Origin of the sequence: Devosia elaeis, assembly GCF_001650025.1 — a bacterium.
Lineage (GTDB): Bacteria > Pseudomonadota > Alphaproteobacteria > Rhizobiales > Devosiaceae > Devosia > Devosia elaeis.
In genome coordinates, this window is sequence record NZ_LVVY01000126.1 from 1 (window position 1) to 51,187 (window position 51,187).

Consider the following 51,187-nt stretch of genomic DNA (forward strand, 5'->3'; position numbering starts at 1 on the left):
AAATCCCGACGCCCCGGGGCGGATTGCGTCTCGTTTTTATACTCAGAGGCGGAATCCGCCTCGGGGCTTCCATCGACGTTTCAAACCCGGAGGTTTTTATGCCGTCCGGCACTTCGGCACGCCATGGCTGCGGAAGGCTCTTTGAACCTTGCTATTCCTGGCGCGGCGTTTCGGGCCCGGTCTCCACCAGCCGGACCCCCGCCTCGGCGCAGACCTGGCGGATGGACTCGAGCGGGCAATGATCGGTGATGAAGCTGTGGGCCTGGGACAGGTGGCCGATGCGCACCGGTGCGGTGCGGCTGAACTTGCTGGAATCGGACACCAGGATCACGTGCCGCGCATTGGCGAGGATGGCCTGGGCCACCTTCACTTCCCGATAGTCGAAATCCAGCAGGGCGCCGTCGGCATCGATGGCCGAGACGCCGATGACGGCGAAATCGACCTTGAACTGGCGGATGAAGTCCACCGCCGCCTCGCCGACAATACCGCCATCGGCCGGCCGCACCAATCCGCCGGCAATCACCACCTCGATCGAGGGGACGACGCGCAGATGATTGGCCACATTGATGTTGTTGGTGATGACCATGAGGCCGCGATGCCCGGTCAGCGCCTGGCTGACGGCCTCGGTCGTCGTGCCGATATTGATGAAGAGCGAGGCATTGTCGGGGATCAGCGCCGCCGCTGCCCGGCCGATGGCGCGCTTTTCCGCCGGGGCCATCTGCCGGCGCGCCTCATATTCCACATTCTCGACGCCCGAGGGATGCATGGCCCCGCCATGGGTGCGCTTCAGCGCGCCGCGCTCGCACAGCACATTGAGATCCTTGCGGATCGTCTGCGGCGTGACGGCGAAGGCGGCGACCAGCGCATCCACGCTCACCTCGCCCTCCTGCCGGGCGAGTTCGACGATCCTGGCCTGCCGCATCGCGGGATTCATGGGCGTTCCCCTGCTTTCGTTTCGTGATTAAACGAAAGCAGGAGGCGGGGGAAGGGCACCTAGCCGGCCCGCGCCGACCACTGCATTCGTGGCGTGAAATCGAAATCCCGGTCGAAGGGGAAGCTGGGCCTTCTGGTGTGTCGGCGCGGCGTGCGCTCGACGAATTGGTCCACGACGCCCGGCGACAGCGCCATGATCCCGGGATTGGCGATGGGCCCCAGTTCGGGCGAGAGATAGCCCGATTTGACCACCACGATCTTCGCCCCCCGCGGATCGAGCCCCAGCCGGGTGAAATCGGCGATATTGTGGAAGGGCCGGCGGCGAGCGGTCAGCACCAGGTCGATGCCGCCGATCCGCACCAAAGCCTCGCGCAGGCGCGGTTCCTCGGTTTCGAGCAGGAACAGGATTTCGGCCTCGGCCTCCACCGGCGTGCTGGACGGGTCGAGGCTGGCCCCGATCGAAAGCCGGGTCCTGCCGCCGATGCGCGCCGCATAGGCCATGTCGGTAGCGGCCCTGTCGGCAATGCCGGCAAAGATCACGCCCTGCGCATCCTGTGCGATCAAGGCCGCCAGCACCTCCGCCCGGTCGCCGACCCCGCCGCCGGTGGGATTGTCCCCCGATTCGGCCAGCACCACCGGATGGGTCGGGCTGGCCATGGCCCGGGCGACGCAATCCGCGATCGAGCCGGTTTCCATGCCGAACACGAACTGGTCGCGAATGTCCCAGTAATCCTGCGCCAGGCGCAGGGCCGCCCGTTCCATGGCGGCGCGGTCGGTGCCCGTCACCACGGCGCAGGCGGTTGCCCGTGGTTCGTCGGCCCAGACATAGCCGACCTGGAACGAGGCATCCCAGATGCCGCTCGGCTCCTCGATCTCGTGCAATTGCGCATAGAAGCCGCGGGCGGGCTCGTCCTGGGTCGATGTCCGCTCGCCCGGCAGCAGCACCGGCACCGGCGCCCAGCCCAGAACGGGCCGCGTGCCGGTCTTGAGCGCCCGCACCAGCATGGTCACCGCCCGGCGCATCGTATCGGGCACATCGATATGCGGCGCGGTGCGATAGGTGGAGAACATGTCGAGATTGTCGATGATGGCCTGGCTGATATTGCCATGCAGGTCATAGCTGGCCGAGATCGGCACATCCGGCCCGACGGCCTCGCGCACCGCGGCGATGAAATCGCCCTCGGCGTCGAACAGGCCCTCGACGAACATGGCGCCGTGCATGGGCAGGTACACCCCGTCCAGCGGCTGCGCGGCCCTGAGGCCGGCCAGGATTTCTCCCTTCCAGGTCTCATAGGTGTCGTGTGCCACCGGTCCCCCGGCAATGGCGCGGGCATGCAATATGGTGATGAACTCGGCGGGAAAATGCGTCAGGAAATCGAAATATTGGTCCTTGAGCATGGCCGGCCCGCGCAGCACGCGGAAATCGGCCTCCCGATTGAGCACGGGATTATAGGTGCTGCATTCGATATGCAGCCCGGCAACGGCAATGCGCATCACAGCACTCCGGGAACGTCGGCTTCGGGGTTGTGCCCGGCGCGTACCGGGCGGGACTGGAGCCGGCCGGCAAGCACCAGGCTGAGCAGCAGGAAGGGCACGACGCAGGCAATGCCGATGCGGATATCGCTGTGCTCGGCCACGAAGCCGATCATCGGCGGCCCGATCAGGAAGCCGGTCAGGGCGACGAAGGACAGCACCGCCACATTGGCCGACGCCGCCCGATCGCCGATGCCGGCCGCCGCCGTCACCGCCAGCGGGAAGCCGACCGACACGCCGAAGCCGATCGTGCCGAAGCCGATCAGCGCGACGATGACATTGGGCGCCAGATAGAGCAGGGTGGCGCCCAGGACCGCCAGCGCACCGCACAGCCGGGCAATGCCCACCGCGCCCAGCCGCGCCTTGAGAAAATCGCCGCTGAAGCGCCCGGCCGCCACCATGAAGGCGAAGACCGAATAGCCCAGCCCCACAATGCCGCCTTCGGCACTGAGCGCATCGCGCAGGAAGATCGCCGACCAATCGGCCATGGCGCCCTCGGTCATGGTGATGCCGAAGACGAAGAGGCAGATGCCGAGCAGGGCCGGGCTGGGCAGCGACCAGGCCGAGCGCTGGGCGCCGCCTTCCGCCGGCGCTTCGCTGTCGAGGCGCGGCAGGGCCAGGCCGGCCGCGATGCCCATGGGCATGGTGACCAGCGCCACCGCCAGAATGGCCCATCGCGGCTCGATGCCCAGCCCTGCCATGCCCGAGCCGATCAGGCTGCCCACCATGATGCCGACCGACCAGAAGCCGTGCGACTTGGTCATGATCAGCGTGCCGGTGGCCTTCTCCACGCCGTCGGCGCCGACATTGAGGCCCAGCTCGAGAAAGGAGATGGCCGAGCCGGCCAGCATCAGCGCTATGAAAAGCATGATCGGCTCTGGCGCGAAGGCCGGCAGGCTGGCGGCGATGGCATAATAGACGAAGCCGACGATGATGGTGGTGCGGGCGCCGATCCGCCCCACCAGCGGCCCGGCAAAGGGCAGGGTGAGCAGGGTTCCCAGCGGCATGCCGAGCAGCGCCAGAGCCAGCGCTGCCGGTCCCAGGCCCAGTCCCGCCTGAACCTCGGGAATGCGCGGCAACCAGGATCCGAAGGCGATGGGCTGCAGGAAGAAGACCAGCATGATCAGACGCTGGGGAGTGAAGAAAGCCATGGGCGTGTGTCTCCAGGAACCTGTTCATCGCCGGCACATGCTGTCGGGCTGCACCGGCGCGGCCGGGAAGGGCAATAGGGCCCACCGTGGCGATGGTGGGCGCGCCGGCGATTTGATGCACGTTCGCCAGCGCTGTTTCAAATTTTCACGCGTGACACCAAATGACCACAGCCTGAAAGAGGCCACATGGATACCAATTACGACATGCTGCCTTTTGTCTGCACTTTTGTCCACACCGTTCCGCGACGCTTTCGGCAAAATCTGGCCTATAAACAAGGCGGAACGCCCCGGAATTAGGCAGGGCGCCAGAGTGGCTTAAATTGGTATTGTATTGGCGTCGAATGTGTGTTGACATCGCGTCAAGAAGACGCCTAGTCTTGAAAATCGTTTACACAAAACGTCACCGATCCACAAAGAGATCGGCGGTCTAATAAGGCAGGGAGCATTGCGGTTATGCGGGTAGGCATTGTCGGCCTCGGCTATCGTCTTGGTTATCTGGCGCGCGTCTTTTCCGTGGCGCGGGACGATTTCGAGATCGTGGGCTATGTCGACCCGGCGCCGGCCGGTCTCCCCTATGCGCAGGAGCATGGCGTTTCCGTCGGTCGGTCCTATGACAGCCTCGAAGCACTGATCGACGAGGGCAATCTCGACCTGCTTATGGTCGGCTCTCCAAACCACCTCCATCTCGATCATATCCGTATCGGCCTCGAGCGCGGGATGAAGATTTTCGCCGAAAAGCCGGTGGTGACCTCGGTGGAAGACACCATGGCGCTGGCCGAACTGATCGGCAGATACGGCTCCGACAGGGTCATGGTCGGCCTGGTGCTGCGCTACGCGCCGCTCTATGTCGACCTGCGCAAGGCGCAGACCGAGGGCCAGTTGGGCGATATCGCCTCCATCGAGGCCTCCGAGCATATCCCGCCCTATCACGGCGCCTTCTTCATGCGCGACTGGCGCCGCTATTCCAAATATGCCGGCAGCTTCATGCTCGAAAAATGCTGTCACGACCTCGATCTTTATAACGGCGTCATGGGCTGCCGGCCGCTCTATGTAGCCAGTTTCGGCGGCCGCCGCAGCTTCACCCCGGAAAACGCGCCCCAGGGCGAGGGGGCCAATGACCTGTCCGAATATTATCGCAAGCCGTCCGGCTGGCAGGGCGCCGACAAGGTCTTCGACAGCGATGGCGACATCATCGATTTCCAGACCGCCATCGTTCAATACGAGAACGGTGCGGCGCTGACCTTCCACACCAATATGAACGTGCCCGACGATTTCCGCCGCTTCGCGGTCATCGGCGCCAAGGGCATGGCGGAAGGCGATTTCATCCGCAACTATTTCCGCGTCACCGACAGCCGCACCGCGAACCGGCTCGAGGACAAGACCTACAAGACCTCGGACCTCTCCCAGCACTATGGCGCCGACGAGCAGATGGCCGAGGATATTCTCAAGCACATGCTCGAAGGCGCGGCCCTGCCGGTATCGGTGACCGACGCGCTCGAGGCGGGGCTGCTGGCCCTCTCCATGGACCAGGCGATGCGAACCCGCTCCGTTGTCGACATGACCCCGATCTGGCGGCAATTCGACGCTGCCCTGGGCCGAGCGAGCTGAGGAGGCCTTAGACATGACCGGTACCCGTAGCGCCACGATCTTCGCCCTCGCACTGCTGGCTCCGGCCCTGATCTACATCCTGGCCATCGTGGCCTATCCGCTGGTCGATACGATCATCCTCAGCTTCACCAATGCCTCGCTGCGCCAGGAATATGATTTCATCGGCTGGGCCAATTACCAGCGCATCTTCTCGGCCGGCAATTTCACAGAAGTCATCCTGCGCACCTTCATCTGGACCTTCTTCTCGGTCTCCATAAAGATGATTATCGGCATGTTCGGCGCCGTCCTGCTCAATGCCGCCATTCCCGGCCAGACCGTCTTCCGCATCCTCACCATGCCGCCTTGGATCGTGCCCATGGCCATCGGCATCTTCATGTGGGGCTGGATGTATAACGGCCAGTTCGGCATGATTTCCGGCCTGTTGCAGAATTTTGGCATCACCAATGGGCCGGTCGCCTGGCTAGCCTATGGTAACACCGCCTTCTGGGCCACCATCATCACCGACGTGTGGATCGGCGTGCCCATGGTGACCATCTATTTCCTGGCCGCCATGCAATCCATTCCCAAGGACCTGCATGAAGCCGCCTGGACCGATGGCGCCGGCCGCTTCTACCGCTTCCGCCGCATCACGCTGCCGCTGATGGTGCCGGCCATCATCACCATGAGCCTGCTCTCGCTCATCGCCACCTTCAATTCCTTCGACATCATCTGGATCCTGACCCAGGGTGGCCCGTCCGGCTCGACCACCACGATGATCATCGACACGTACAAAACGGCCATGGGCTCCCGCAAATATGGCGAGGGTGCCGCCCGTGCCGTGGTCATCTCCATCTTCGTGACCATCTTCTGCATCGTTTACTTCCGCGCCGTCCGCAAGCTGCAGCAGGGAGAAGCCAAATGACCGACCACGTCTCCACCAGCACCAACATGGCCACGACGGCGGCCGCTGCCGATGTGGCCAGGGCGAGCAAGGTTCGCGGCTCTGCTCGGCCGATGATCGACCGCTACAAGTGGTACGAGGTCGCCGCCATCTATGCTGGTATCGGCGTCTTCCTCTTCTTCATACTAGCCCCTTTCATCGAAGGCTTCCTGGTCTCGCTCAAGCCGCTGTCGCAGCTCTTCTCCACGCCCTACAGCTTCATTCCCCGGGTCTGGTCCTTCGATTCCTACGTCACCATGTGGACCTCGGTGCCGCTGCTGGGCATGCACATCTTCAACTCGTTCTTCATCTCGACCGTGGTGACGATCATCGCCGTCGTCATCGTGGTGCCCGCCGCCTATGCCTTCGCCCGCTTCCGTTTTGCCGGCTCGGGCCTGATGCTGGCCGGGTTCCTCGCGGTCAACATGTTCTCGGGCGCCGTGCTGCTGATCCCGCTGTTCCGCTTGATGCGCACCATGGGCCTGCTCAATACCTATTGGGCGATGATCGTGCCCGGCGCCGCCTTCCTCATCCCCAGCTCCATCTGGTTGCTGCGCACCTATATGCTGCGCATTCCGCGCGAGCTGGACGAAGCCGCCTGGGTCGATGGCGCGTCGCGCCTCTACACTTTGCGCCGGGTCATCCTGCCGCTCGCCATGCCCGGCATCGTCGTGGTCGCCATCATGACCTTCATCGGCGCCTACGCCCAGCAATTCATCTTCGCGCTGACCTTCAACTCGAAATCGGAATTCATGCCGCTGCCCATCGGGCTCTTCGCCTTCTTCGGCAAGCAGGAAGTGATCTGGAACGAGCTGATGGCAGCGTCCTTCGTCGGAATCCTGCCGGTCATGATCGTCATCGTGTTCCTGCAGCGCTATCTCGTCGCGGGTCTCACCGCCGGCGCCGTGAAACAATAGGGGAAACAAGGGATTGGAGATTGTTCAGCCCGCAAGGCTGGGCGGCTCCGGAGCGGGCCTTCGGGCCACATTCAAGGGAGACTAAAAGTGAACAAGACAATCGGTCTGATGGCCGTATCGATGCTGGCTCTCGCCAGCGCGACATCCGGCACCTTCGCCCAGGACGTTAAGGAAATCAGCTTCATCAACTGCGGTGACGAGCTGACCGCCGGCTATGCCGACTACTTCGCCGAATGGGAAGCTGCCAATCCCGGCTACAAGGTTGCGCCCGAAGTCGTGGGCTGGGGCCAGTGCCAGGACAAGGTGACCACGCTCGCCGCCGCCGGCACGCCCGTTGCCCTGGCCTATGTCGGCTCGCGCACGCTCAAGCAGTTCGCCCTCAATGACCTCATCGTCCCCGTGCCGATGACCGACGAGGAAAAGGCCGCCTACTACAACTACGTGCCCGATACCGTCACCTTCGACGGCACCCAGTGGGGCGTCCCGGTGGCCTTCTCGACCAAGGCCCTGTTCTGGAACAAGGACCTGTTCGAAGCCGCCGGCCTCGATCCCGAGACCCCGCCCGCTACCTGGGAAGAAAAGATCGCTTTTGCCAAGCAGATCACCGAGAACACCGATGCTGCCGGCTATGGTGCCGTCGCAAAGACCTTCGACAACACCATGCACCAGTTCCTCCACTGGGTTTACACCAATGATGGCTCGGTGATCGATGCCGATGGCAACATCACTCTGAACTCCCCGCAGGTCCTGGCCGCCCTGACCGCGCTCAAGGACATCATTCCCTACTCGGAAGAAGGCCCGACTGCCTACGAGCAGAACGAAGTCCGCGCCATCTGGCTCGACGGTGGCGTCGCCATGATCGAAGCGTCCGTCAACGCCGGCATTCTTGCCGACGAAGCCGGCATGAACTGGGGTGTCGCTCCGCTTCCGCTGGGTCCCGATGCCAAGGGTCCGGGCACACTGCTGATCACCGACGCCCTGGCCGTGTTCAAGGGCACTGGCGTTGAAGATCAGGCCATCAGCCTGGCCAAGTTCATCACCGATGGCCAGCGCCAGTGGGATGCCGAAATGGCCCAGGGCCTGACCCCGCTCCGTCCGCTCCACTCTGATGAACTGGTTGCCGAGAAGCCCTATTGGAAGCCGTTCCTCGACGGCATCGAGTTCGGTGGTCCCGAGCCGCTGTTCACCGACTATATCGGTCTGCAGAACGTCATGATCGAAATGGTTCAGTCCGTCGTGACCGGCCAGGCCGAACCCCAGGCTGCCCTGGAAAAGGCCGCTGCCGAGCTCGAGCAGTACAAGTAACATCCTAACGACTTGGCCGTCGCCCCTTCGGGGACGGCGGCCGACCCGCTTCTGACACGTCCTGCCGGAGACGCCGACCATGTCGCAACTGAGCCTCAAGCGCCTCGAAAAGAGCTTCAACGAAGCCCGGATCATCAAGGGCATCGATCTGGATGTGTCCGAAGGCGAATTCGTGGTCTTTGTCGGCCCCTCCGGCTGCGGCAAGTCCACACTGCTGCGCATGATCGCGGGTCTCGAGGACGTCTCGCAGGGCGAGATCGAGATCGGTGGCCGCGTGGTCAACGAATTGCCGCCGGTGCAGCGCGGCATCGCCATGGTCTTCCAGTCCTATGCGCTCTATCCGCATATGAGCGTCTACGAGAACATCGCCTTCCCGCTGCGCGTCGAGAAACTCCCCCAGGCGGAAGTCGAATCCCGCGTGCAGGCCGCGGCCAAGGTGCTCCAGCTCGAGAGCCGTTTGCAGCACCGTCCCGGACAGCTCTCCGGTGGCCAGCGCCAGCGCGTCGCCATCGGTCGCGCCATTGTCCGCCAGCCCAAGATTTTCCTGTTCGACGAGCCGCTGTCCAATCTCGACGCGGCCCTGCGCTCGGAAATGCGCATCGAGCTCATGGAACTGCACAAGCGCCTCGGCTCGACCATGATCTATGTGACGCATGACCAGGTCGAGGCCATGACCATGGCCGACAAGATCGTCGTGCTCGATGCCGGCACCATCGCTCAGGTCGGCTCGCCACTCGACCTCTATCACAAGCCGGACAACCTCTTCGTCGCCGGTTTCATCGGCAGCCCCAAGATGAATTTCATTTCCGGTAAGGTCCGCAAGGCCGACGGCACCTGGGCGACGATCGATCTCGGGGCCCTGGGCGTCATCGACTTGCCGCGCACCAGCACCGCCATTGCCGGCCAGGACGTGACCCTGGGCATCCGGCCGGAGCATCTTGAGCTGGGCGACGGCGAGTTCACGCTCGAAACCAGACCGAACATTGTCGAGCAGCTCGGCATCCACACCATCACCTATTCGACCCTGCCGGGCGGCGAGAACTTCATCGGCCTCTTCGAGGGTAATCCCGAACTGGCGGACAACCAGCCGGTGCGGATGAGCTTCGCCACGGACAAGGTGCATCTGTTCGACGCCAAGGGCCTGGCCGTGTATTAGGCCGGCAATGACGGCCGGGGGAAAGCGCCATGCTCGATATCGTAGGGCTCCTGCAGACTGAAAAGGACGCGTTCACGCGCTCCGAGCGGGCGCTGACCGAGATCGTGCTGAACGATGTCGAGAGCGTGCTCAAGATGTCCATCGTGGATCTGGCCGCCCAGGCCGAGGTCTCCCCGCCCACCGTCACCCGCTTCTGCCGTCGGCTGGGCTGCGATAGCTATGCCGATTTCAAGGTGCGCCTGGCCCAGTCCCGCTTCGTCGGCCAGCGCTATTTCGCGCCCGCGGCAGGGCCGTCCAGCGTCCCGGAGATCGCGCAGGGCGTGATCAACGGCATCCAGTCGATCATCTACGAGACCTTTGACAGCCTCGATTTCAAGGCCGTGGAACGGGCGGCCGAAAGCCTCGTCAAATCGAGTTTCGTCTTGTCCTTCGGCTCGGGCGGGGCTTCTTCCATGATGGCCGGTGAAATAGAAACGCGCCTGTTTCGGCTTGGCTTGAAAGTCGCCTCGACAGACGATCATCAGCTCCAACTCATGCGAGTCGCCGCCGCGCCCGCCGGCACGGTCATTGTCGCCTTTTCGCTCTCCGGCAATAATGCGCAATTGGCGAAGACGCTGGCCGTGGCCGGCGAATACGGCATAACCCGTATCGTGGCCACGCGGTCGGGCTCGATGGTTTCCGACAAGGCCGACATTCTCCTGCCGGTCAATTGGCACGAAAACTCCGACATCCTGCGCCCCACGCCCGGCCGCTACGCCTTTCTCGCAACCGTCGACGTGCTGTCCCAGACCGTCGCCACGCGCCTGGGGCCGTCCGCCATCTCCACCATGCGACGGATCAAGCATCAGCTCGTCGTCAATCGCGACGGCGACGATGCCCAGCCGCTGGGGGATTGATGGTCGATGCTTATCCACTCCGCCTTCGGGCAATGCCGCCGTTTGATAGTCACCGCTTGTTTTAGGATTTTGCCATGCCGGCCTTTTCCCTCGTCACCACCTGGTCTCCCGCCGACGAGCACGAGCCCCTGGGCTACGGCATCGAGCTGACCAATGAGGGCGACACGCCCATTGCCAATTTCCAGCTCGGCTTTTCCGGGCCGGCCCGCATCGATCCGCATGCGACGCTGGAAAACGGCCGGCTGCTCAAGCGTCTCTCCAATCACACGCTGATCGCCCCGCCCGAGGGCTTCGTGCTGCAGCCGGGCCAGACCTGGACCGCCACCGCTCGCGGCCTTTCCTATGGCCTGCGCCATTGGAGTGACGGCGCCAATTCGGCCTATGTGGTGCTCGATGACGGCGCCATCATCGCCATCCCGACGGCGCCCACCAGGGGCAAGGGCCACAATGCGCCCCTGCTCAAAGGTGCCGCGAAATTCCCCGTTCCGGCCAAGGCGCCGGTGGCGCATTCCATCATTCCCTGGCCCCGGCACGTGGCCACGACCGGCAATCGCATCGCCCCGCCCGGCTTCGATCTGAAACCCCAAGGCGCGCTGGCCGGTGCCGCCGCCCAGGCCTTTGCCGATCTCACGGCCGAACTCTTTCCGCTCGAAGCCATCGTGCGGCCCGCGTCGGAGGCCGGCATGCCGGTGCATGTCGTCGAAAAAGCCGGTTTCGGTCCGGAGGCCTATGACATCGCCTTTGCCGAAAACAGTGCAACGGTTTCGGCCAGTACCCGCGCCGGCCTGTTCTATGGCCTGGTGACCCTGGGGCACATGCTGCGCGGCGCGCGGCTTCATCCGGGCACGTTCACCTTCCCCATCGGCGGGGTGATCAGCGACGAGCCCGGCTTTGCCTTCCGCGGCTCGCATCTCGATGTGGCGCGGCAATTCTATACCGGGGCGGAGGTCAGCCGGCTCATCCGCATTCTGGCCTGGAATAAGATGAACAAGTTCCACTGGCACCTGACCGAGGACGAGGCCTGGCGCCTGGAAATCGAGGCCTATCCGGCGCTGACCGAGATCGGGGCCTGGCGAGGCCATGGCAAGGCCCTGCCGCCGCTGCTCGGTTCCGGTCCGCAGCCCACGGGCGGCTATTATTCCAAGGCGGTGGTGCGGGACATCGTCGCGCTGGCCGATGCGCTGTCCATCGCCATCATCCCCGAAGTGGACATGCCGGGCCATTTCTATGCCGCGCTTCAATCCGTCCCCGAATTGCGCGACCCTGATGAGAAGGGCGAGTATCAATCGGTCCAGGGCTTCCCCAATAACAGCCTCAATCCGGCGCACGAGCCGGTCTATACCTTCATCGAGAAGGTGATCGACGAGACGCTGGAGCTCTTTCCCGCCGGCATCTTCCATCTCGGCGCCGACGAAGTGCCGCTGGCGGCCTGGTCCGGTTCGCCGCTGGCGCTCGACATGCTGGAAAAGATCGCCGGCCCCGAAATGCGCAGGAAGCATGAGGCGCAGTTCAACCAGCTCGGCAATCACCATGGGGCCGACGAAATCGAAGGCTCGCCCACTGCAATCCTGCAGGCCGAGTTCATCAGGCGGGTGCACAAATATATCGCCTCGAAAGGCGCCGTCACCGGCGGCTGGGAGGAGGCGGCGCATGGCGATGCGGTGGCCAAGGACAAGTCCTATGTCATCGGCTGGCGCAATGTGGAGATCAATGCCGCCCTGGCCGAGCGCGGCTTCGATATCGTCGTCTCGCCGGGCCAGCGTTACTATCTCGACATGGCCAATGGCGTGTCCTGGGCCGAGCCCGGCGCCGGCTGGGCCGGCTGGTCCGGCCCGCAGGAGACCTATGAATTCGAGGCGCGCGCGGGGTTTTCCGAAGAGGGCCTCAAACACCTGCTCGGCGTGCAGTCCTGCATCTGGTCCGAGAGCATGACCGACCGCGCCATTTTCGACCGCCTGGTCTTCCCACGCCTCTCCGCCGTCGCCGAAGCCGGCTGGACCCTGCCCGAACGCAAGAGCTGGGACCGCTTCAAGGCCTTGGTGGGGCTCATGCCGATCATGTACGGCCATTGGGCGGAGGACTGAGCCGCCGCCCCGGCTTCGGCATCGCGGCAGGATCAATGATGGGCATGGTGCTCGGCATTGCGCTTGCGCGTCGCGGCCGCCTTCTTGGCCGAGGCGGAGCGCTCCGCGGCAGAGCGGCTGGCCGAAGCCTCGCCGCCTTTCCTGCCGCCCTTATGCGCGGCGGGATGGCCCGTATCCTTGCCGCGGCCGGAACCGGATTTCTTGCCGCCGCCATCGTCCTTGTTCACGGTCGCCCAGGCCCGGCGCTCGGCTTCCTTGTGGGAGACGCCGCGATCCTCATAGCCTTCCTCGATATGTTCGGCCTTCCGCTTCTGCTTGTCCGTATAGGCGCTCTTGTCACCCTGGGGCATGGTTCTTCTCCTTGAGACGGGGGCGCGGCGCGGATGGGACAGGAGCCTGGACCTGGTTGAAAGGCTGGAGCGGGAAACCGAAAAAACCGTCTCCATGCTCTATACCATCGCGTCCGGTTGACACACGCCGGCCTGTGCGGTGAACGGCGCGACGCCCGGGCGGTTGCGGAAAGGCCGATCACAAAGCTTTTCGTTCCGGTGAAAGGGGCTTGCTGAGAAAGGGCGAGCCCGCCAGCACGAAGCGCCATGGCGTCTCCATCCCCTTGGTGATGCCGATACGCGGGCCGGTGGCGATCGGATGGCTGTCATCGGCCGGGCGGACCAGGAAGGGCGGCCGATCCAGGGCCAGACCATTATGATCGAGGTTGATGCCCAGGGCCTGCGCCAGCTTGCCCGGACCCGAGCAGAGCTGCTTTTCCACCACGCCGCCGCGCCGCTCATGCATGCGCGGCAAGCCTGCCTGCGGCTCCAGCGCCCGGATCAGCACGGCGCTGCCGGGGCGGCAGACGAAGTTGAGGCAGAAATGAATGCCGTAAATCTTGTAGACATAGGCGTGACCCGGCGGGCCGAACATCACCGCATTGCGCGGCGTCGGGCCGCGGAAACTGTGGGAGGCCGGGTCGGCCTCGTCATAGGCCTCCACTTCGACGATGCGGCCGCCCACGCCGTCAAAGGCGAGAAAGGCCCCGATCAGGTCGCGCGAAACATCGAGGACGGGACGGTCGAAGAAGGGTCGGTCGAGCATGGCCGCCATTTGGCCTGAATCGGGAGCGATGGGAAATGGAATAGGGGAGGGACATCCATGCTGCCGAAAATCCTTGCCGTCGCCGGCGCGCTCATGCTGGTGCTGCTCGCCGCCATTCCGGCCCAGGCCGGCGTCATCTGCACGCTTCTGGCCGACCCGGAAAGCCGTGTCGTGCTGCTGGCCGAGGGCGATTGCGAGACCCGGGTGACGCCGGCCTCCACCTTCAAGCTGCCGCTGGCGATCATGGCCTTCGATGCCGGCATCGTCACCTCCGCGCGGGAGCCCAAATTGCCCTTCAAGCAAGGCTATCCCGATTGGATCGCCTCCTGGCGGCAGGATACAGACCCCACCATGTGGATGCACAATTCCAATGTCTGGTATTCGCAGCGCCTGACCGAACAGCTCGGCGCCGAAAAGCTGGCGGCCTATGCCCGCAGCTTCAACTACGGCAATGCCGACTTTTCCGGCGATCCGGGCCGCGACAACGGCCTCGAACGCTCCTGGATTTCCTCCTCGCTCCGGATTTCCCCGCTCGAACAGGCCGGTTTCCTCGCCGCGCTCATCCAGGGGCAATTGCCGGTCTCGTCCCGGGCCGCCAGCGGCGCTCTCGGCCTGCTGGAAAGCCCGCGCGACGCCGATGGCTGGCAAATCCACGGCAAGACCGGCTCCGCCTATCCGCGCAATGCCGATTACAGCTTCGATTATGCCCGCGGCTGGGGCTGGTATGTCGGCTGGGCCGAAAAGGCCGGGCAACGCGTGGTCTTCGTGCGGCTCAGCCAGGACGAGCGGCGCCACGACATCTCCGGCGGCCTGCGGGCCCGGGACGCGATCATTGCCGAATGGGCGGACATCGCCGCCCGGGCCGGTCTCTGACTGGAGCCGATTGTCGAACAAAGCCTTCGCCATTGGTCGCTTTTTGACAACCCTGGGCCGGACTACATCCAGGGCAACAGTTTCAGAGGAGGTCGTCATGATCGACACATCCATCCAGACCAATGTTCGCTCCCAGCCCGTCCTGCCGCTGACCACCGCGCTCGGCCCCGTTCACCTGGCCGTCACCGACCGCGCCAGGGCCCTCGCCATCTGGCAGGACGTGGTGGGCCTCGACCTGATCGCCGAAAATGGCAATGCCCTGGCCATGGGCGCCGGGGGCAAGGTGCTCATCGTGCTCGAAACCGGCGCCAAGGGTCCGGTCGTTCCGCGCACGATCGGGCTCTATCACGTCGCCATCCACGTGCCGCACCGCGCCGACCTGGCGCAGATGGCGGTCCGGGCCCTGCAGCGCAATGTCCGCATCTCGCCCACCGACCACCTGGTCTCCGAAGCCATCTATCTGTGGGACCTGGACGGCAACGGTATCGAGATCACCTTCGAAACGCCCTGGCGCGGCACGCTGGGCGACCCCGACAAGGGCGAGACCTATGCGGTGACCGCCGAAGGCAAGCCGCATTCGGGCCGCGACCCCATCGATCTCGACGGGCTCCTGGCCGAGCTGGGCGAGAACCCGGTTCTGGCCGCCCGCATGCCCGCCGGCACCCGCATCGGCCATGTCCATGTGCATGTGAACGACCTGGACAGGGCGATGGACTTCTATCGCGACGTGCTGGGCTTTGCCGGGTTCCTGCTGATCCAGTCCTTCGGCATGGGCGATGTGGGGCTCGACTACATGCCCCATACGCTGGCCTTCAACATCTGGTCCGGCCCCGATGCCGGCCTGTCGCCGGCCGGCGCCGCGGGCCTGCGCTTCTTCACCATAGTCCTGCCCGATGCCGAAAGCCTCGCGGCCCTCAGGACCCGGCTCGAACAGGCCCATGCGCCGGTCGAGGTGGTCGGCAACGATCTCCAGACCCGCGACCCCTTCGGCAACAGGATCCGCCTCGAACTGGCGGCCTGAACCTTTACATGCGCCGCTTCGCCGTCGATTGTGTCGGCGAACGGCACCCTGGCGGAGGACTAAATGCAAGGCCCTGAAGAGCTTATCCGGTTCTGGTTCGTCGAGCATGGCTATGACGACTGGTTCAGCGGCGATGCGGCATTCGACGCCAAATGCAACCGCTTCGCCGAATTGCATGCGCAGGTGGCCCGGGGCGAGGCCTGGGCCTGGCGCGAAACGCCGGAGGGCCGGCTGGCCGAACTGATCCTGCTCGATCAATTCTCCCGGCAATTGCATCGCGGCCGTCCCGAGGCCTTCGCCCAGGACAAGATGGCTCTGGCGCTGGCCCAGGAAGCGGTCGCTGGCGGGCACGACATGGCCGTCGAGCAGGGATGGGCGATGTTCTTCTACATGCCCTACATGCATGCCGAATCCCTGGTGATCCAGGACGAGGGGGTCAAGCTCTTCGCGGCCATGGGCAATGAAAACGCGCTGCAATACATGATCGATCACCGCGATACCATCGCCCGCTTCGGCCGCTTTCCCTTTCGCAACCAGGCCCTGGGCCGCCAGAGCACGCCGGAAGAACTGGCCTATATGCAGCAGCAGGACGGCCGGGCCTTCTAGACGGCATTATGCTCCTCCCTCGCGCGGGCGTGGCTTTGCGCCGGCCGGCATAAAAACCTCCGGGTTTGAAACGTCGATGGAAGCCCCGAGACGGATTCCGCCTCAGAATATAAAAACGAGACGCAATCCGCCTCGGGGCGCCGGGATTTCCGGCAGGGGGTTTCCTAGGGCCGGCTCTCACCGGAATTTCCCATCCCCGGACCCAGCCTCCGTTAACGATGCAGAGGCCTCCCGACTGTCGCCGGGCGGTTGATCGTTGCAACCCCATCTCCACCCGGCTGATGAGGGGAGGATAATATGGGGTGATGGGGCGGGGATAAGTTTTCCGGGAAGGCGCGATGCAGCACCCTCCCCCTTGCGGGCTTCCCGCTGGCCGCAGGCAAATTCGCTCCAGTGGAGCGAATTTAAGCGGGAAGGCCATGAGAGCTATGCTCGAATGGCTGGCTGGGGTGGGGGATGGGCGGCAGGGTGTTGATTTCTAACGCTCGTGCGTGGGAGCACCCCCTCCTAGCTTCGCTAGGCCTTACGGCCAAGCTGCGCTACCTCCCCCATCGAGGGGGAGGTGGGGGTTCGGCGCTTGGGGCGAGCTCCCCCGCCATTCGCGCGTTGCGCTCATGGCCTTCTCGCCTCAAATCTCTCCGCCGGAGAGATTTGCCCTGCGGGGCGGCTCGAAGCCCCTCATCCGGCCCTTCGGGCCACCTTCTCCCCGAGGGGGAGAAGAATTGGTGCGGCGTTTGCCCTTATTCCTCTCCCCCTCGGGGAGAGGGTGGATCGGGCGCAGCCCGAGACGGGTGAGGGGGACGGGCGGCAGGGTGTTTGATTTCTAACGCCACTGCTCGCCGACACCCCCTCCCAGCTTCGCTAGGCCTGTCGGCCAAGCTGCGCTCCGCCATTCGCGCGTTGCGCTCATGGCCTTCTCGCCTCAAATCTCTCCACTGGAGAGATTTGCCCTGCGGGGCTGGCTCGAAGTCCGCAACTCTTCCCCCTACGCGCCGTTGTTCTTGAAAGGAGATTTCCCATGGAGACAATCGGTCCCGGCCTCTGGCTCATCGCCCTCACCGTCGGCGTCGTCATCCTCGCCGCAGCGGCCATCTACGGCATCATGCGCAACCGCAGCCGCACGCTCTCCGAGCGCGTCACCACCGAGGTCGAAACCAGGCGCGAATATGAACGCGAGGACAGGGACGAAAAATGAATGAGGGCGCCCTGAGGCGCCCTCTTCTTCAGGCCACCAGCCCCTTGGTCAGTTCCAGCGCCTGGCGTTCGAACAGGCGCCGGTAGATGCCGCCATTGAGGCGGATCAGGGATTGGTGGTCGCCTTCTTCGACGATGCGGCCCTTGTCGAAGACCAGCAGGCGGTCCAGGGCGCGTACGGTCGAGAGGCGATGGGCGATGACCAAAGTGGTGCGGCCTTCCATCAGCCGTTCCATGGCCTGCTGGATCATCACCTCGCTTTCGCTGTCCAGGCTCGATGTCGCCTCGTCCAGGATCAGGATCGGCGCATCGGCGAGGAAGGCCCGGGCAATGGCGACGCGCTGGCGCTCGCCGCCAGACAGCTTCACCCCGCGCTCGCCCACCAGCGTTTCATATTGTTTGGGCAAGGCCATGATGAAGTCGTGCGCATTGGCCTGCCTGGCCGCCTCAACGATTTCGGCACGGCTGGCGCCGGGCCTGGCATAGGCGATGTTCTCGGCCAGGGTGCGGTGGAACAGGATCGGCTCCTGCTGCACGATGGCGATCTGGCCGCGCAGGCTGGCCTGCTCGACATCGGCGATGTTCTGCCCGTCGATGGTGATGGCGCCGCCCTTAAGGTCGTAGAGCCGCTGGATCAGCTTGACGAAGGTGGTCTTGCCCGAGCCCGAATGGCCGACCAGGCCCACGCGCTCGCCCGGCTTTATCTCCACCGAGAAGTCGCGATAGAGCGGGGTCGGGTGCGAGCCGTACTGGAACGTCACCTTGTCGAAGCGGATATGCCCCTCGCCGATGGCGATCGGGCCGGCGCCGTCACGGTCGGCGATGCCGAGCTTCTGGGCGTGCAGGTTGACCAGTTCCTCCATGTCGTTGACCGATTTCTGCAGGTTGCGGATATGCTGGCCGACATCGCGCAGATGGCCCTGGAGCAGGAAGAACATGGTCAGGACGAAGGTGATGTCACCGGCCGTGGCGGCCCCGCTCTGCCACAGCATCAGCGCCGTGCCCAGGATGGCGGTCTGCATGGCGACCATCATCACGCCCTGGACGCCGCCATTGAAGGTGCCGCGCCGCCAGGTGCGCCGCGTGCGCTTGCGCCATTTGGCGACCACCTTGTCGATCAGCCCGTCCTCGCGCGCCTCGGCGCCGAAGGCCTTGACCACGCTGTTGCAGCTCACCGCATCGGCCAATGCCCCGCCCACCTTGGTGTCCCAGGCATTGGAGAGGGTGGCGGCCGGCGCCACGAAGCCGACCGACAGCCAGACGGTGACGCAGATATAGATGAGCGAGCCCAGGCCCACGACCAGGCCCATGATTGGCCAGGACGAGCCCAGGATGATGGTGGCGCCCACCAGCATCACCACCGATGGCAGCAGCGCCAGGAGCAGCGTGTCGTTCAACAGGTCGAGCGCCCACATGCCGCGCGTGATCTTGCGCACGGTGGAGCCGGCGAAGCCGTTGGCATGCCAATCGGTGGAAAAGCGCTGCACGCGATGGAAGCCCTGGGCGGCCACGTCGCTCATCATCTTGAGCGTCAGCGGGATGATGTTGAGAAACACCAATTGGCGCAGGGCCACCGAGGCCAGGTAAAGGCCCGACATCAGCCAGAAGGCCGAGACGGCGATGTCCCAGCTGCCCTGGCCCGAGGCGACCGCGTCGACCAGGCGGCCGGCAAAGACCGGGCTCAGCGCCTCGGCCAGGGTCGCGGTCAGCACCAGCAGGGCGATGCCGGCGATGCGAACGGGCTGATGGCGCCAGTGCCGGAAGGTGAAGCCGAGCACGTTGCGGAACGCATCGGCCCGGAAGTCGAGTTTCTTGCGACTCATTTTGCGTATCCGGCGCCGTTGTCCGGCCGCCGGTTCCTCAAAAGGGAATATGAAAGACACAGCGCGGGCCTCTGTCGGCAATGGTCCCATGGGGCCATGTCGGGCTGCTGGAGAAACGGAAAAACCGCGGGCGGCTGGCCTTGATCGGCGGGCCGCGGGGAGCAAGGACCTAAGGTCGGCGCTTGCCCATCGGGGAAGCGAATGTGAATGCTGTCATGCAACGCCTCCCTGTGCTGAAAATTGAAGCGGCGAACGGTTTGTAGCCAAACCGTTCGCTCTTGCCAATGGCGGATTTGTGATCGGGACGCCTGCTGGTGCAGATCGGTCACAGCGGCCGCGGCCGAGCCCCACAATTTGCATCATCGCCGGGTGGCGCCGGGCGCGGCGGAGCGCTAGGCTCGCCGCCAATGATTCAAAAGCAAGAGGCATGGTCCCGTGAGCAATTCCCCCATCGATCCGGTCAAACTCGACAAGCTCGGCGAGGTCGCCATCAAGGTCGGCCTGCAATTGGCCGAGGGCCAGGACCTGATCATCACCGCGCCGATGAGCGCCGCGCCCCTGGTGCGCCGCATCACCGAGCATGCCTACAAGGCCGGCGCCGGGCTCGTCACCAGCATCTATTCGGACGAGGAAACCACGCTGGCCCGCTTCCGCCATGCCCGGGACGAGAGTTTCGACCGGGCTGCCGGCTGGCTCTATGCCGGCATGGCCGAGGCCTATAAGAACAATGCCGCGCGCCTGGCCATTTCCGGCGACAACCCGATGATGCTGGCCAATGAGGACCCGGACAAGGTCTCGCGCGCCAATCGCGCCAATTCGGCGGCCTATCGCCCGGCGCTGGAGCTGATCACCAGCTTTGCCATCAACTGGAACATCGTCTCCTATCCGACGCCCAACTGGGCCAAGCTGGTCTTCCCCAACGATCCCGAGGACGTCGCCATCGCCAAGCTGGCCGATGCCATCTTCAAGGCCAGCCGCGTCGACCAGGACGATCCGATTGCCGCCTGGAAGGCCCATAACGCCAATCTCAAGGCGCGCTGGACCTGGCTCAACGGCAAGAAGTTCTCGGCGCTCAAATACAAGGGCCCCGGCACCGACCTCACCATCGGCCTCGCCGATGGGCACAAGTGGAAGGGCGGCGCCTCCGAAGCCAAGAACGGGGTCACCTGCAATCCCAATATCCCGACCGAGGAAGTGTTCACCACGCCCCATCGCCTGCGCGTCGAGGGCACGGTTTCGGCCACCAAGCCGCTCAGCCACAATGGCACGCTGATCGAGAACATCCAGGCCCGCTTCGAGGACGGTCGCATGGTCGAGCTCAAGGCGAGCAAGGGCCAGGACGTGTTCAACAAGGTGCTCGACACCGATGAAGGCGCCCGCCGCCTCGGCGAAGTGGCGCTCGTGCCCCATTCCTCGCCGATTTCGGCATCCGGCATCCTGTTCTACAACACGCTCTACGACGAGAACGCCTCGTGCCACATCGCCATGGGCCAGTGCTATGCCGATTGCTTCGAGGGCGGCAAGGACCTCTCGCCCGACCAGATCTTCGCCCAGGGCGGCAATAAGAGCCTCATCCATATCGACTGGATGATCGGCTCCGACCAGGTCGATATCGACGGCATCCATGCCGACGGCTCCTCCGAACCGGTCATGCGCAAGGGCGAATGGGCGTTTTGATGCCCGCCTCCCTCCACGCTGTCATCCCCGCGAAAGCGGGGACCTCCGTTGAGATAGTGCGCCGGAAACAGGGGTTCCCGCTTTCGCGGGAATGACCTTGCGGAGGGGAGGTCTACTCCCCCTCCAGCCCCAGAAATTCCTCGGCCGTGAGCACGATCTTGCGGTCGATCTTGCCGATTTCGTCTTCGTCCTTGCCCGCATAATCCACGCCATGCAGCATGGTGCGGATGGCGTTGAGGCGGAGGCGTTTCTTGTCATTGGCGCGGAACACGGTCCAGGGGGCGTGCTTGCTGTCGGTATGCCGCAGCATCCGGTCGCGCGCTTCCGAATAGGCATCCCATTTGCTCAGCGCCTCGAGATCGACCGGTGACAATTTCCAGGTCTTGAGCGGGTCGTGGCGACGGTCGTGGAACCGCTTGAGCTGCATTTCGCGCCCGATCGACAGCCAGAACTTGAACAAAATGATGCCGTCCCGGGTGAGGCGCTTTTCGAATTCGGGCGCTTCCTCCAGGAAATGCTCGCTCTGCTCGGGCGTGCAGAAGCCCATCACCGGCTCCACTCCGGCGCGGTTGTACCAGGAGCGGTCGAACAGCACCATTTCGCCCGCCGCCGGCAGCCAGTCGACATAGCGCTGGAAATACCATTGCGTGCGCTCGCGGTCGTTCGGCTTGGGCAGGGCGGCGATGATGTTGAAGCGCGGATTGAGGTTTTCCAGGAAGCGCTTGATCGTCCCGCCCTTGCCGGCGGCGTCGCGGCCCTCGAACACGATCAATGTCCGCGTGCCGGCCTTGGCCATATGCGCCTGGTGCAGCACCAGCTGCTTTTGCAGCGCATACATCTGCGTGTCATAATCGTCGTTGTCGAGCTTTTCGTCATAGGGATAGCCGCCCGAGGTGAAGGCGGCTGTCCTGATGGCCTTGGGCAGGTCGGGATCGTTTATGTCAAAACCGTCAAAAGGGTCGGTCACGCTGTCACTCCGTTGTCATTGCGAACGTGCTATGAAGCCGGTTCCCGCGCAAGAGGCGGGGCCAACACCGTGACCAGACCACCGGATATGGACGATCCCCATCCCGCCAATGCCTTGAGCCTGCCGCAGGCCGCCCTGACGCGGCTCATCGGCTATGGCCCCCTGCTTGCCGGCCTGGCCGGGGTGGTCCTCTGCTTCGTGCTCCTGGGCGGGCTCCGGCCGGACCTGGCCATTCTCGGGCTGCTGGTCGTCATCGTCCTCCTGGCCCTGCTGCCGCTTCCGGTGGTCACGGTTACCCAGGCCGTGGAAATTCCCGCTCCCGCGCGGATCGATGCGGATGAAGGCGCGATTTCGGCCTTCGCCGAGGCCCTGGCCGATCCCTGCTTCGTTCTCGACCGGCGCGGCACCGTGCTCTACACCAACGCGCCGGGCGCCCAGCAATTTCCCAGCCTGCAGCCGGGCCGCGTCATGACCCTGGTGCTGCGCAATCCCGAATTGATCGCCGCCATCGAGGGGGCGGTGCGCACCGGCTCGGCCCGCAGCTTCGAACTGCACGAAACCCTGCCGTCCGAGAGCTGGGACAAGGTCGTCGTCGCGCCGCTGCATCAGCCCGGCCAGGCCTGGCTGGAGGATGACGACCGGCACCTGCTCGTCACCTTCCAGAGCCTGACCGAACTCAAGCGGGTCGACGCCATGCGCGCCGATTTCATCGCCAATGCCAGCCACGAATTGCGCACGCCGCTGGCCTCGCTGATGGGCTTCATCGATACCCTGCTGGGCCCCGCCGCCAAGGATGCCGCAGCGCGCGAGAAATTCCTCGGCATCATGCGCGGCCAGGCGGACCGGATGAGCCGGCTGATCGACGACCTGCTCAGCCTGTCGCGTATCGAAATGCACCAGCATCTGCGCCCCACCGGCTCGGTCGACCTGTCCGGGCTCCTGCGCGAAGTCCGCGAGGGCCTGCAGACCCAGGCAAGGGCGGCCGAACTCGACGTGGTGCTCAAGCTGCCCGGGCAGCCCGTCAAGGTCACGGGCGACCGCAGCCAGCTCTATGAAGTGTTCGAGAACCTCATCGACAACGCCATCAAATACGGCGCCGGCGGCAAGAGCGTCGAGGTCAGCCTCCATGAAACCGACCGGCCCGGCCTGCGCCATCAGGTCAGCGTCGTCGATCACGGCCCGGGGGTCGAACCAGAACACGTGCCGCGCATGACCGAGCGGTTCTACCGCATCGATGCCGATGCCAGCCGCAAGAAGAAGGGCACCGGCCTGGGCCTGGCCATCGTCAAGCACATCATCCAGCGCCATCGCGGCCAGATGACGATCAAGAGCCGCGCCAATCCCGGCGAAGGGCTGAGGGTGGATGTGCTGCTGCCTTAGGGGCGAGCTCTGCACCGGGAATGGAAAATCGTTCCAGCCGCCGATCTGTCCGGATATATCGATATATATCGGGCTTGTCGGTTTTGAATCGGGATGGTTTGAGGTACGTACCACGAAAATTTAGACTTTCGTTCCCGCGCTCAGCCTTGAGGTGCAGTCTCAATCCATTATCATGATATGTATCTGGAAAGATAAAATACACCAGATGCATTCGGAGAGGAGATTTTCATGAAACGGTATCGTTCGCTTGCCCTGGCAATGATCATGTCAGCGGCCCTTTCACTGCCGGCCATCGCCCAGGTGACGACCAAGCAGCCCGACAAGGTGGAGGGGGCACTGCCGGCCAAGGTCGAGCAGATTTCAGTTCACAGCCCGGCGATCGAGGGCAATCTCATGGGCGAAAGCGCCGAGCGCGATGTCTTCGTGGTGCTGCCGCCGGGTTATGAGGACGATCCTGACAAACGCTATCCCGTCGTCTATGCGCTGCACGGCTACTGGATCGGCGCCGAGCAATGGATGCAGGAAGTGCATGCGCCCCAGACCATCGAAGGCGCCTTCGCCAAGGGCACGCCGGAAATGATCGTGGTCTTCCCCACGTCGTGGAACCGCTATTACGGCTCGATGTATTCGAGCTCGAGGACCACCGGCAATTTCGAGCATTTCATCGCCAAGGATCTCGTCGCTTATATTGACGAGAATTACCGGACCATCCCCGAGCGGGAGAGCCGGGGCCTTGTCGGTCATTCCATGGGCGGCTATGGCGCCACGCGCATCGGCATGAAGCATGCGGACGTGTTCAGCGCCCTCTACGTGATGAGCGCCGGCGGCGGCGTATCCACCGGGCCCGCTCCGCTCAGCGCCGAGGCCATCGCCGAAATCGCGGCCATGACCGGGCCGGACGACGCCGAGGATATTTCCACCGAGGCCCGCTCCACCCTCGCGCGTGCGGCCGCCTGGTCGCCCAATCCCAACAATCCGCCGCTCTATCTCGACCTGCCCTATGACGGCGATGAGTTGAACGAGGCGGTGGCGGCGAAATGGGCGGCCAATAACAGCGTCACCCTGCTCGACCAATATGTCGATCAGTTCGAGCGCTATGCCGCCATTGCCATCGATGTGGGCGACGATGATCGTGCCGCGGTGGGCGCGCGGCAATTGAGCGAGGCACTTGCCGCCTATGAGATCGAGCATTCCTTCGATCTCTATGAAGGCGATCACACCAGCGAGCTGGGCTTCCGCCTCCAGGACCATGTCCTGCCGTTTTTCGGCGAACACCTGGCCTTCGAATAGCGGCCTGGCCGCAAACGAAAAGGGCGCCGCCGGCGCCCTTTTCGTCTCTATCCGGCAGGCGCCTCAGCGCTTTTTCTTGTCCATCTGGTGATAGGCCCGGCGCGAGTGGAATTCGCAATAGGGGCCGGTTTCCAGGCTGTGCTGACCGCAGAAATAGAAGTCCTTGGTCAGCGGATCGCCGATCGGCCACTTGCAGGTATGCTCGTTGAGCTGGAGCAGGTTGAGGCGCTTGTCCTCGGGAATGAAGAGTTCCTGGCTGGCGGGTGCCACATAGAGATCGGCTTCCATGTCCGGGGTGACGGCGAGGGCGGTGGCCCCCATCACCTGCGGCCGCGACATGGTCGGGCGCGGCTTGGCGCTGACATGGCTCATGCCCGCGGAGGGGCTGGCGACGCGGCGCGGCGTGGAGCGCGCGGCCGGGCGGGCGCGCGGCGCCGTATTGGTCGGCTTGGCGCGGGCCGACAGCTTGAGGCGGTGCACCTTGCCGATCACGGCATTGCGGGTCACCCCTTCGCCCAATTCACCCGCGATCTGGCTGGCACTCAAACCTTCCATCCAGAGCTTTTTCAAAAGTTCGACGCGCTCGTCAGTCCAGCCCATCGATTGTGCTCCTGAAACCATCGTCAAAACAGAATCCTTCATTGCGCTGCCAAAAACGGTCTGGCAGCTTTGAGAATCTACAGCTCGTATGTTGAGCGGGTCCGCCGCACGAGATATCGTGCCCCAACGCCTTGGAGATTACGCCATGGCAGGAATCGGGATCAAGAGTCGCGGGCGATTTTCCCCGTTTATTCATTGGTTAAGATTGCCCTAACAATCTTTGAGTCAAATCAGCCACTTGGCTCTGTCTCATTGACTTGAGGCGGTTTTTTCGCCTATTTCCGGTGGCGAAAACGCGCTGCCGAACGGCGCGTTTTTGCCTTTTGTGGCCGCTTTGCCACGCTGCCCGTCAACGCGCTTTCCAAGAGAGGAAGTTTCATCATGTCTGCGCTCTATGGCACATACGCCCGGTCCGATCTCGCCTTCGAGCGGGGCGAGGGCATGCGCCTTTACGACCAGCATGGTCGAGACTATCTCGACTTCCATTCCGGCGTCGCGGTCAATGCCCTGGGCCATGGCGATCCGCATCTGGTGAGCGCCCTCAAGGCGGCCGCCGACAAGGTCTGGCACACCGCCAACACCTTCACCATTCCCGAGCAGGAACGGCTGGGCCAGCGGCTGGTGGATGCGACCTTTGCCGACAGCGTCTTTTTCACCAATTCGGGCGCCGAGGCGCTCGAATGCGCCATCAAGACGGCCCGGCACTATTTCTGGGCCAAGGGCGAGCCGGACCGCTACGAAATCATCGCCTTCACCGGCTCCTTCCATGGCCGCACGCTGGGCACCATCGCCGCCGGCGGCAATCCCGATTACCTCGAGGGCTTCGGTCCGGCCGTTCCCGGCTTCAAGCATGCCCAGCCCGGCGATCTCGACTCCGTCAAGGCGCTGGTCACCCCGCAGACCTGCGCCATTCTCATCGAGCCAGTGCAGGGCGAGGGCGGCGTCACCGCCATGAGCGCCGAATTCATGCAGGGGCTCCGCGCCCTCTGCGATGAACATGGCATGCTGCTCATTCTCGATGAGGTGCAGTGCGGCTTCGGGCGCACCGGCCGGTTCTTCGCCTATGAATGGAGCGGTATCACGCCCGATATCGTGGCGGTGGCCAAGGCCATTGGCGGCGGTTTCCCGCTCGGCGCCTGCCTCGCCAGGGGCGATGTCGCCGCGTCCATGGTGCCGGGCACCCATGGCTCGACCTATGGCGGCAATCCGCTGGCCACGGCCATCGGCAATGCCGTGCTCGACCGCATCCTGGCGCCCGGCTTCCTCGACCAGGTCAATGCCATGGGCCGGAAATTGACCTGGCACCTGCAGCAGCTGGCGCAGAAATATCCCGATCACGTGCTGGAACTGCGCGGCAAGGGCCTGCTGTCCGGCATCAAGATCGCGACGCCGGTGCGCGACATGGTGGCGCGGCTGCGCGAGGATCACGGCCTGCTCGCCATGAGCGCCGGCGACAATGTGCTGCGCCTGCTGCCCCCGCTCATCGTTTCGGAAGCCGATATCGAGGAAGCCATGGGCAAGATCGCCGCCGCCTTCGACGCCATCGAGGCCGAGACGGCTGCCAATGGAGCGGCGTCCTGATGTATCTCACCTTCTATCATTTCGGACGCCGGCGAGGTCGCTGACATGGTTTGTTAGCCGCCATCCCGCAGGATGGCGGCATTGATCCCTCTGCACAGCGTCAATAAAAGGAGCCCGGCCATGACGACCGGCAATCCAAGGCATTTTCTGTCCATCGACGATTTCACCTATGCCGAACTGCGCGGCATGCTCAACCAGGCCGGCGCGCTCAAGCAGCGCCTCAGGGATGGCGACCGTCCGCAATTGCTCAAGGACAAGGTGCTGGCCATGATCTTCGAGCGCCAGTCCACTCGCACCCGCGTGTCCTTCGATGTCGGCATGCGCCAGCTCGGCGGCCAGACCATCATGCTGTCCGGCCAGGAAATGCAGCTTTCCCGCGAGGAAACGCTGGAAGACACGGCCAAGGTGATGAGCCGCTATGTCGATGCCATCATGATCCGCATCCTGAGCCATGCCGACCTGCTGGAACTGGCCGAGGGCGCGACCGTGCCGGTGATCAACGGCCTGACCCGCCGCGCGCATCCCTGCCAGATCATGGCCGACCTGATGACCTTCGAAGAGCATCGCGGCAACATCAAGGGCGCCAAGGTCGCCTGGGTGGGCGACAGCAACAACGTGCTCCATTCCTGGGTCAACGCGGCCGAATTGTTCGAATGCGAGCTGACCATCGCCGTGCCGGACGAATACAGCCCCGAAAAGGACCTGATGCAGGACATCAAGCGGGCCGGCGCGGCGGTGAAGCTGATCGAGGATCCCCGCGAAGCGGTGGAAGGCGCCGACCTGGTCATCACCGATACCTGGGTGTCCATGGGCGACGTGGACGCGGCCGAGCGCCGGCGGGTCTTGAAACCCTACCAGGTCAACACCAATCTAATGGCCTTGGCGAACAAAGACGCCCTGTTCATGCACTGCCTGCCCGCCCATCGCGGCGACGAGGTGACCGACGAGGTGATCGACGGTCCTCAATCGGTGGTGTTCGACGAGGCCGAAAACCGCCTTCACGCCCAGAAAGCCATTCTGTGCTGGGCCTTCGGGGTCGAAACGAACTAGCCCCGGACGTGACCGGCTTTATCAGTAGACCTCATGGTGAGCCTGTCGAACCACGAGGTCGTGCCCAAATGGTGCCACGACCTCGCCCTTCGACAAGCTCAGGATGAGGTCTACTGTATTGCCGGCCTGGCCTGGCCGACCTGAAAGACTTGCGACGATGACCACGGATTCAACCGCCATGACCGAGAACCTGATGACCAGCCTGGGCCTCGACCGCCCCGAAACCGGCGATGATGCGGTCGTGCCCTTCACGCTGGACAAGCTCGACACGCGCGGCCGCGTCGTGCGGCTCGGCGCCGCTCTCGATACGATCCTCAGCCGCCACAATTATCCGTTGCCCGTGGCGCGTTTGCTGGGGGAAGCAGTGGTCCTGTCGGCCCTGATCGGTTCCTCGCTCAAATTCGAGGGCCGCTTCATCCTCCAGACCCAGACCGATGGCCCGGTCAATCTCATCGTCGTCGATTTCGACGCCCCCGACGGCGTGCGCGGCTATGCCCGCTACGACCATGATGCGCTGCTCAAAGCTTCCGAAGCCGGCCGCACCAGCCCGGCCGAGCTGCTGGGCAATGGCCACCTGGCCATGACCATCGACCAGGGCCAGCACATGGAACGCTACCAGGGCATCGTGGCGCTCGAGGGCAATTCGCTCGAAGAGGTCGCCCATACCTATTTCATGCAATCCGAGCAGATCCCCACCCAGGTGCGGATCGCGGTGGCGCAGATGAGCACCAGGGGCGATCATCGCCCGCGCTGGCGCGCCGGCGGCATGCTGGTCCAGCATCTTCCGGCCAGCGGCATGAATGTCCTGGCCGACCTGCCAGGCAATGGCGATTTCGACGATCCGGCCATGGCCGATCCCGATTTCGTCGAAGCCGATGGCTGGGCCGAGGCCAAGGCGCTTCTGGGCACCTTGTCCGATCTTGAACTGGCCGACCCGGACCTCTCGCCCGAGCGGCTCCTGTTCCGGCTCTATCACGAGACCGGCGTGCGGGTGTTTCCGCCGCAGGCCCTGGAGGAACGCTGCACTTGTTCGGTCGATCGCATCGAGGACATGCTGGCCAACAGCTTCTCGGACGAAGAGCGGCAGGACATGGCGGTGGACGGCGAAATCGAGGTGGTCTGCGAATTCTGCTCGACCGCCTATCGGTTCAATCCGCACCAGTTCCAGAATTGAACGCCCATGCCGGCGCCATTGCGCGCCGGCATGCCCGCGCTTGCAAATATTCCTAAGTCCCGGCAAAATATAATTGTTCTAAACGGCAATAGGGGTCCGCCGGGATGAATGCCGACTTGATGTCGACCATCGAGAACGTCCAGCGCGAATCCAGCGCCAGCGGCATTCTCGATCTGCTCTATGCAGCCATCGACCAATATGGCTTTCAGAAATTCATCATTTCCGGACTGCCCGACCGGGGCATGGACGTGCGGCCCTTCGTGCTGCTCTCCGGCTGGGACGATGAATGGTACGAGCGCTATACCAGCCTGGGCTATGTCCATCTCGACCCGGTGGCGCGCCACTGCTTCGGCACCACCTTGCCTTTCGACTGGTCCGACGCCCCCTATGACCAGGAGGCCGACCTGCCAGCTCGCCGCGTCATGGAAGAGGCGCGCGATTTCGGCATGGACCAGGGCCTGTGCGTTCCCATCCATATGGAAGGGGGTATGCAGGGCGTCGTCTCACTGGTCGGCAAGACCGAACACCTGGACGACAAGTCGCGGCTCGAATTGCACATGCTGGCGCTTTACGTCCATGGCCGCCTGCGCTTCATCAATGCCAACGACCCCAATGGCGCGCCCCGCCGGGCGATAACGCGGCGCGAAGCCGAGATTCTCAAATGGGTGGCCAGCGGCAAGACCGCCAACGAGATCGCCGGCATAACCGGGCTGACCGCGCGCACCATCAACCAGCATTGCGAGAACGCGCAGAAGCGCCTGGGCACCAATAACCGCCTTCACACCGTGGTGGAGGCCATCCGGCACAAGCTGATCACGCTCTGAGCCGCTTTCGGCCGTGCTTGTGATTTTTACCAATATCGTTCCCCGCCCCGCCTGTGCCTAATTAAGGCAAAATTGGACGGAAATTGGGGGCCGACCGATGCGCGTGCACATCGTCCGCGAGCCTGCGGACCGGCAGAGCCGTGATCTGCTGGAACACAATTACCGTCTCAGGCACAAGGTCTTCGTCGAGCGGCAAGGCTGGGAAGCCCTGCGCCGGCCCGACGGGCGCGATGTCGACGATTTCGACAACGAGGACGCCACCCATATCCTGATTACCGATGGAAAGGACGTGGTGGGCGGTTCGCGCATCACCCCTCTCGATCGACCGAACTTGCTGCAGACTGTCTTTCACGGGCTAGTGCAAGAAGACCTCCCCGCCGACCCTTCGCTTGGGGCCGATTGGACACGCTTTTACGTGCGTCCGGATCGACGCGAAGGCCGGCGGCGCGCTCCCGAGTCTGCAGCCCTTTTCTGCTCGGTGATGGAATATGCCCTCAGGGAGGGCTTTTCCTACATCACCTTCGTTTCCTCCATCTATATGCTCGAGCATGGCACGGCCGTGGGCTGGCGGATCACCCCGCTCGGCCGGCCGCAGAGCATCGATGGCAAGCCCACCCTGGCCGCCTGGATCGAGGTTTCCGAGGACGCGCTGGACAATGTCCGGCGGGCCACGGGGATGCGCCAGGCGCTCATTTCCGGCCAGGGCCATTTCTCCGCGATCGGCAATTCTCTCATACCCTGAGGGAAACTCATGTCCGAGGCGGCTAGCCTGATGCACGCGGTGCTCGGTCCGGCCTATAGCCGGGACGAGGCGCGCCTGATGCTGAACGAGGCCCTGTGCAGCGAGGTCGATCCGCTGCATTGGTGCGCGGTCCATGCCGGTCACAACCAGGCCGAAATCATGCGCCGCGCCGCCGCCTGGCTGGGCCTGACCTATTACGATGTCGTGCCCCGCATCGCCAAGGCGGACGTCGCGCCGGCGCGGCTGGAGGCCCTGGGCGAAGTGCGGATGTTCCGCCTCAGCCTGTTGGGCCGCGATGTCGCCTTCGCGGCGCCCGATTTCTTCGGCGTCCTGCGGCTCAAGGCCGCCTATGCCGCCAATCCGCAGCTTCGCACCTCTCTGTGCCTGGTGCCCGAACCGGCCCTGCGTGCGCTCCTCGTCGAGGCGGCTGAGGCGGCGCTGATCGATGGTGCGCGCCAGAACCTCGCCCGGTCCTGGCCCTTTGCGGCCGCCCAGCTCGATCTGTCCCGGCCGCTGCGCTGGAGCTTCGCCATCGGCCTGGTGCTGCTGGCCGCCGCCGCCCTGGCGGCGCCTTTGACCGGCGAGCCGTGGCTGTTGCCGTTCTGGCTGGTCCTGGTCGTGCTGCCCACCCTGCTGCGGTTCTGCGCGCTCATGACGCCCGCGCCCCGGCCACGGCCATTCGCCGCAATCGCCGATGCCGATCTGCCGGTCTATTCCATTCTCGTTCCCCTCCGGGACGAGGCCAATATGGTGGATCAATTGGCCAACAGCCTGGGCCGGCTCGATTATCCGCCCGAAAAGCTCCAGATCCTTTTCGTGGTGGAGAGCCGCTCGCCCGATACGATCGCCGCCGTGCGCCGCCGCCTCGGCGATGTGCGCTTCGCCCTGACCGTGGTGCCCGACGCGCTGCCGCGGACCAAGCCAAAGGCGCTCGATTTCGCGCTGCCCTTCTGTCACGGCGAATTCGTGGTGGTCTACGATGCCGAGGACCTGCCTGAACCCGGCCAATTGCGCCGTGTCGTCGCCCAGTTCCGGCACGACGCGGATTTGCACTGCATCCAGGCGCGCCTCGTCATCGGCAACGGCCGGCAGGGTTTCCTGCCGGCGCTGTTCGCGGGCGAATATGCCGGCCTGTTCACGGTGCTGCTGCCCGCCTTCGCCCGCTGGCACGCGGTGATGCCCCTGGGCGGCACCTCCAACCATTTCCGTCTCGAAACCCTGCGCGGGCTGGGCGGGTGGGACGCCTACAACGTCACCGAGGATGCCGATCTGGGCGTCAGGCTGGCGCGCCGCCGCCTGCGCACCGCCACCAGCACCAGCTATACGATGGAGGATGCGCCACGGACCCTGAAACCCTGGCTGGGCCAGCGCACCCGCTGGATGAAGGGCTGGATGCAGACCTTCATGGTGCATAATCGCCGGCCCCTGCGCCTGCTTGCGGATTTGGGCCTCTGGCGTTTCGCCTTGTTCCAGGTGACCCTCCTGGGCATGCTGCTGGCGCCGCTCCTGCACACGACCCTGCTCCTCTTCCTGCTCTGGACGCTGGTGAACGGATTGCCGCCCGGCATGGCATTCGACGCCTGGCTCGCCGCCTGCATGGCGGTGCTGGTGCTGGGCCATGGCACGGCCATCGCCACCAATCTCGTCGGCCTGGCGCGCACCCGCCAGCGCGGCCTCGTCCGCCAGCAATTGCTGCTGCCCGTCTACTGGCTGCTCATCGCCTGGGCGACCCTGCGCGCTCTGGCCGAATTCGTGCGCCACCCCTTCCGCTGGTTCAAGACCCCGCACGAAACCAGGACCACGGCCCGCTCCGGCCCATCGCCCGTTCCTGTGGCCAGGTCTCGCCGGGCATTCGGCGATTAGGGCAGGGGGCAGGCACCGATTGCGAAGGGGCGCGTTCCGGAGAACGCGCCCCTTCATGTGCCGGCTTGTGTTTGGACCATACTGGTCGCGTCAGGCCAGGAGGTTGGCCAATGCGCGATCGATGCGGGCCTTCTGCTCGTCGCTCACCTGTTCCATCGGCGATTTGGGGTAGTACATCGCGATGCCCTGGCGGTGCTGGGCATATTTGGTGCAGGCGGGCAGGTTGTCGTGATTGAAGGCGTTGTAGAGCGCGCCGAGCTTGAAATGCAGGTCCTTGGCCAGCTCGTAATCCTTGGCCTCCACTGCATCCCACAGTTTCACCACCGCGCCCGGGGCGGCCGCGGTCAGGGCGGTGATCGCGCCATGCGCGCCCAGCGAGAAGGCGGGATAGAGCATGGCGTCGATGCCGGTGATGATGACATTGTGCGGCTTGAGGCGCATCAGCAGGTCGGAGACCGACTTGAGATCACCATTGCTCTGCTTCATGCCCACCACGCCCGGCACTTCATCCATGATGCGCAGCATCAGGTCGACGCCGAGGTAATTCCACTGGATGACGTTGTAGATCAGGATCGGAATGTCGGTGCTGTCGGCAATGGCCTTGAAATGGTCGATCGTGGCCTGGGCGCCGGGCTTGAACAGGTAATGCACCGGCGTGACCTGCAAGGCATCGACCTTGAGCCCGTCCAGCATCTTCACCCGGTCGATGGCTTCCTGCGTACTGTTGACGATCAGGCCAGCCAGCAGCCCGCCACGCCCCTTGAGCGCATCGGAGGAGGCGCGCATGGAGGTTTCGAATTCTTCCCGGTTCAGCGTATGCCCCTCGCCGGTGCTGCCGCCGATGACGATGCCGCGGGCGCCGGCCTCCATGATGAAATCGACCTGCTCGGCAAAGCCACCGGCGTCGAGCGCGCCGCCCTTGTCGAACGGGCTGGTAATCGGCGGCAGGATGCCGGTAATGGCGTGGCGTTGCGCGGCGGATAATACGGACAAGTCTCTTCTCCCTTGCACCAAAAGATTATTATCCCGAATAGCGGGATTTAAATCCGGATATGCGATGGTGTAGCAGCGACTTGCCCTGCCGTCAATTTCCCTCCGCCGCTTCGGCCACACGCCGCTATTGTGCTGCGAACGGCGATTGTCTATTCCGGATAGCGGGAAACGCCGGAGCCAGAACATGTCCGAAAGCAAAGTGCCAAGCGACGAAAATCTCAAGTCGCTCAACAAGGTCGCAACGATCCTCGATTGCTTCTCCACCACGCACCGGGCCCTGTCGCTGGCCGACATCTGCCGGCAGACCGGCTATCCCCGCAGCACCACGCATCGTCTATTGGCCTCGATGCGCGAGGTGGGCCTTCTGGATCAGGACCGGGAACGCGAGCGCTATCGCCTGGGGATCAAGCTGTTCGCCTACGGCAATATCGTGCTGGCCAATATGGACCTGCATCGCGAAGCCCGTCCCTATGCCGAAGCGCTGGGCCGGATGACCGGTCTTTCCGTGCATCTGGCGGTTTTCGGCGGCGAGCGAGCGGTGGTCATCCACCGCGCCGAGCCGGCGCCGGGCGGGCTCACGCCCCTTAACCTGTTGGAAAACGCGCCTGTTCATTGCACCAGCATCGGCAAGGCGATCCTCGCCTTTCAGCCCGAACCGATCCTGGAGCGGGTGATCGAGGTCGGCCTGCTGCGCTACACCGATTCGACCATTACCGACGGCGAGTCGTTGCGCCGGGAATTGCAGCAGGTCCGCGATCGCGGCTACGCCGTGGACAATGGCGAGCACCAGCCCGGCCTGCGCTGCATCGGCGCTCCCATCCGCGATCAGTTCGGTCGGGTCTTCGCCAGCATCAGCGCCACCGGCTCGGCCATGCAGTCTCCGGCAGAGCGCGAGGCCTCCGTTGCGGCGATGGTCATGCATCACGCCGACCAGATTTCTAGCCATCTCGGCTATGAGGCTCCTACCAAATAGCGGCCTTGACATATCCGCCCAATTGAATGAAGTTCCGGTATCCGGGATTATGTCCCTTACAGCGACATGCAAGGAGGCATGCCGCGCCTGGATCGGGAGGATATGATATGAAGAAGTCTCTGGCCGGCCTCGCCGCCTTGCTGATGATGGGCTCGATGGCCCTGGCGCAGGAATATACAGTTCGCCTGCCCAACGTTGATCCGCCGCTGTCCAAAGTGGGCGAGCTGACCTATCCCAACCACACCTATGCGATGATGCGCACGTTCAAGGACGCGCTGGAAAGCCTGTCCGGCGGCCGCATCGCGGTGGAACTCTATCCGAGCGGCACCCTGGGCGACCTGCGCGAAAACCTGGAGGCGGTGCAGGCCGGCGTATTGGAGGCTGCCACGCCCAACGAGGCGACCGTCTCCGGCTTCTTCCCCAAGATCCAGCTGACGACCATTCCCTATGTCTTCCCCAATGCCGTCGTGGCCTGGGATGTCCTGGACGGGGAATGGGGCGACGCCCTTTTCGACGAGATGGCGGCCACCACCGGCCTGCGCGCCGTTTCCATCGGCGAGAATGCCGGCTTCCGCATCTGGGCCAACAATGTTCGCCCTGTCGTCGAGCCGGCCGACATGGAAGGCCTCAAGATCCGCACCATGGAAATCACCGCGCATCAGGAAATGGTGTCGAGCCTGGGTGCCCTGCCCACCGCCATCCCCTGGCTCGAGGTCTATGGTGCGCTGCAGACCGGCGTTGTCGACGGCGCGGAACTGCCGATCATCGGCACGCTGCAGCAGAACCTGCAGGAAGTGCTGAAATACGCCACCATCGACCAGCACGTTTATAGCCTGGTCTTCATCGTGGTGAACGAGCAATGGTTCCAGGGCCTGCCGCCCGAACTGCGCGAAGCGGTGGTGCTGGCCGGCCGCCAGGCCGCCGTCGCCGGGCGCGGCCTCTCCCAGACCCTGGTCAGCGACGTGATCGAGGAATTCCGCAAGCGCGGCGTCGAGATCACCTCGTCGAGCCCCGAGCAGGTCGCGGCTTTCCGCGCGGCGGCCCAGCCCCGGGTGCTGGACTGGATGGTCGGCCAGTTCGGCCAGGATCAGGTGGATGGCTTCCTGGGGGCCGTCGAGGCGGCCCAGGCCGAGCTTTCGGCCGAATAATCGGTCCCGACAAGGAGGCAGGCGCTGCGCGCCTGCCCAACAAGGCGCCTCGAATGCGCCCATCTGTCCTGAGGAGGAACGAGGCATGTCTGCCTTCATGAAGTTCGCGGACCTGTTGCTGGTCCTGGCCAAATTGCTGACGATCCTGATCGTCGCCGGCATGGTCACATCGGTTCTGGTCGGCGTGTTCTTCCGCTTCGTCATCCCGATCCCCATGGCCTGGCCCCCGGAGGCCGCGCGTTTTCTCATGGTCGCCGTCACCATGATCGGCGCCAGCGTGGCCATCCGGCAACTCGACCATGTCGGCATCACCCTGCTGGTCGATCGCCTGCCGCGCGGCCTTGCCCTGGCGCTCTACGTTTTCGGCAGCGGCCTCATCATAGTCTTCCTGCTCGTCTTCATCTGGTTCAGCACGCGTCTGACGCTGGAAATGGGGCCGCGCCAGATCTCGTCCTCGCTGGGTCTCAACATGATCGTCGCCTATATCGCCATGCCCATTGGCGGCTTCATGATGCTGGTTCAGCAGATCGCCGCTCTGCTCGAAGCCATACAGCGCAGCCGGACGGGCGGGTCGCCTTTCGCCCTGGCCACCAGTTCCGCGACCTCCGTTTAGAATAGGCCCGTTCCATGATTTTCGCTGGTATCGCTTTCGCGGCGCTTCTTTTCATCGGCATGCCCATCGCCTTCGTGGTCGGCATCGTCTCCATGGGCCTCATGTTCGAGGCCGGCGGCAGCCAGTTCTTGCTGCTGGTTCCCCAGCGCATGTTCGCCGGCCTTAATGTCTTCACCATCATGGCCATCCCCTTCTTCTTTCTGGCCGCCGAGTTGATGTCCGCTTCCAAGGTGATTGAGGACATCATGGATTTCGCCGACGCCCTGGTGGGGCGGCTGCGCGGGGGCATGGCGCATGTGAACATCCTGAACAGCGCCTTCTTCGCCGGCGTGTCGGGTTCGGCCATTGCCGATATCGCCAGCCTGGGCGCCATCGAGATCCGCGCCATGGAAGCTCATGGCTACGACAAGCGCTTCGCCACCGCGCTCACCGTCGCCTCCTCCTTGGTGGGGGCCATCATTCCGCCCAGCATCATCCTGATGCTCTATGCCTCCATCGCCCAGGTTTCGGTGGCCTCGATCTTCCTGGCCGCCATGGTGCCGGGCTTTCTCATGGTGGCCCTGTTGATGCTGGTCGTCATGCTGTTGGCCCGCAAATACAATTTTCCCCGCCGCGAAACCCGCATTCCGCCGCGCGAATTCGTCGCCATCGGCATGCGCGCGTCGCTGGCGCTGATGATGCCGGTCATCATCATGGGCGGCATTGTCAGCGGCATCTTCACCGCGACCGAAGCCGCGTCCGTGGCGGTGCTCTACGTGCTGATCCTGGGCCTGTTCATCAAGCGCACGCTCAAATGGGGCGACATCGCTCCAGCCCTGCTGCGGGCCGGCGTCATGACCTCGGTGATTTTCATGGTTCTGGCGACTGCTAATGTCTTCGGCTGGTTCATCGGCCTCGAACGGTTGCCGGAAGCCGTCGCCTCCGGCCTCACCGGCATCGCCTCGGATCCGCTGACCCTGCTCTTCCTCATTACCGGCGTGCTGATCGTCGTCGGCATGTTCATGGATGTGGGCGCCGCCCTCATCGTCATGGCGCCGATCCTGGCGCCGGCGGCCATAAGCGCCGGCATCCATCCGATCCATTTCGGCATCGTCATGTCGCTGACGCTGGTCATGGGTCTCAGCACGCCGCCGGTCGGGCCGTGCCTGTTTGCCGCCGCCAGCGTCAGCAAGCTCAAGATCGAGGCCATCAGCCTGGCCATGCTGCCCTTCTATGCCGTGCAGCTGATATTCCTGGCCATCCTGATCCTCGTGCCTGAAATATCTCTCGCCTTGCCGCGCGCCGCCGGCTTCATCAACTGACCCGATCGACGAGGCTAGCGCCATGAAGAAACTGATCAACGATCCCCGGCACCTGGTGCGTGAAGTGCTCGAGGGCCTGGCCGATACCAGTCCCGGCCTGGCGCTGCTCGATACCGAGAACGTGCTGATCCGCTGGGATGACGGTCCGGTAGCCGAAAGGCCCGTCGCCGTTCTGTCCGGCGGTGGCAGCGGCCACGAACCCGGACATGCCGGCTATGTCGGCGCGGGCATGCTGAGCGCCGCCATTGCCGGGGATGTCTTCACCTCCCCCAGCGTGGATGCCGTTCTGGCGGCCATCAAGGCCGTGGCCGGCCCGCGGGGCGCCGTCCTTATCGTCAAGAATTATACCGGCGACCGGCTCAATTTCGGTCTCGCCGCCGAAATGGCCAGCGCCCAGGGCATACCGACCGAAATCGTGGTCGTCGCCGACGACGTCGCCCTGCGCGACATCGTTGCGCCCGAGCGCCGCCGCGGCATTGCCGGCACGGTGTTGGTCCACAAGATCGCCGGCAGTGCCGCTGCTCGTGGCCTGCCGCTGGCCGAAGTCACGGCGCTGGCGCGCAAAGCCGCCGATTCCGTCGGCACGATGGGCGTGGCGCTGGGGGCCTGCACGGTTCCTTCCGTCGGCGCGCCGGGTTTTACCCTGGAGGCGGACGAGATCGAGATCGGCCTGGGCATCCACGGCGAGAAGGGCGTGGAGCGGGCCCCGCTGCAACCGGCCGATGCCCTGGTGGATCGGCTGATCGACACCATTCTCGAAGACAGGAAGCTGGGCGCGGGCCAACGAGTGGCAATTCTCGTGAACGGGCTCGGCAGTACGCCGCCGATCGAATTGACCGTTGTGGCCCGGCGCGCCCTGGCACGCGCCAGGGAATTCGGCCTTCTCGTCGAGCGCCTCTATTGCGGTGTCTATCTCTCCGCGCTCGATATGCCCGGCTGTTCCATCAGCATCCTGCCGCTCACCGATACATTGCTCGCCGCGCTCGATGCGCCCACCGAGGCGCGCGGCTGGAACAGCGATGGGCGTGTTGCGCCGGAACGTCATGTCGTGGCCGCGCCGCAAACGGCCGGCACCGGCATGGATCATCCTCCGGGTCCGCAGGCCGACGCTATTCGGGCGGCGGTCGAGGCGGTCGCCACAGCGCTGATTGCGCATGAACCGACGCTGGCCGATCTCGACAGCCGGGCCGGGGACGGCGATCTCGGGGCAAGCATGGTGCGCGGCGCCGAGGCCATTCGCGCCCTGCCGGACCAGGCCTTCAATACGCCGGCCTCGGCCTGCGCGGCCATCGCCGATGCGCTGCGGCGCGCCATTGCCGGCAGTTCGGGCCCCTTCTATGCCGTGGGCCTGGTCCGGGCCGCTGGCGTGCTTCAGGACAAGGCCGCGGCATCGGGCCAGGACTGGTCGGACGCCTTTACCGCCGCCGTCGAGGCGGTGGAACAATTAGGCGGGGCTCGCGTCGGAAACCGCACCATGGTCGATGCCCTGCGCCCCGCCGCCGAAATTTGGGCGCAAAAACTCGCCGGCGGGGCCGAGCCTTCGGCGGCGTTCGAGGCTGCCGTCACGGCCGCCAGCGATGGGGCGGAGGCAACGGCCGCCATGAAGCCTTCGCTTGGCCGTTCGGCCTATCTCGGCGACCGCGCCTTGGGGGTCAGGGATGGCGGCGCCGTTGCCGTTTCGCTTTGGCTCAAGGCCATTTCGGACCAGCTTTCCGCCAGCTAGGAGCGCGGCTATCCGTTTGATATTTCAGTCTGAAATGGGCGTTTGCAGATAGCCGGCGATGAGCCGTCCGAGTTCCAGGAGCGAGGCCATATGGGTGCGCTCCCAGCCATGGGAGCTGTCGAGGGAGAAGCAGACCAGGCCCACGCGCAGATCCCATCCGGCCTCGATTGCGGCGGCGCTGTCGGAGCGATAGTGGCGGAACGTATCGCGTTCACATGCGATGCCGTCACGTTCACAGACTGTGAGCATTTGGCGTATCATTCTGGCGTCGAACGGACCTTGGCGGTCGCGCATTGCTATCGTCACGGCGCCATCGCGCGAGGTCTGGTTCGGAGCGGTGACCGCGTTGTCGATGGCGAGCAGTTCCTCGACCTCCGGACCGAAGCCGTGGGTGCCCCCGATGCCGATTTCTTCGGCGATGGTGAACATGGCCTGGAACGGTTCGGCCACCTTCACCTTGCCCTCGGCGATTGCCTTCAGCACGGCCAGGAGCGTGGCGCAGCCCGCCTTGTCGTCGAGGTGGCGCGAGACGATGAAGCCGTCGACGATTTCGGGCTGCGCGTCGATGGCGACCATGTCCCCGACGTGAAAGCCGGCGGCGATGAGCGCCTCGCGGTCGGCAAGGATGGCGTCCACGCGGATTTCCAGATTGTCCCAATCGGCGGGTTGGGTGTCGACCTCAATATTGTAGCGATGGCCCGAGGCCTTGAGCGGCAGGATGGTGCCGCGATGTTCGGCATAATCGGAAAAGATGGTGACGCGCGCGCCTTCGGCAAAGCGGGCGGCCCAGGTGCCGGTATTGCGCAGGGCGAGGCGGCCATTGGGCTTGAGCTCGGTGACCATGGCGCCCAGCGTATCGAGATGGGCGGCAAGGGCCCGGCGGGGAGCGCCCTCGCCGACCGCGACGGAGAGAACGCCGCGACGGGTATAGGAGGGCAAATAGCCCAGGTCGCGCAGCCAGGTATCGACGAGCGCTACGGCGCGCTCGGTCATGCCCACGGGGCTCGGCGTTTTGACCAAATCGATGAGGCGGGCGAGCAGATAATCGGCGTCTATCATGCGGTGCGGCGCTTTCGCGTGCGGGCCGGGTGGACTTCCTCGAGGAAGCGGTTCTCGAGCTTGGCCTCGAGACCCAGCATGTGCTGCTCGGCTTCGGCCATGTGCGCGGCAAGGATGGCCGAGGCCGCGGCACTGTCGCGGCGGCGCATGGCGTCGATGAGGTCGCGCTGGTGCCGGATGCCGCTCTGGCGGGAGACCGGTTCGGGCTGGACATAGATGTCCTGGGCGATGGTCAGCTCCTTGAGGAGGCGCTGGAGAAAACGGCACGTGAAGGCCAGGATCGGATTGTCGGAATATTCGGCGACGACGGCGTGGAAATCGAGCTCGGCCATGCGCTGGTTCCAGCGCTCGGTGGCATCGGCCGGCTCGTGGTCGTAGATGCGGATGATGGCTTCCAGGCGCTTGAGACCGGCTTCATCGATATGCGGGGTGGCGCTGGCCGCAAGCTGCGGTTCGAGCACTTTGCGCATCTGGTAGATATTGGCGATCGACAGGTTCTTGGCGAACAGGAAATTGGAGAGCAGGCTCATCGCGCGGCCCTCTGACATCCGCTCGATGAAGGCGCCGCCGCCCGGGCCGGTGCGCACGGAGATGAGGCCCTGGACCTCCAGCGCCTTCAAGGCCTCGCGCACCGTGCCCTTGCTTGCCGCGAATTGGGCGATGAGCTCGCGCTCCTGGGGCAGGCGATCGCCGGGGCCAAGGCTGTGCTCGACGATCATGCGCTTGATGGCATCGACGATTTCGTCGGTGCGCTTGCGGCGGGGCAGGGGGATGCTTTCGCTCATCGTGTCGCACCGAAAGGTCGTGCCATCGCCTCCCTCCCCACTCGGGTAGCGCTTGCGCGCTCCCGAGCGCAGGCTCTTGAGGGGAGGGAGTGAGGGTGGGGGTTCTGGGGTAAGCCCGGAACGCGGTGTTCTTGGAGGCCGCAGAACCCCCACCCCGGCCCTCCCCTCAAGGGGGAGGGGGGGAGGGAGGCGAAAGTATGGTTCTCTATGGATGGAAATCTCATGCGGCATCCGGGGTCAGGCGCGGCGCGCTGGCGATGAGCGACCGTGTGTAATCGTGCTGCGGGGCGGCGAAGAGCTGGGCTGCGGGCCCCATCTCCACCACTTCTCCGAGATACATGACCGCGACGCGATCGGAAATGGCTTCGACAACGGCCAGGTCGTGGCTGATGAACAGATAGGACAGGCCGAGATCGTCCCGCAATTGCTGGAGCAGCAGGAGGACCTGGGCCTGGACGGACACGTCGAGGGCGCTGACCGGTTCGTCGAGGACAAGGATGCTGGCCTCGGCGGCGAGCGCGCGGGCGATGGCGATGCGCTGCGCCTGGCCGCCGGAAAATTCGTGCGGATAGCGCTCGAGCGTATCCATGGGCATCTGGACGGCGTCGATGAGCGCGCGCTTGCGGGCGGCGCGCCGGGATGCGTCATAGCCGCAGAGCAGGCGCAGCGGGACATCGAGGATGTCGCCGATGGTCTTGCGCGGATTGAGCGAGGCCACCGGGTCCTGAAAGACATATTGTATGGTCCGGCCGAAGGCGCGCGTGCCCGCGGCGGCCAGCTCGGGCCAGGGCTTGTCGTCGATCAGCATGGTGCCGGCGGTCGGCGCTTCAAGGCCCACCAGCATGCGCGCCAGGGTGGATTTGCCCGAGCCGCTCTCTCCCACGATGCCCAGCGTTTCCCCGCGTTGCAGATCGAGCGAGATGCCGCGCACCGCGCGCACTTCCGAAGCCTTGCGGCCGAACAGGGAGCGGCCGCCGCCAAAGGTCTTGACCAGATCGCGAATTTGCACGGCATCGTTCATGCGCCGGCCTCCTTGAAGAGCGGGCGGACACGGTCGAGGAAGCCATGGCCTTCGCCGAGTTCCGGCACGCAGGCGATGAGGCGCTTGGTATAATCGTGCTGCGGGTCGCGCAGGATGTCCTGCGTGTCCCCCTGTTCGACGATCTCGCCATGGCGCATGACGGCGACGCGGTCGCAGACCTGGGCGACGACGCCGAAATCGTGGGTGATGAGGAGAAGGGCCAGGCCGCGCTCGCGCCGCAGCGCGTCCAGGAGTTCGAGAATGCGCGCCTGGACGGTGACGTCCAGGGCAGTGGTCGGCTCGTCGGCGATGATGATGTCGGGCTCGTTGGCGAGCGCCATGGCGATGCCGATGCGCTGGCGCTGGCCGCCCGACAATTCGTGCGGATAGGCCGAGGCGCGGCTCGCGGCATCGCGGATGCCGACGCTTTCCATGAGCTCGACGGCCCGGGCATGCGCGGCGGTCTTGCCCATCTTCTGGTGCGCCAGGATGGCCTCGGCGATCTGTTCGCCTACGGCAAAAAGCGGATGCAGCGTGGTCAGCGGGTCCTGGAACACGTAGGCGACGCGAGCGCCGCGCAGGCCGATCAATTCCTGCTCGCGCAGCGACAGCACCTCCTGGCCCTCGATATAGACACCGCCCGCGGTGATGACACCGGGCGGCGAGGCGACGAGGCCCATGAGCGAAAGGGCGGTGACCGATTTGCCCGATCCGCTTTCCCCGATAAGGCCGAGGCATTCGCCCTTGCCCAGGCGGAAGCTGATGTTCCGCACGGCGGGGGTGACGCCGCCGCCATTGTCGAAGCCGGCCGACAGTCCATCGACAACGAGGGCCGGGGCGTCCGCCAGCGTTGGCGCAGGCTTGGTCTTGCGCTCGATCCGGGTGACGGCCATGGGGCGGTCGAGAGCGCCGGAGCGGAGGCGCGGATCGAGCACGTCGCGGATGCCGTCGCCGAGAAGATTGATGCTCATCACCAGCACGAAGATCATGATGCCCGGAATGATCGAGGCGTGAGGGGCGGTGAAGAGCTGGGCCCGCGCCTGGCCGAGCATGGAGCCGAGATCGGAGGTGGGCGGCTGGGCGCCGAGGCCGAGAAAGGACAGGCCGGCGGTTTCGAGGATCATCCAGCCGACGGTGGTCGACATGGTGATGACGATGACCGGCAGCACATTGGGCAGCACTTCGGTGAAGAGGATCGCCGCATGGCTCTTGCCGGACAGACGCGCCGCATCGACGAATTCGCGATTGCGGATCGATACGGTGACCCCGCGAATGTTGCGGGCAAAGAAGGGGATATTGACCAGGGCAATGGCATAGAGCGCATTCAGCAGGCCCGGTCCGAGCGCCGCGACGATGGCGATGGCGAGGAGGATATAGGGAAAGGCCATCAGCATATCGACCAGGCGCATGAGCACGCTGTCGGTGGCGCCGCGGGCATAGCCGGCGACCAGGCCGATCAGCGAGCCGAAAAGCGCCGCCAGCGCGGTGGCGCTGATGCCCACGAGAAGCGAGACCTGCGTGCCCCAGATGAGGCGGGAAAGGATGTCGCGGCCCAGATGGTCGGTGCCGAGGAGGTGACCCTGGCTGAGCGGCGGCAGCAGCCGGTTGGGCTGGTCGGTGAGATCGGGATTGGGGATCGGCAGCACCGGCGCCAGCAGGGCCACGACGACGATGAAGCCGAAGATGAACAGGCCGGCCGCGGCGAGCCGGTTGGCCATCAGCAATTGCATATTGCCGCGGCGCTTGCGCGCGGGGGATGGGGCGGTCACGGGGCTTTCACTCATGCCTTGAGCCTCGGGTCGAGCATGGCCTGGGCGACATCGGCGAGCAGGTTGACCAGCACATAGACGCTGGTGGCAATGAGCACGCCGCCCTGCACCAGCAGGATATCGCGGGTGGACACGGCCTTGACCAGCATCTGTCCCAGACCCGGCCATTGAAAGACGGTTTCGATATAGACGGCACCGCCCAGCACGAAGCCGGCCTGAATGCCGAGCACTGGAATGACGGAAACCAGCGCGGCGCGGAAAGCGTGGCGATAGATGACCGTGTTTTCCGACAGGCCCTTGGCACGGGCGGTGCGAATGAAATCCTGCCGCAGTACTTCGAGCATGGCGGCGCGGGTGAGGCGCGCCACCACGCCCGTGGCGACGATGGCCAGGGTCGAGGCGGGCAGGACCAGATGGCGCAACAGATCGGGCAGGTCGCCACCGCCATAGACAGCATACATGCCCGAGGCCGGCAGCAGGCGCCATTGCACCGCGAAGAACAGGATGAAGACCAGGCCAAGGAAGAAGGCCGGCATGGAAATGCCGATCAGCACGAAGAAGGTGACGATGCGGTCGGTCCAGCCGAACTGGCGCACGGCCGAGACGATGCCGGCGAGAATGCCGAGCACCGAGCAGAGAACGAGCGCGGCGCCGGCGAGAATGAGCGTGGCGCCGAAGCGCTCGATCACTTCGTCGAGGACGGGCCGATTGAGCACATAGGAGCGGCCGAAATCCCCCTGGAGGAGATTGGCGATCCAGATGAAATATTGCTCGGGCCAGGAGCGGTCGAGCCCCAGGGCGCGGTTGATGCGCGCGACATTGTCCGGCGTGGCATAGGAACCGAGCAGCGCCTGGGCCGGGTCGCCGGGGATGAGCTTCATCACCAGGAAGACGATGATGGAGAGGCCGAGAATGACCGGAATCGCGGCGAGGAGGCGTTTGGCAATATAGGTGGGCATGGCGCCTCCTGAACTGCGTATCGGCCGGCATCCCCCTCACCCGTCTCGGCCTTCGGCCGATCCACCCTCTCCCCGAGGGGGAGAGGAATAAGAGGCGAGCGCCGAACCGTTCTTCTCTCCCTCGGGGAGAAGGTGGCGCGTAGCGCCGGATGAGGGGGTGCCCCCATCCGGTACAAATTTACGGCTTCGTCACATCCCGCAGCACCAGCGAGAAGTCCGGCTGCAATTCGAAGTCACCCACCGCGCTGGTGACCACCGCATTCTGCTTCCAATTGGCGACGAAGAGCCAGGGGGCGTCCTCGTGGGTGATGGCCTGCACCTGCTTGTAGAGGTCGCCGCGCTCTTCCGGATCGGTGGAGAGGCGGGCCTGGTCGAGCAATTCATCCACTTCCGGATTGGAATAATAGGACGAGTTGAACCCGCCCTCGGCCGGGAAGGCGGCACTGCGCAGGGTGAGGAAGGGCAGGGTGTCCGGATCGGTGGTCATCCAGGCCATTTCGGCCATGTCCGCCTTGCCTTCGAGGCCCGGATTGACCTCGGAGAGGAACGTGTTCCACTCATAGGTCTGGATCTCGACATCGAGCCCGACCGCTGCCAGGTCGGCCTGGATGGCGGTGCCCATCGGCACCGGATCGAGCATGCCCGATCCGCCTTCGGTGACGAGGAAAGTCAGGCTCGCGCCTTCCGCCCCGGCTTCGGCGAGGAGTGCCCTGGCCTTTTCCGGATCATAGGGATAGGGCGCGACGTCCTCGTTATAGGCCCAGTTGAAGGCCGGCGGGATCGGGCCGGCGGAGACTTCGGCCGTGCCTTGCAGCACGTCGTTGACGAGGCTTTCCTTGTTGACCGCGTAATTGACCGCCTGGCGCACGCGCACATCGGCGAAGGGGCCCTCCTTGGCGTTGAGCATGACATACCAGACATGGGGCCCCACCGCCTCGACCACCTGGTAATTGGCGTCATTGGCGAACTGGGCGACATTGTCGGGCGGCGTCTCGAGCAGCACGTCGATGCCGCCGGAGAGCATTTCGGCGACGCGGGTATTGGCGTCGGTGATGGGGCGGAAGATCACCGCTTCGAGCGCCGGCGCGCCGTCCCAGTAGGCGTCGTTGCGCGAGGCGACCACGCTGGTATTGGACCGCCATTCCTCGAACTTGAACGGGCCGGTGCCCACGGGATTGCGGCCATAATCGGCGCCATATTGCTCGACGGCGGCGGGCGAAACGATGAGGCCCGTCGGCGAGGCCAGGTTCGACATGAGCGGCGCGAAGGGCTCGTTGAGCGTGAACTTGACCGTCAGGTCATCGACCACCTCGACGCTGTCGACCGAGGAGAAGAAGAAGGCCAGGGGGAAGGGGCCGGTCGAGGCCTGCGGATGGCTTTCATCCAGCATGCGGTCGAAGTTGAACTTGACCGCTTCGGCATTGAACGGCGTGCCGTCGTGGAAGCTGACGCCTTCACGCAGATTGAAGACATATTCGAGGCCATCCTCGGAAATGGTCCAGTCGGTGGCGAGCGCCGGCTCGATCTCCAGCGTGCCGGGGGCGTTGCGCACCAGGCCGTCATAGATGTTGACGGCGATGCGGAAATCGTTGGCCGCGGTCGAGACATGCGGATCGAGCGATGCCGGCTCGGCGATCTGGCCGACCACGAGCACATTGGGCGGCGTCTGGGCGTATGCCGGCGACGCCACGCTCAGGGCAGTGGCGGCCAGGAGCAGCGACGCGGCGCCTTTCCATGTACGGATCATTGTAAAACCTCTCCTTGCGTTCCCTCGCCCTTGCCGCGCAATTGCGCCGTCCGGCAGAGCTTGATGAATTTATCATCATAAATTTGCGCGCTGTCAATTTATGATGATAAATGATCGTCGATCTGGAGAGTTGAATGACCTTTTCCATAATTGCTCGCGATTTCGTCACTGGCGCTTTTGGCGTGGCTACGGCAACGGCCGGGCCCATGGTGGGGGCGCTGGTGCCGCATACGAGGCAAGGGTTCGGCGCGGCCGCGACCCAGGCCATGACCAATCCCTATCTGGCGCTCGACGCGCTTTCCGTTCTCGGCGAGATGAGCGCGGCGGAGGCCTTGCGCATGGCGCTGGCGCAGGACGACAAGGCGGAGCTGCGTCAGGTCATCATTGTCGACCGCAACGGTTCGGCAGAGGGCTGGACCGGCGGCCAATGCATCGGATTTGCCGGTCATCTCCTCGACAAGGGTGTGGCCGTCGCCGGCAACATGCTCACCGGCGCATCGGTGCTGGCGGAGATGATGGCCCATTATCACCGGCATCGCGGCACATCGAGCTTCGCCGCGGCCTTGCTTGCGGCGCTCCAGGCCGGCGCGGCCGCCGGCGGCGACAGCCGAGGACTGGGCTCGGCCGCTCTCCGCGTTCACGACATCCAGGCCTTTCCCGAACTCGATCTCCGGATCGACCATTCGGACCGCCCCCTCGAAGCCCTGGCCGACCTGCTGAAACGCGCCACCACCGGCCCCTATCACGACTTCTTCGCCGCGGTACCGCGGCGCTGATAGGCAGCGATCGCTCCGGCGATCAGGGATGTCAGTAATCTGGGATTTTTGGAGCGGGTGAAGGGAATCGAACCCTCGTCGTAAGCTTGGGAAGCTTCTGCTCTACCATTGAGCTACACCCGCCCGGATCGGCCCGGTCGATGGGAAACCGTGGCGATCGGATCGCGCCGATCAATGCTGGAAATCGGCGGAGGCGTCAAGGTGCCTCCCGTACCCATCCCGTCGTCATGGCGGAAATTGGGACGGGGCTGGGGAGCTCAGCCCGTGAAGGGCTTGAAATGCTTGGAGAGCTTCAGCGTCTGGGCCTGGTAGTTCGAGCCGAAGGCCGAGCCATAGAGGCGATCGGGCTTTTCGGCCAGTTCCTCATAGATCAGCCGTCCGATGATCTGGCCGTGTCCGAGCAGGAACGGCACTTCGCGGCTGCGCACTTCCAGCACGGCGCGGCTGCCCGTGCCGCCCGCCGCCGAATGGCCGAAGCCGGGGTCGAAGAAACCGGCATAATGGACGCGGAATTCGCCCACCAGCGGATCGAAGGGCACCATTTCGGCGGCATGGGTCGGCGGCACATGCACCGCTTCCAGGCTCACCAGGATGTAGAATTCGTCGGGGTCCAGGATCAGTTCGCTCCGGCCCCGCGCATAAAGCGGCTCCCAGAAATCCAGCACGTCGAGCGCCGCCTTCCTGTCGACATCGACCACCGCCGTATGGCGCTTGGAGCGGAAGCCGATCAGCCCGTCGCGGCCCTGGCCCATAAGATCGATGGACAGCGCCACGCCATTGTCCACCGGCTGGTCGCCGCCGATCACCAGGGTGTCGGTTTCGTGCAGGCGCTGATGCGCGGCCACCGAAAGCCGGCTGTCCCCGCAGCGGAACCGCATCTGGCTGAGGCGCGAGCCGGTCCGGACCAGCACCGGAAAGGTGCGCGGGCTGATTTCGAGATAGAGCGGGCCCTTATAGCCGGGGGGCAATTGGTCGAAGCCGCGCGCCCGGTCGCCGATCACGCGGGTGAAGACGTCCAGCCGCCCGGTGGAACTCTTCGGATTGGCCGAGGCGCTGACGCCCTCGGGCAGGTCCAGGCTTTCTTCCAGCGGCACCAGATAGACGCAGCCGCGCTCCAGCACCGCGCCCCTGGACAGGTCGATCTCGTGCAGCTTCAGCGCCTCGATGCGTTCGGCCACCGAATGGCCGGGTCCGGGCAGGAAGCTCGAGCGCACGCGGAACGCGGTCTTGCCCAGCCGCAGGTCGAGGCTGGCCGGCTGCACCTGGTCGGGGTCGAAGGGCCGGGCCGCCTGGATGGCGCCCTCCGCGTGCAGCTTTTCGATGAGCCGCGCCGTAAAGACGCCCCTGGGCCAGGTGTCCGTCATGTCCCGACTTGTCCTTGCTCGTCATGGCCGGGCTGGTCCCGGCGATCCATCTTTCCCTTGTGCCAAGTCTGGATTGCCCGGACAAGCGCGGCAATGCCGATCGGGCCGGGCTTGACCGGCTTCTCCCCAGGAAGGGAACAATTGACGCCAGCGGCCAATTGCCTTTACATCACGGCCCAGTGGTGATTTGGCCGGTCGCTTGCAGCCACTTAAAACAAATCGCTAAAGACCGTTGTGGAGCCGGCCGCCAGAGCGAGCCGGTTTTTTTGTTTGAGAGCGCCGACATGTCGAAAGAGCACAATCCCCTCCGCGATCCCAGAAAGCTCTCGGCGGCGACCCGAATGGTCCATGGCGGCGGCAAGAGGTCCGAATTCCACGAGACCAGCGAGGCGCTCTTCCTCAATTCGGGCTATTCCTATCCAAGCTCCGAACATGCCGAGCTCTTGTTCCAGAACAAGATTCCGGGCGGCCACAATTATTCCCGCTTCGCCAATCCATCCGTCGACATGTTCGAGGATCGCATGGCGCTGCTCGAAGGCGCCGAGGCCGGCAAGGCCTTTGCCTCGGGCATGGCGGCGGTCACCAATGCCGTGATGAGCCAGGTGCGGGCAGGGGACCACATCGTCGCCGCCCAGGCGCTGTTCGGCGGCTGTCGCTATGTCGTGGAAGATTTCGCGCCCCGCTTCGGCGTCGCCTCCACTCTGGTCGATGGCCGCGATCCGGAAAATTTCGCCCGCGCCATGCAGCCCAATACCAAGGTGGTGTTCATCGAGACGCCAACCAATCCGACGCTGGAACTGGTCGATATCAAGGCCGTCGCCGAGATCGCCCATGCCCATGGCGCCAGGCTCATCGTCGACAATGTCTTTTCCACCGCCCTCTACCAGAAGCCGCTGGAACTGGGCGCCGATCTCGTCACCTATTCGGCCACCAAGCATATCGATGGCCAGGGCCGGGTCCTGGGCGGCATCGTGCTGGGTTCGTCCGAATTGATCGAGGGCGACATCCACACCTTCCTGCGCCAGACCGGCGCCACGCTCAGCGCCTTCAATGCCTGGCTGCTGCTCAAGGGGCTCGAAACCTATGCCCTGCGCGTCGAGCGCATGACCGACAGCGCCGAAAAGGTGGCGGCGGCGCTGGCCAGCCACCCCAAGGTGGAGCGCGTCATCTATCCGCATCATTCCAGCCACCCGCAATATGACCTGGCCAGGCGGCAGATGACGCGCGGCTCGACCCTCCTGGCCATCGACGTCAAGGGCGGCCAGCAAGGCGCCTTCGCGCTGTCGGACAATCTGGCGGTGATCCTGATTTCCAACAATCTGGGCGACGCCAAATCCCTCATCACCCATCCGCGCACCACCACCCATGCCCGCCTCACCGAAGAGGTGCGCCTCGAAACCGGCGTCACCCCGGGCCTGCTCCGGCTCTCGGTGGGCCTCGAAGACCCTGACGATCTCATTGCCGACCTGATGTATGGGCTGGATCAGGTTTAGGGGGATGCAGCGGCCATGAAGACGCTGTTTCGCATAGGGCCGGCCCCCCACCCCATCCCTCCCCGCAAGGGGGAGGGTGCCGGGCCGGCGTTTCCGACGAGATGGCGCCACGCACGCGATGCGGCACCTCCCCCCTTGCGGGGGAGGTTGGGAGGGGGGGCTGGCTGGCTGGGCCTTGTCAGTGGTGTTCTTGCCCTGCTGCTCCTCGCCATTCCCGCTCTCGCCCAGCCCATCCCCTATCATGCCGATCCCGATGCCCGCGAGATTCTGCCCAATCTCCAGCCCGTGCCGGCCATTCGCTTTCTCACCACGGCCGATTTCCCGCCCTTCAATTTCCGCGACACCAATGGCGAGCTGATCGGGTTCAATATCGATCTGGCGCGGCGCATCTGCATCGAGGTCAATGTCGCCTGCACCATCCAGGCCTGGCCCTGGGACCAGGCCGCCAATGCGCTTGCGGACAGCCAGGGCGATGCGCTGATCGCCGGCCTCGCCATGAGTCCGGAAAACGGGGAGAGCTTCGATTTCTCCGCAATCTATCTGGCACTGCCTGGCCGCTTCGTCACCCGCGCCGCCGCCATCGACGGCTTCCGGCCCGAGGCGGCCGGCCGCGTTGCCGTGCGCGCCGGCAGCGCCCATGAGGATTTTCTCGCCCGCTACCTGCCCGGCCTGGAGCGCGTCGGGTTCGAGGATGAACTGGCGGCGCTCGAAGCCATGCGCACCGGCAGCGTCGATGCCTTTTTCGGCGATGCCATGCGGGCCGCCTTTTGGCTTAACGACAATCTGGCCTGCTGTGGCTTTGCCGGCGAAGCCTATTTCCGCCCGCGTCTCTTCGGCGAAGGCCTCGCCATCGCCGTGCCCGCCGGGAACGATCCGGTGCGCCACGCCATCGACTGGGCCCTGGTCCGCCTCAAGGCCAATGGTACATTGGACGAGCTTTACCTCCGCTGGTTCCCGGTGGGGTTTTATTAGCTTCTCCCCCAATCCGGGGGTGGGGATGGTTCAATTACCCACTGATGGCCCCTCCTCTTAAGGGTGAGCAAAGCAAAAGAGTCGTGATTCCAGCTCAAAGTGGACTGCTTTAAGGGCATCTAACCCAATCCGGATCGTCACCCTCGGGCCTGACCCGAGGGTTCTTCGTTTTTGGGTCTATCGCAAACGGCCTCGGGTCGAGCAACCGTGGATGGTTAGGCGAATGCCT

44 protein-coding genes, 1 tRNA gene and 1 riboswitch are annotated in these 51,187 nt (G+C 64.6%); of the genes, 28 read left to right on the forward strand and 17 right to left on the reverse strand.

The window, feature by feature from the left end; translation table 11 throughout:
- Positions 1 to 151: 151 nt before the first annotated feature.
- Genes A3840_RS16550 through A3840_RS16560 form a run of 3 tightly spaced genes read right to left on the reverse strand, consistent with a single transcriptional unit; the run spans position 152 to position 3,617 of the window.
- The gene (locus A3840_RS16550; protein WP_067459441.1) at positions 152 to 934 is read right to left on the reverse strand and encodes a DeoR/GlpR family DNA-binding transcription regulator; all 783 of its coding nucleotides are present in this window, start codon (positions 932 to 934) and stop codon (positions 152 to 154) included.
- Positions 935 to 993: 59 nt separating this feature from the next.
- Positions 994 to 2,427, reverse strand: coding sequence for a M81 family metallopeptidase (locus A3840_RS16555; protein ID WP_067459443.1), 1,434 nt, complete (start codon positions 2,425 to 2,427; stop codon positions 994 to 996).
- Complete coding sequence (locus A3840_RS16560; RefSeq protein ID WP_067459446.1) at positions 2,427 to 3,617, reverse strand: MFS transporter; 1,191 nt, start codon at positions 3,615 to 3,617, stop codon at positions 2,427 to 2,429. Before A3840_RS16560 ends, A3840_RS16555 begins: the two co-directional genes overlap by 1 nt.
- 453 nt (positions 3,618 to 4,070) lie before the next feature.
- On the opposite strand from A3840_RS16560, the gene A3840_RS16565 reads away from it, so the two are divergent.
- From A3840_RS16565 to A3840_RS16595, 7 genes are all read left to right on the forward strand, one after another.
- Entirely contained in the window at positions 4,071 to 5,225 is a 1,155-nt protein-coding gene (locus A3840_RS16565) for a Gfo/Idh/MocA family protein (protein ID WP_067459449.1), read from the forward strand.
- 13 nt (positions 5,226 to 5,238) lie between these two features.
- The gene (locus A3840_RS16570; RefSeq protein WP_067459451.1) at positions 5,239 to 6,126 is read left to right on the forward strand and encodes a carbohydrate ABC transporter permease; all 888 of its coding nucleotides are present in this window, start codon (positions 5,239 to 5,241) and stop codon (positions 6,124 to 6,126) included.
- Between the two features lie 92 nt (positions 6,127 to 6,218).
- Positions 6,219 to 7,061: a carbohydrate ABC transporter permease gene (locus A3840_RS16575; RefSeq protein ID WP_067459547.1), complete on the forward strand. Its 843-nt coding sequence runs from the start codon at positions 6,219 to 6,221 to the stop codon at positions 7,059 to 7,061.
- A gap of 108 nt (positions 7,062 to 7,169) precedes the next feature.
- Positions 7,170 to 8,366, forward strand: coding sequence for an ABC transporter substrate-binding protein (locus A3840_RS16580; RefSeq protein ID WP_067459550.1), 1,197 nt, complete (start codon positions 7,170 to 7,172; stop codon positions 8,364 to 8,366).
- 79 nt (positions 8,367 to 8,445) lie between these two features.
- Positions 8,446 to 9,522 carry an ABC transporter ATP-binding protein gene (locus tag A3840_RS16585; protein WP_067459454.1) on the forward strand — a complete coding sequence of 359 codons (1,077 nt, stop codon included), beginning with the start codon at positions 8,446 to 8,448 and terminating at the stop codon, positions 9,520 to 9,522.
- A gap of 29 nt (positions 9,523 to 9,551) precedes the next feature.
- Positions 9,552 to 10,418, forward strand: a complete 867-nt coding sequence (locus A3840_RS16590; protein WP_067459457.1) for a MurR/RpiR family transcriptional regulator — start codon at positions 9,552 to 9,554, stop codon at positions 10,416 to 10,418.
- 74 nt (positions 10,419 to 10,492) lie between these two features.
- Positions 10,493 to 12,502, forward strand: a complete 2,010-nt coding sequence (locus tag A3840_RS16595) for a beta-N-acetylhexosaminidase (RefSeq protein WP_067459460.1) — start codon at positions 10,493 to 10,495, stop codon at positions 12,500 to 12,502.
- Positions 12,503 to 12,534: 32 nt separating this feature from the next.
- Here A3840_RS16595 and A3840_RS16600 read toward each other — a convergent pair whose 3' ends face one another.
- On the reverse strand, positions 12,535 to 12,852 hold the full coding sequence (locus A3840_RS16600) for a plasmid stabilization protein (protein ID WP_067459463.1): 318 nt from the start codon (positions 12,850 to 12,852) through the stop codon (positions 12,535 to 12,537).
- Positions 12,853 to 13,030: 178 nt separating this feature from the next.
- On the reverse strand, positions 13,031 to 13,597 hold the full coding sequence (locus A3840_RS16605; protein WP_067459553.1) for a DNA-3-methyladenine glycosylase: 567 nt from the start codon (positions 13,595 to 13,597) through the stop codon (positions 13,031 to 13,033).
- A gap of 57 nt (positions 13,598 to 13,654) precedes the next feature.
- Between A3840_RS16605 and blaOXA the strand changes: the two genes are divergently transcribed.
- From blaOXA to A3840_RS19765, 4 genes are all read left to right on the forward strand, one after another.
- Positions 13,655 to 14,470, forward strand: coding sequence for a class D beta-lactamase (gene blaOXA, locus A3840_RS16610; protein ID WP_067459466.1), 816 nt, complete (start codon positions 13,655 to 13,657; stop codon positions 14,468 to 14,470).
- Positions 14,471 to 14,567: 97 nt separating this feature from the next.
- Complete coding sequence (locus tag A3840_RS16615; RefSeq protein ID WP_067459469.1) at positions 14,568 to 15,491, forward strand: VOC family protein; 924 nt, start codon at positions 14,568 to 14,570, stop codon at positions 15,489 to 15,491.
- 63 nt (positions 15,492 to 15,554) lie between these two features.
- On the forward strand, positions 15,555 to 16,097 hold the full coding sequence (locus A3840_RS16620) for a DUF924 family protein (protein ID WP_067459472.1): 543 nt from the start codon (positions 15,555 to 15,557) through the stop codon (positions 16,095 to 16,097).
- Between the two features lie 1,018 nt (positions 16,098 to 17,115).
- On the forward strand, positions 17,116 to 17,292 hold the full coding sequence (locus A3840_RS19765) for a hypothetical protein (protein ID WP_165603204.1): 177 nt from the start codon (positions 17,116 to 17,118) through the stop codon (positions 17,290 to 17,292).
- 28 nt (positions 17,293 to 17,320) lie between these two features.
- On the opposite strand, the gene A3840_RS16625 is transcribed toward A3840_RS19765, so the two are convergent.
- Positions 17,321 to 19,114 carry an ABC transporter ATP-binding protein gene (locus A3840_RS16625; RefSeq protein ID WP_067459475.1) on the reverse strand — a complete coding sequence of 598 codons (1,794 nt, stop codon included), beginning with the start codon at positions 19,112 to 19,114 and terminating at the stop codon, positions 17,321 to 17,323.
- Positions 19,115 to 19,549: 435 nt separating this feature from the next.
- Between A3840_RS16625 and A3840_RS16630 the strand changes: the two genes are divergently transcribed.
- Complete coding sequence (locus tag A3840_RS16630; RefSeq protein ID WP_067459478.1) at positions 19,550 to 20,791, forward strand: aminopeptidase; 1,242 nt, start codon at positions 19,550 to 19,552, stop codon at positions 20,789 to 20,791.
- 112 nt (positions 20,792 to 20,903) lie between these two features.
- Here the strand turns inward: A3840_RS16630 and ppk2 are convergent, their stop codons facing one another.
- Positions 20,904 to 21,758, reverse strand: a complete 855-nt coding sequence (gene ppk2, locus A3840_RS16635; protein ID WP_067459479.1) for a polyphosphate kinase 2 — start codon at positions 21,756 to 21,758, stop codon at positions 20,904 to 20,906.
- Between the two features lie 69 nt (positions 21,759 to 21,827).
- On the opposite strand from ppk2, the gene A3840_RS16640 reads away from it, so the two are divergent.
- Entirely contained in the window at positions 21,828 to 23,138 is a 1,311-nt protein-coding gene (locus A3840_RS16640; protein ID WP_131798358.1) for a sensor histidine kinase, read from the forward strand.
- Between the two features lie 228 nt (positions 23,139 to 23,366).
- A complete protein-coding gene (locus A3840_RS16645) occupies positions 23,367 to 24,428 on the forward strand; it encodes an alpha/beta hydrolase (RefSeq protein WP_067459488.1) in 1,062 nt (353 codons plus the stop codon).
- A 63-nt stretch (positions 24,429 to 24,491) separates the two neighbouring features.
- Here A3840_RS16645 and A3840_RS16650 read toward each other — a convergent pair whose 3' ends face one another.
- On the reverse strand, positions 24,492 to 25,028 hold the full coding sequence (locus tag A3840_RS16650) for a GcrA family cell cycle regulator (protein ID WP_067459491.1): 537 nt from the start codon (positions 25,026 to 25,028) through the stop codon (positions 24,492 to 24,494).
- Between the two features lie 381 nt (positions 25,029 to 25,409).
- Here A3840_RS16650 and A3840_RS16655 point away from each other — a divergent pair, with 381 nt between their 5' ends.
- The 6 genes from A3840_RS16655 to A3840_RS16680 all read left to right on the forward strand — a co-directional run bounded on the left by A3840_RS16655 (position 25,410) and on the right by A3840_RS16680 (position 32,262).
- Entirely contained in the window at positions 25,410 to 26,609 is a 1,200-nt protein-coding gene (locus A3840_RS16655) for an aspartate aminotransferase family protein (protein WP_067459494.1), read from the forward strand.
- A 120-nt stretch (positions 26,610 to 26,729) separates the two neighbouring features.
- Entirely contained in the window at positions 26,730 to 27,659 is a 930-nt protein-coding gene (argF, locus tag A3840_RS16660) for an ornithine carbamoyltransferase (protein WP_067459556.1), read from the forward strand.
- Between the two features lie 178 nt (positions 27,660 to 27,837).
- Positions 27,838 to 28,833 carry an Hsp33 family molecular chaperone gene (locus A3840_RS16665; protein WP_067459559.1) on the forward strand — a complete coding sequence of 332 codons (996 nt, stop codon included), beginning with the start codon at positions 27,838 to 27,840 and terminating at the stop codon, positions 28,831 to 28,833.
- Between the two features lie 104 nt (positions 28,834 to 28,937).
- The gene (locus A3840_RS16670; RefSeq protein ID WP_067459496.1) at positions 28,938 to 29,657 is read left to right on the forward strand and encodes a helix-turn-helix transcriptional regulator; all 720 of its coding nucleotides are present in this window, start codon (positions 28,938 to 28,940) and stop codon (positions 29,655 to 29,657) included.
- Between the two features lie 97 nt (positions 29,658 to 29,754).
- Positions 29,755 to 30,399, forward strand: a complete 645-nt coding sequence (locus A3840_RS16675) for an acyl-homoserine-lactone synthase (protein WP_067459499.1) — start codon at positions 29,755 to 29,757, stop codon at positions 30,397 to 30,399.
- A 9-nt stretch (positions 30,400 to 30,408) separates the two neighbouring features.
- On the forward strand, positions 30,409 to 32,262 hold the full coding sequence (locus A3840_RS16680) for a glycosyltransferase family 2 protein (protein ID WP_067459502.1): 1,854 nt from the start codon (positions 30,409 to 30,411) through the stop codon (positions 32,260 to 32,262).
- A 90-nt stretch (positions 32,263 to 32,352) separates the two neighbouring features.
- Here A3840_RS16680 and A3840_RS16685 read toward each other — a convergent pair whose 3' ends face one another.
- A complete protein-coding gene (locus A3840_RS16685) occupies positions 32,353 to 33,255 on the reverse strand; it encodes a dihydrodipicolinate synthase family protein (RefSeq protein WP_245676654.1) in 903 nt (300 codons plus the stop codon).
- A gap of 184 nt (positions 33,256 to 33,439) precedes the next feature.
- On the opposite strand from A3840_RS16685, the gene A3840_RS16690 reads away from it, so the two are divergent.
- The 5 genes from A3840_RS16690 to A3840_RS16710 all read left to right on the forward strand — a co-directional run bounded on the left by A3840_RS16690 (position 33,440) and on the right by A3840_RS16710 (position 39,013).
- Positions 33,440 to 34,228 (forward strand): IclR family transcriptional regulator, encoded by a 789-nt coding sequence (locus A3840_RS16690; RefSeq protein WP_067459505.1) that lies wholly within the window; start codon positions 33,440 to 33,442, stop codon positions 34,226 to 34,228.
- Positions 34,229 to 34,335: 107 nt separating this feature from the next.
- On the forward strand, positions 34,336 to 35,376 hold the full coding sequence (locus A3840_RS16695; protein ID WP_067459508.1) for a DctP family TRAP transporter solute-binding subunit: 1,041 nt from the start codon (positions 34,336 to 34,338) through the stop codon (positions 35,374 to 35,376).
- A gap of 85 nt (positions 35,377 to 35,461) precedes the next feature.
- Complete coding sequence (locus A3840_RS16700) at positions 35,462 to 35,989, forward strand: TRAP transporter small permease (protein WP_067459511.1); 528 nt, start codon at positions 35,462 to 35,464, stop codon at positions 35,987 to 35,989.
- A 14-nt stretch (positions 35,990 to 36,003) separates the two neighbouring features.
- The gene (locus tag A3840_RS16705; protein WP_067459514.1) at positions 36,004 to 37,290 is read left to right on the forward strand and encodes a TRAP transporter large permease; all 1,287 of its coding nucleotides are present in this window, start codon (positions 36,004 to 36,006) and stop codon (positions 37,288 to 37,290) included.
- Between the two features lie 22 nt (positions 37,291 to 37,312).
- A complete protein-coding gene (locus A3840_RS16710) occupies positions 37,313 to 39,013 on the forward strand; it encodes a dihydroxyacetone kinase family protein (RefSeq protein ID WP_067459517.1) in 1,701 nt (566 codons plus the stop codon).
- A gap of 24 nt (positions 39,014 to 39,037) precedes the next feature.
- On the opposite strand, the gene A3840_RS16715 is transcribed toward A3840_RS16710, so the two are convergent.
- From A3840_RS16715 to A3840_RS16740, 6 genes are all read right to left on the reverse strand, one after another.
- Positions 39,038 to 40,072, reverse strand: coding sequence for an osmoprotectant NAGGN system M42 family peptidase (locus tag A3840_RS16715; RefSeq protein ID WP_067459520.1), 1,035 nt, complete (start codon positions 40,070 to 40,072; stop codon positions 39,038 to 39,040).
- A complete protein-coding gene (locus A3840_RS16720) occupies positions 40,069 to 40,857 on the reverse strand; it encodes a FadR/GntR family transcriptional regulator (protein ID WP_067459523.1) in 789 nt (262 codons plus the stop codon). The genes A3840_RS16715 and A3840_RS16720 overlap by 4 nt, the downstream gene beginning before the upstream one ends.
- Positions 40,858 to 41,077: 220 nt before the next feature.
- A complete protein-coding gene (locus tag A3840_RS16725; RefSeq protein WP_067459526.1) occupies positions 41,078 to 41,878 on the reverse strand; it encodes an ATP-binding cassette domain-containing protein in 801 nt (266 codons plus the stop codon).
- On the reverse strand, positions 41,875 to 43,662 hold the full coding sequence (locus A3840_RS16730; protein WP_067459529.1) for a dipeptide/oligopeptide/nickel ABC transporter permease/ATP-binding protein: 1,788 nt from the start codon (positions 43,660 to 43,662) through the stop codon (positions 41,875 to 41,877). Before A3840_RS16730 ends, A3840_RS16725 begins: the two co-directional genes overlap by 4 nt.
- On the reverse strand, positions 43,659 to 44,606 hold the full coding sequence (locus A3840_RS16735) for an ABC transporter permease (protein WP_067459532.1): 948 nt from the start codon (positions 44,604 to 44,606) through the stop codon (positions 43,659 to 43,661). Before A3840_RS16735 ends, A3840_RS16730 begins: the two co-directional genes overlap by 4 nt.
- 178 nt (positions 44,607 to 44,784) lie before the next feature.
- Positions 44,785 to 46,353 carry an ABC transporter substrate-binding protein gene (locus tag A3840_RS16740; protein ID WP_067459535.1) on the reverse strand — a complete coding sequence of 523 codons (1,569 nt, stop codon included), beginning with the start codon at positions 46,351 to 46,353 and terminating at the stop codon, positions 44,785 to 44,787.
- Between the two features lie 134 nt (positions 46,354 to 46,487).
- Between A3840_RS16740 and A3840_RS16745 the strand changes: the two genes are divergently transcribed.
- Positions 46,488 to 47,129 (forward strand): DUF1028 domain-containing protein, encoded by a 642-nt coding sequence (locus A3840_RS16745; RefSeq protein WP_067459538.1) that lies wholly within the window; start codon positions 46,488 to 46,490, stop codon positions 47,127 to 47,129.
- A gap of 49 nt (positions 47,130 to 47,178) precedes the next feature.
- On the opposite strand, the gene A3840_RS16750 is transcribed toward A3840_RS16745, so the two are convergent.
- Both A3840_RS16750 and A3840_RS16755 read right to left on the reverse strand, forming a co-directional pair.
- Positions 47,179 to 47,252, reverse strand: a tRNA-Gly gene (locus tag A3840_RS16750).
- Positions 47,253 to 47,386: 134 nt separating this feature from the next.
- Positions 47,387 to 48,493: a 2'-deoxycytidine 5'-triphosphate deaminase gene (locus tag A3840_RS16755; RefSeq protein WP_067459541.1), complete on the reverse strand. Its 1,107-nt coding sequence runs from the start codon at positions 48,491 to 48,493 to the stop codon at positions 47,387 to 47,389.
- A 169-nt stretch (positions 48,494 to 48,662) separates the two neighbouring features.
- Positions 48,663 to 48,738: riboswitch (SAM riboswitch) on the forward strand.
- 39 nt (positions 48,739 to 48,777) lie between these two features.
- On the opposite strand from A3840_RS16755, the gene metZ reads away from it, so the two are divergent.
- Positions 48,778 to 49,986, forward strand: coding sequence for an O-succinylhomoserine sulfhydrylase (gene metZ, locus A3840_RS16760; protein WP_067459544.1), 1,209 nt, complete (start codon positions 48,778 to 48,780; stop codon positions 49,984 to 49,986).
- Between the two features lie 147 nt (positions 49,987 to 50,133).
- Complete coding sequence (locus tag A3840_RS16765; RefSeq protein ID WP_165603205.1) at positions 50,134 to 50,958, forward strand: transporter substrate-binding domain-containing protein; 825 nt, start codon at positions 50,134 to 50,136, stop codon at positions 50,956 to 50,958.
- Positions 50,959 to 51,187 lie beyond the last annotated feature (229 nt).

Bases quoted from the DNA above. Each gene is read 5' to 3' on its own strand.
- A3840_RS16625 (WP_067459475.1), bottom strand. From the start codon at position 19,114: ATGAGTCGCAAGAAACTCGACTTCCGGGCCGATGCGTTCCGCAACGTG.
- A3840_RS16555 (WP_067459443.1), bottom strand. From the start codon at position 2,427: ATGCGCATTGCCGTTGCCGGGCTGCATATCGAATGCAGCACCTATAAT.
- A3840_RS16710 (WP_067459517.1), top strand. From the start codon at position 37,313: ATGAAGAAACTGATCAACGATCCCCGGCACCTGGTGCGTGAAGTGCTC.
- A3840_RS16725 (WP_067459526.1), bottom strand. From the start codon at position 41,878: ATGAACGATGCCGTGCAAATTCGCGATCTGGTCAAGACCTTTGGCGGC.
- A3840_RS16580 (WP_067459550.1), top strand. From the start codon at position 7,170: ATGGCCGTATCGATGCTGGCTCTCGCCAGCGCGACATCCGGCACCTTC.
- A3840_RS16755 (WP_067459541.1), bottom strand. From the start codon at position 48,493: ATGACGGACACCTGGCCCAGGGGCGTCTTTACGGCGCGGCTCATCGAA.
- A3840_RS16675 (WP_067459499.1), top strand. From the start codon at position 29,755: ATGCGCGTGCACATCGTCCGCGAGCCTGCGGACCGGCAGAGCCGTGAT.
- A3840_RS16590 (WP_067459457.1), top strand. From the start codon at position 9,552: ATGCTCGATATCGTAGGGCTCCTGCAGACTGAAAAGGACGCGTTCACG.
- A3840_RS16615 (WP_067459469.1), top strand. From the start codon at position 14,568: ATGATCGACACATCCATCCAGACCAATGTTCGCTCCCAGCCCGTCCTG.
- A3840_RS16550 (WP_067459441.1), bottom strand. From the start codon at position 934: ATGAATCCCGCGATGCGGCAGGCCAGGATCGTCGAACTCGCCCGGCAG.
- A3840_RS16565 (WP_067459449.1), top strand. From the start codon at position 4,071: ATGCGGGTAGGCATTGTCGGCCTCGGCTATCGTCTTGGTTATCTGGCG.
- A3840_RS16570 (WP_067459451.1), top strand. From the start codon at position 5,239: ATGACCGGTACCCGTAGCGCCACGATCTTCGCCCTCGCACTGCTGGCT.
- A3840_RS16735 (WP_067459532.1), bottom strand. From the start codon at position 44,606: ATGCCCACCTATATTGCCAAACGCCTCCTCGCCGCGATTCCGGTCATT.
- A3840_RS16620 (WP_067459472.1), top strand. From the start codon at position 15,555: ATGCAAGGCCCTGAAGAGCTTATCCGGTTCTGGTTCGTCGAGCATGGC.
- A3840_RS16575 (WP_067459547.1), top strand. From the start codon at position 6,219: ATGATCGACCGCTACAAGTGGTACGAGGTCGCCGCCATCTATGCTGGT.
- A3840_RS16680 (WP_067459502.1), top strand. From the start codon at position 30,409: ATGTCCGAGGCGGCTAGCCTGATGCACGCGGTGCTCGGTCCGGCCTAT.
- argF (WP_067459556.1), top strand. From the start codon at position 26,730: ATGACGACCGGCAATCCAAGGCATTTTCTGTCCATCGACGATTTCACC.
- A3840_RS16720 (WP_067459523.1), bottom strand. From the start codon at position 40,857: ATGAGCGAAAGCATCCCCCTGCCCCGCCGCAAGCGCACCGACGAAATC.
- A3840_RS16600 (WP_067459463.1), bottom strand. From the start codon at position 12,852: ATGCCCCAGGGTGACAAGAGCGCCTATACGGACAAGCAGAAGCGGAAG.
- A3840_RS16670 (WP_067459496.1), top strand. From the start codon at position 28,938: ATGAATGCCGACTTGATGTCGACCATCGAGAACGTCCAGCGCGAATCC.
- A3840_RS16745 (WP_067459538.1), top strand. From the start codon at position 46,488: ATGACCTTTTCCATAATTGCTCGCGATTTCGTCACTGGCGCTTTTGGC.
- A3840_RS16585 (WP_067459454.1), top strand. From the start codon at position 8,446: ATGTCGCAACTGAGCCTCAAGCGCCTCGAAAAGAGCTTCAACGAAGCC.
- A3840_RS16650 (WP_067459491.1), bottom strand. From the start codon at position 25,028: ATGGGCTGGACTGACGAGCGCGTCGAACTTTTGAAAAAGCTCTGGATG.
- A3840_RS16645 (WP_067459488.1), top strand. From the start codon at position 23,367: ATGAAACGGTATCGTTCGCTTGCCCTGGCAATGATCATGTCAGCGGCC.
- A3840_RS16700 (WP_067459511.1), top strand. From the start codon at position 35,462: ATGTCTGCCTTCATGAAGTTCGCGGACCTGTTGCTGGTCCTGGCCAAA.
- A3840_RS16715 (WP_067459520.1), bottom strand. From the start codon at position 40,072: ATGATAGACGCCGATTATCTGCTCGCCCGCCTCATCGATTTGGTCAAA.
- metZ (WP_067459544.1), top strand. From the start codon at position 48,778: ATGTCGAAAGAGCACAATCCCCTCCGCGATCCCAGAAAGCTCTCGGCG.
- A3840_RS16655 (WP_067459494.1), top strand. From the start codon at position 25,410: ATGTCTGCGCTCTATGGCACATACGCCCGGTCCGATCTCGCCTTCGAG.
- A3840_RS16665 (WP_067459559.1), top strand. From the start codon at position 27,838: ATGACCGAGAACCTGATGACCAGCCTGGGCCTCGACCGCCCCGAAACC.
- A3840_RS16690 (WP_067459505.1), top strand. From the start codon at position 33,440: ATGTCCGAAAGCAAAGTGCCAAGCGACGAAAATCTCAAGTCGCTCAAC.
- A3840_RS16705 (WP_067459514.1), top strand. From the start codon at position 36,004: ATGATTTTCGCTGGTATCGCTTTCGCGGCGCTTCTTTTCATCGGCATG.
- A3840_RS16605 (WP_067459553.1), bottom strand. From the start codon at position 13,597: ATGCTCGACCGACCCTTCTTCGACCGTCCCGTCCTCGATGTTTCGCGC.
- A3840_RS16560 (WP_067459446.1), bottom strand. From the start codon at position 3,617: ATGGCTTTCTTCACTCCCCAGCGTCTGATCATGCTGGTCTTCTTCCTG.
- A3840_RS16695 (WP_067459508.1), top strand. From the start codon at position 34,336: ATGAAGAAGTCTCTGGCCGGCCTCGCCGCCTTGCTGATGATGGGCTCG.
- A3840_RS19765 (WP_165603204.1), top strand. From the start codon at position 17,116: ATGGAGACAATCGGTCCCGGCCTCTGGCTCATCGCCCTCACCGTCGGC.
- blaOXA (WP_067459466.1), top strand. From the start codon at position 13,655: ATGCTGCCGAAAATCCTTGCCGTCGCCGGCGCGCTCATGCTGGTGCTG.
- A3840_RS16730 (WP_067459529.1), bottom strand. From the start codon at position 43,662: ATGAGTGAAAGCCCCGTGACCGCCCCATCCCCCGCGCGCAAGCGCCGC.
- A3840_RS16595 (WP_067459460.1), top strand. From the start codon at position 10,493: ATGCCGGCCTTTTCCCTCGTCACCACCTGGTCTCCCGCCGACGAGCAC.
- A3840_RS16740 (WP_067459535.1), bottom strand. From the start codon at position 46,353: ATGATCCGTACATGGAAAGGCGCCGCGTCGCTGCTCCTGGCCGCCACT.